This is a genomic window from Streptomyces sp. NPDC034049, from assembly GCF_055575575.1.
Genome location: NZ_JBVISJ010000003.1, coordinates 720,196 through 776,662, shown reverse-complemented (window position 1 = coordinate 776,662; position 56,467 = coordinate 720,196). Strand labels below are relative to the sequence as shown.

Here is a 56,467-nt window from a genome sequence, read left to right as displayed (position 1 = left end):
GGGCTTCACCGCGACGGGCTTCGCGTTCACCGAGAACATCCTGTATCTGGGGACCGCCTTCGGGACGGACCAGCTCAGCGGGGGGAGCGGCCTCGCGTCGGTCACCGCGGCCACGTTCTTCGTACGGGTGATCATGTCGCCGTTCGCGCACCCCCTGTTCACCGTGCTGACCGGGATCGGGTTCGGGGTGGCGGCGTTCTCCGCGGAGTGGCAGCGAGGGCGGCGGGTGCTCGTACCGGTGGGCGGACTCCTGCTCGCCATGGGGATGCACTCGGTGTGGAACGGGTCGGCGACGTTCGGGGAGTACGGGTTCTTCGCGGTGTACGCGGCGTTCATGATGCCGGCGTTCGGATTGCTGACGTGGTGGGTGATCTGGGCCCGGCAGCGGGAGCTGCGGATCGTGCGGGAGGGGTTGCCGGCGTATGCGGCCGCGGGGTGGCTGACGCCGGTCGAGCCGTCCGTGCTGGGGTCGATGCGGGCTCGGCGGGTGGCGCGGGAGTATGCGGCGCACCACTTCGGGAAGGCGGGGGGCCGGTCGATCGCGGAGTACGAGGTGTACGCGACGAAGTTGGCCTTCCACCGGTACCGGGGGTTGCGCGGGCGGGTCGGGAGTGACTTCGCGCTGCGGGAGCGGGAGTTGTTGTTCGAGCTGTGGCGGCGGCGGGAGTTGGCCCGGGCTGCGATGGGGTATGCCGGGCGGGAGGTCGGGGCGAAGTACGCGTACGGGTACGGGTACGGCGCCGCGCAAGGGTATGGGTACGGGGCCGCCGGCGGGGCGTTCGAGGGGTACGGCCCGTACGAGGGGCACGGCATGTACGAGGGGTACGGCGCGGCGGCGTATCCCTCGTACAACCCCTATCGGTACTAGCGCGCGGGTGGGGGCGGGGTCGGGGCCGTGCCGGTGCGGCGTGCGTTTGCTCCGGACCCGGGGTTACACCGAGGCGTCGGTCAGGCGGGTCAGTTCTTCGGGGGTGAGGGTGAGGTCGGCCACGCCCAGGAGTGCGGGGAGTTGGTCCAGGGAGCGGGCCGAGGCGATGGGGGCCGCGACGGTCGGCTGGGCGGCCAGCCAGGCCAGGGCCACGGTGGCGGGGGCGACGCCGTGGGACTCTGCGATGTCGTCGAGGGCGGCCAGGACGCGGGGGCCCGCCGGGGTGTCGAGGTAGGCGCCGGCGCCTGCGGCTCGGGGGCTGTCGACCGCCGTGCCGGGGCGGTACTTGCCCGTCAGGAAGCCCTTGGCAAGGGCGAAGTACGGGACGGCGGAGAGGCCGGCGTCGGCGGCGACGGCCTGGAGGGGGCCCTCGTAGGTGTCCCGGGAGACCAGGTTGTAGTGGGGCTGGAGCGCCACGTAGCGGGCCAGGCCCTCGGCGGCCGAGAAGTCCAGGGAGGCCTTCAGGCGTTCGGGGCTGATGTTGGAGGCGGCTATTGCGCGGACCTTGCCGGCCTTCACCAGGTCATCGAGGGCGGTGATGATCTCCTCGACGGGGACTTCGGGCTTGTCGAAGTGGGTGTAGTAGAGGTCGATGTGGTCCGTGCCGAGGCGGGCCAGCGAGGCGTCGGCGGCGGCCTTGATGTTGGCCGCCGTCAGGCCCTGGTACTCGGGGTGCTGGCTCACCTTGGTCGCGATGACCACGTCGTCGCGGTTGCCGCGGGACCCGACCCACCTGCCGATGATCCGCTCGGACTCGCCGCCCTCGTTGCCCTCGACCCAGGCCGAGTACGAGTCGGCCGTGTCGATGAAGTTGCCGCCCGCGGCGGCGTAGGCGTCGAGGACGGCGAAGGACTGCGCCTCGTCCGCCGTCCAGCCGAAGACGTTGCCGCCGAGGGCGAGCGGGAAGACCTCGATGTCGGACGTGCCGAGCCTGCGAAGAGAAGTCATGTCCAACGTCAACGAGCGGACCGGACGCCCGCATTCCCCATCGACACCGAGGCAGGACGAACGCCGCGTAGGCCCGGGGCTTACGCGGCGTCGCTGTGCAGTGCCGAGGGGCGGCGGGCTACGGGGTCAGGCCCTTGCTGCGGAGCCAGGCCGCCGGGTCGATGCCGCTGCTGGAGCCGCCGGGGTGGACCTCCATGTGGAGGTGGGCGCCCGTGACGTTGCCGGTGGCGCCGACGCGGCCGATGACATCGCCGGTGGCGACCTTCTGGCCGACGCTGACGCCGATGGAGGACTGGTGGGCGTACCAGATCTCGGTGCCGTCATCGAGGGTGAGGACGGTCTTGTAGCCGTAGGAGCCCTCGTAGCCGGCCTGCGTGATGGTGCCGCTGTGGACGGCCTTGATGAGCGTGCCGGTGGGGGCCGCGAAGTCGAGGCCGGTGTGGTAGCCGGAGGACCAGTACGGGCCGGCCTGACCGAAGGTGGAGGTGAGGGTGTACGAGGAGGTGGGAAGGGTGAACTGCTTCGCCAGGGCGGCGAGACGCTCGGCTTCCTTCTTCGCCGCGGCCTCCTCCTCCGCCTTCTTCTGGGCGGCGGCCTCCTTGGCCTCGGCTTCCTTCTTCTCCTTGGCGGCCTGCTCGGCGGCCTTGTCCGCGGCGGCGGTCTGCGCGGCCTCGGCGGCGGCCTTGTCGAAGGCGTCCTGCTGGGACTCGGCCTGCGCCATGATGCGGGCACGCAGCGCCTCGCCGGCGTCCGCGGTGCCCTGCTCGGTCTCGGCGGCGGTCAGACCGGCGCTGCTGAGCGGGGTCCTGGAGGCCTCGGGCTCCGGCTCGTCGGCCTCGTCCTCGAAGACCGAGCCGACGTTCGGCATGTCGGGCATCGATATGGAGACCGGGGCCTTGCCGGACTGCGCGCTGGCCATGCCGGCGCCGCTGACGGCGGCTATGACACCGACGCCGAGGACCGTGGAGCTACGGGCCAGTCCGTTACGGGCGAGTACGCCGCTCTTCTTGGCGACGCGGTGCCGGCCGCGAGCGGGGCGCAGGGTCTCCTCGTTCGGATTCCACTCCTGCCAGGGGCCCTCGTTGTCGCTGTCATAGCTGCCGTAGCCGAACGTCTGGCTCTCGCCGTCACGTTGGGCCGGCACGAACGGGGCTTCGGTCGCGGACCGGTTCGACGCCACGTGGGCGTACTCCTTCCTTCCTCCTCGCCTACCGGGTTAGCTGACGGGTTCGGAGCAGGAAGGTCTCCTACGCGCGTAAACCGGTCGTGCGTACAGCCACGGCGGTTTCCGTGCGATTCACCCCAGGGTGGTGGTTCCCCGGTTCCCTTGCGGGATTCGGCGCATGAGCACGGAGCCGTCTCTTGTGACGGCTGGGACGACCGCGCTGCGTTATCGAACGTTAATAGACGCGAGTACTCCATTCCAAGCTGTTCTGAATGATCGTTCCGGTCTTCGCGCTGGACTTTACGGGTCATGAGGGGTGGAAAACGGGCGAGTTGACCTTGACTCGCGAGTAACAGTTGCCTTGACGGGACGTCACTTCCTCTACGGAACACGGTGACACGGACACGCTCGGTGATATCGGTGTGCGAGCGTGGCCGTGTCTCAGGGGCGGCGGACCGCCAGGAGGGCCATGTCGTCCGTGGTGCGGTCGCCCGTGTGCCGGCGGACCTCCTGCGCGAGGGTCGTCAACAGGGCGCGCGGGGCGGTGAAGCCGCGGCCGGCCAGGCGCGCGGCCGGGTCGTAGAAGACGCCGTGCGCGTCCCGCGCCTCGGAGAGGCCGTCGGTGTAGAAGAGCAGCGTGGCGCCGGACGGGAATCCGGTCTCCTCCGCGCGGTCGGGCCAGGTGCCGAGGTCGTCCATGCCGAGCGGGAGCGCGGGCTGCCGGGCGTCCAGCGTGCACAGGGTGCCGTCGGCGTGCAGCAGCAGAGGGGAGGGGTGGCCCCGGTTGACGATCCGGGCACGGCCGGCGCCGTGCGGGAACTCCGCGAGCACGGCCGTCACGAACCCCTCGTACTCCACCGCCGCGTCCCGCCGCGCGGCCTCCCGCCGTGTTCCCTCCCGGGCCAGCGCGCGTTCCAGCCGCTGGGCCACCGCTTCGAGTGTCGCCTCCTGTTCGGCCGCCTCCCGGAACGCCCCGATCAGCACCGCCACCGCCGACACCGCCCCGAGCCCCTTGCCGCGGACGTCGCCGACGATCAGCCGTACGCCGTGGGGCGTGTCCTGCACCGCGTACAGATCGCCGCCGATCGACGCACCGGCCTGCGCGGCCTCGTACCGCGCGGCGACCTCCAGCCCGCCGATCCGCTCCTGCGGCACCGGCAGTACGGCCCGCTGCGCCGCCTCGGCGATCTCCCGGGCGGTGGCGAGCCGGGCGTCGCTGCGGCGGACGAGGCGGTTGATCAGTACGGCCAGTACGGCGACCGTGGCCACCGTGGCGATCTCGGTGACCGCGTCCACCCGGCCCGCGTCGTCGTAGTAGAAGCGCACGGCGGTGATCCCGGCCACCGACGCGGCGCCGACGACCACCGTGCCGAACAGCGTGAAGAGCGGGGCCGTCACCAGGGGCGCGGCGGTGAAGAAGGGGACCGCGGTGAACTCGCGCGGGGTGAAGTGGTCGTAGAAGAGGCCGGTGGCGATCAGCAGCACGGGAAGGGCGCGGGCGAGCGTACGGGCGTACGAGAACCGCCGCCCACCCGGCTCCCGCACGGCCTCCACGCCCTCTCGCTGCCCCACGGATACAGGGTTTCCGGGGGCGGACGGCGGGGCTAGTCGACGGGGCCGAGTGGGCTAGGAAACCGAATGACGGAGGAGGTGCGGGTGGGGTTCAGGTGGGGGTTCAGCCGGCCGAGAGGCCCGTCAGTCCGGTCGCGCCCGTCAGCTCGTGCAGGGGGAGGGTGTGCTGGGTCTGGAGGACCTTGGCGCGGAGGTAGCGGACGTTGTGGGCGGTGGTGAAGACGCCCGTGGGGACGCGGTCGCGGACGCGCACGCCGAGGTCGCGCAGCTGCTGGGACTTGTCGGGGTTGTTGGAGAGCAGATCGAGCTCGTCGATGCCGAGGGCACCCAGCATCTGCGCCGCCGCCGTGTAGTCCCGGGCGTCCTCCGGCAGCCCGAGCGCCGCGTTCGCCTCGTAGGTGTCGAGGCCCTGGTCCTGGAGGGCGTACGCGTCGAGCTTGTTGTAGAGGCCGACGCCCCGGCCCTCCTGGCGGAGGTAGAGGAGGACGCCGCCGCGGTCGGCGATCCGCTCCACCGCCTCGCGCAGCTGCGGTCCGCAGTCGCAGCGGGCCGAGCCGAACACGTCGCCGGTCAGGCACTCGGAGTGCAGCCGGACCAGCGGGGCCGTGCCGGGGGCGGGGTCGCCGAGGACGATCGCCAGGTGCTCCCGGCCGTCGACGAGGTCGTGGAAGGTGACCATCTCGGCGTCGACGCCGTAGCCGTCCTGGAAACGCAGCGGTACCCGGACGCGGGCACGCGGGGTGGCAGCGGGAAAGTCGGGCATGCGGTTCTCCGGTCCTGGTGCGGGGTGTCGCTGTGCTTCAGTTTTGAAGCACAGCGCTCGGAGCGACTCTAACCCGTGCTTCAAATTTCAAGCAACCGGTTTGGGGATACGTCACATTCCCGTCACGCGCGGTCCGGTCCGTCCCGCACGGTCCCGCTCGTCCGTCACGCGCGGTCCCGTTCGTCCGTCACGCGCGGTCCCGCTCGTCCGTCACGCGCGGTCCCGCTCGTCCGTCACGCGCGGTCCCGCTCGTCCTGCTGGCCCGGCGAACACGCGCGGCGGCGCCACGGCAGGTCGTCCGAGCCGGGGGCCGACCGGGGGTCCCCACCCTGGATCGCCGTCGCGATGGCCGAGCAGATCTCCTCGAACTGGCCGATCTGCTCGGGGCTGAGATGGTCGAAGACGGCCCTGCGGACCGTCTCGACATGCCCCGGCGCCGTGCGCTCCAGCAGGGTCATGCCCTCGTCGGTGAGCACGGCGACGCTGCCCCGCTTGTCCCACTGACAGTCCTCGCGCCGCACCACGCCGTCCTTCTCCAGCCTGGTCACGACATACGTCAGCCGACTGCGCGTGATCTTCAGGCGCTCGGCCAGCTCGGTCATCCGCATCCGCCGCTCCGGGGCCTCGGAGAGGGCGGACAGCACGGAGTAGTAGAGGTGCGGCAGGCCGGCCTCCTGCTGGAGCTGCCGGTCGAGCGCGTCCTCGAGGAGGGAACTCGCCGCCACGTAGGCGCGCCAGGCACGCTGTTCGTCGGGGGTGAGCCAGCGGGTCGTCATACGTACAGTGTAGTTATTGTTTAAAACTTGAACCAAGGGAGCACGTCCCATGCCCCAGCCCTACGTCCTGTTGTCCGCCGCCGTCTCCCTCGACGGCTTCCTGGACGACACCGGGCCCGAGCGGCTGCTGCTCTCCGGCCCGGCCGACTTCGACCGGGTCGACGAGGTGCGCGCGGCCAGCGACGCCATCCTGATCGGCGCCGGCACCCTGCGCACCGACAACCCCCGGCTGCTGGTCAACTCCCCCGAGCGGCGCGCGGCCCGGATCGCCGCCGGACTCCCCGAGTACCCGCTGAAGGTCACGGTCAGCGCGTCCGGCGAACTCGACCCCGCGGCCCGGTTCTGGCACACCGGCGGCGAGAAGGTCGTGTACACGACCGACAAGGGCGCGGAACGGCTGCACGGGCTGGGCCTGCCGACAGGACCGCGAGGCGTGGCCGTGGTCTCCGTCGGCCCCGAACTGAAGTGGACGGCCGTCCTCGACCACCTCGGAGACGTACGCGGGATCCGCCGCCTCATGGTGGAGGGCGGCGGCCGGGTCCACACCCAGCTCCTCCAGCAGAACCTCGCGGACGAGGTGCAGCTGGCCGTCGCGCCGCTCTTCGTCGGCGAGGCGGACGCGCCACGGCTGTTCGGGGCGGGCGGCTACCCCGGCGGGCCGAAGAGCCGGCTGCGGCTGCTGGAGACCCGGCCGGTCGGCGACGTCGTCCTCATCCGCTACGCCCCCACCGTCCCCGGCACGGGCCCGGCCGTCTCCCCCGCCGACCGGCACTGGCTCGACCTCGCCTGCACCCTGGCCTCCGCCTGCCCGCCCTCGCGGACCGCGTTCAGCGTGGGGGCGGTCGTGGTCGCGGCGGACGGTACGGAACTGGCCCGCGGCCACTCCCGCGAGGGCGACGACCCCGTGGTCCACGCCGAGGAGGCCGCGCTCGCCAAGCTCGACCCCGCCGACCCGCGCCTCGCCTCCGCCACGGTCTACAGCAGCCTCGAACCGTGCGCCCGCCGCGCCTCCCGGCCCGCGCCCTGCGCCCGGCTCGTCCTCGACGCAGGCGTCCGCCGCGTCGTCACGGCCTGGCGCGAGCCGGACACGTTCGTCGAGGACGCGGCGGCGGGCAACGCGGTGCTGTCCGCGGAGGGCGCCGAGGTGGTCGTGGTGCCGGAGTACGAGGAGCGGGCGAAGGCACCCAACAGACATCTGCTGGGCTGAAGGGGGCCACCGCGACAGACGCCGGACGGGGGCCGCCGTTAACCGTGTGCTCAGGGGTCCCGCGGATGGCGTACACTGGTTTCAACGACGCGGGGTGGAGCAGCTCGGTAGCTCGCTGGGCTCATAACCCAGAGGTCGCAGGTTCAAATCCTGTCCCCGCTACTGAAGGCCTGAGGCCGGAATCCGACAAGGATTCCGGCCTCAGGTGTTTGTACGGCGAAGTGTTTGGGCGTGCCGTGCGGCTAGGGCCGTGTACGGCGGGCTGCCGCCACCGCCTCGGTGTAGAGCTCGCGGGTGAGGTCCTCCGGGGCGATGCCGAGGTCGGCGAGTACGGCGCGGATGTCGTCGAGGGCCGCGACGACCTCTGCCTCCTCCTGGACCAGGGTCTCGACCTCCAGGAACGTGCCGTCCAGCTCGGGGACCCGTACGAGGGTGGCGAGCAGCTGCCGCCCGTACGCCTCGAAGGCATGGCTACGGCACCGCTTCTCGAACACGATCGCCGGAACGTAGCCGAGGTGCTCCAGGATGGCGTGCGCGTTCTGCGAGTCCTCGACCCGCGTCTCGTACTCGGGCTTCGAACCGGACGCCTCGTCCACGGCGGCCCCCTTGAAAGTGAGCACCGTGCGCCGCTCCCCTGTGCCGTGGTCGGCCACGAACCGCAGCCGCAACTCCTCGTCCCGCGCCCGCAGGCTGCCGTCGGGCAGGTCGTAGTACGTGTCCTGGTAGGTCTCGGACCTGCCCTCCCCCAGTTCGTCGAGCGCCCGCGCTACCGCCTCCGGCCCACGGACACGGGCCTTCAACTCCGCCTCGATCACGGCCGTTCCTCCGCTCTCCCCCGAGCTCCCTTCTCCTACTGTCCCTTCTGCTGTCGGCTCAGGGGAGACTCGGTCGGCGAGGACAGTGCCCGGCCGTCACGCATGCGCCCGAGCAGTGAGGTAAGGGTCCCTACGGAGGGCTTCGCGGCTGCCGAGGAGGGTGCCGGCGGCCAGGCCGACGGCGGGCAACAGCAGCGCGGCCGCGGCCCAGGCCGGCCCCGGGAGGGCGCCCGCGGCGCCGATGGGCAGGCCGAGCAGATCGCTGAGCGGACCGGCCGACGCCACGGACACACCCGTACCGACGAACACGCCCGCCACCCCGGCCGCCCCACCGGACAGCAGGGCCTCGCCGAGCAGGATCCGCCGCAGCTCGGGACGACCGGACCCGAGGATCCGCAGGACGGCGAACTGCCCGACCCGCGCCCGCGTACTGTCCGCCGCCCGGATCGCCCCGAGCACGACCGCGCTCACGGCCAGGACCAGCACCCCGGCCCGCATCGCGAGGTCGGCCACCCCGAAGAGTCCCGGCAGGTTGCGGACGCGGTCGGACACCGGCGACGCCGAGAACCCCTTCCCCTGGAGCGCCCCGGTCGCGGCGGCCACCTGCCGCTGATGCCCGACCAGCACTACGGCGGACTGCGCGCCCTCCCGGGCCCGGAACGTCTCCGGCGTCAGCCCGGCGCGCGCCGCTGCCAGCAGCGCGGCCGTGTCCTCCGACAGGTAGGCGACGTCGGGGCCGTCGGCCTGCCATGCGGGGTCGTAGAGGGCGGCGACCTTCAGCCTGATGACGGCGGTGGTGCCGGACGCGGCGCCCGTCGCCCGCGTGTACCCGAAGGCAACGGTCCGCCCGAGGAGCGGGGCGAAGTCGGTCCCCTGCGCGGCGGCCGGCAGCACCACCTCCTCGCGGCCCAGTCCGACGGAGGCCCCGGGGATCCGCCCCTTCACCAGCGGCAGATCGTCACCCGGCGTCAGGGTGTGGCCGGCCAGGTCGTACGTCCCGTCCTCCTCGGCGTACAGGACGGAGGGGTAGTCGGCGACGACCCGCCGGACGCCCGGCACGTCCGCGGCGTCCCGCAGCGCCGAGGTGGTGAGCGGCCGGACCGATGTGTCGCCCTCGAACGACGAGAGCTCGATCTGGGTGAGCCCGCCCGACCCCAGTACGTCCCGTTCGACGGCACCGGCGGCCCCGGCAGCCACCCCCGCGGACGTGGTCAGCAACGCGGCCAGAACCGTGAGCGCCGGCAACGCCCTGCGCAGCGAACGGCCGTCCCGCGCCCATGTGTACAGACTCCACCGGCTCATCCGAGGCTCCTCTCGGGGGCGTTGTGCGGCTCGACGGCGGACAGCACTCCCTCGTCGAGGACATGGCGCCGGTCGCAGGTCCCGGCGACCGCCGCGTCGTGCGTGACGAGCAGTACCGCCGCGCCCCGCTCCGCGCACGAACGCAGCGCGTCCATCACCAACCTCGCCGTCCTCGGGTCCAGACCCGAGGTCGGCTCGTCGGCCAGGATGAGCACCGGCTGCTTCACGGCCGCCCGCGCGACGGCGATGCGTTGCCGCTGCCCGCCGGAGAGTTCGGTGACCCGGGATTCGGCCAGGTCCCCCATGCCCAGGTCACCGAGGAGCGCTTTGGCCTCCGTACGGTGCCGGGCGAGCCGGGGGCCGAAGGCGGCGGCCACGTTCTCCCAGGCGTTGAGGAACGGCAACAGCCCGAGATCCTGCAGCACGATGCCGATCGACCGCAGCCGCATCAGGTCCCGGTCCGCGGCGGCCAACGCGGCCGTGTCCGTCCCAGTGATGTGCAGGGAGCCCGCGGTCGGGGACAGGATCAGCCCCAGCAGGGCGAGCAGGGTGCTCTTCCCGGAACCGGACGGCCCTTCGACGGCGGCCGTGGTGCCCGCTTCGAGGGTGAGATCGGCACGGACCAGACCACCGCCGGACGCGTAGCCGAAGGCCAGGCCCTCGGCCACGACGGCGGGTGGGGAGGCGGGGTTCATGGTGCGGAGGCGTCCTTCTGGTTGTGGGGGCTGATACGTGAGGCGGGTCAGGCGAGGAGGTAGTACGCGGCTCTGGTGGCCTCCGCCGAGGCCCTGCCGCCCGGTGAGGTGGCGTACAGGTCGGGGAACTCCTTGTCACGGTGGCGCCGGAGCAGCCCGGGCAGGTCGTCCCACAGTTCCTGCGGAATGCTCTGGTCCGAGGCGAGCGCCGCCTGTACGGCGTCCGAGGCGGTCACCAGGTCGCCCTCCCGCAACGACTTCCGGGCCTGGTCGACGAGGTCGGTCCCCTCGGTGAGCCGTTCGGCCGACGCCGTGCACCCGGCGTGCGCGAGCACGGTCACGATGCGCAGCGAGCGGGCGGACAGCCACGCGCCGTCCCTGCCCTCGCCGTCCGGCAACTCGACGGCCGTACGCCCGCACGCGAGCCCGAACTCCGCGCGGGCCGACATGACGCCGTACCAACGGCGCTCGTTCTCCGTCGTCAGCCGGGCGGGCACCTCCAGCCGGGCCGCCTCCGCCGCCCCCTTCTCGGCCTGCGGGCCACAGCTCAGGGCCAGCCGATGACACGTCATGGCGAGCAACAGCCGATCGGAGGGGTCGAGAACGGCACCGGTGCCCGAACCCATCCGCGTCAACCGTCGTTCGAGCCAGGTCGGCGTGTGTTCCTGCTGTGCGGCGGCCGTCAGCGCTCTCGCCGCGTTGTAGGTGGCCGTCAGCGTCCCCAGTTGGGCCGGTGCCTTCGCGACGAGACCGTCCGCCCGCACGCGCCCGACCGGCCTGGGGAGCAAACCGGGGGTTCGGCCTGCCCCGTCGCCGCCGAGGGCTCGACGTACCAGCCACCGCGTCTGCGTGTCGGGGTCCGCCAGGTACGGCAGCAGACAGTCGGCGGTCTGCCGAGTCAGCCGATGTCCGAGCAGGGTCAGGGCGGCCCGCTGGATGGGGTCGAGGCCGGTACAGCCGGCCGCCAACCGCGCATCCGCGCCCCGAAGCGCGCGTGTCGCCCGCGCCCGTACGCCGACTCCGCGCAGCGCCTCCACCGCGTAGAGCACGGGTACGGCCCGCTCGGCGCGCGCGGTGTCCGCCGCGAGGGTGGTCAGCGAAGCCCGGGGCACGTCGTCGTCCTGCCCCAGGCAGGTCAGCGTCTGCAGGAAGGCGGCTCGTGTGGCGAGAGAGGTCAAGGGATCGTCCTCCTCGTCGGGCGCGCGCAGATACCCGAGCGCCTCGTGCGCGGCCCGCTTCCGGAGTCCGGCCCGTTCCAGGACGGTTGCCGCACTCCGGCTCTCGCCCGGCTCGGCCCCTGCCAGGGAGAGGCAGACGTAATGGGCCCGCCAGGCCGGGGTGTCGAGGGCATCCGCCCGGGCGAGTTCGACGAGCGGCGCGAGCCGCAGTTCCGGCACTCCGCCCGGCCCTTCGCCTCCTCGGTGGCGCTCGGCGAGGGTGGCCTCCAGCCGTCCGTACGCGGTCGGGTACAGCGCGGGATCGCGCCCGACGTCGGCACGCGTGGCCCGTACGAGATCGTTGGCGCCGCGCAGGGAGTCGAGTTGCCCGGCCAGCTGACCACCGGGCGGCGCGGGCCGCTCCACGGGCCCGCCGCCGAGCACCGAGGCGCCGAGAGCGGCGACGGCGACCACCGTCCCGAGGGCCAGGAGGATCCGTCGGCGCGGATCAACACGTTCCACCGATCGGTCCCGCCCGGTTCAGTCGTTGGCGCAGGCCGAGGCGAACGCCTTGACGCCGGAGTTGAAGGCACCACCGTCCGAACAGGTGGTGATACTCGTGTTGAGCGAGCCTCCCGGATCGGCGATACCGCTGACGTCGGCGATCCAGGTGTTCTTGTTCGTCCAGCTGACCTGCCGGGTGTTCTCACTCACCGGCGTGCCGCTCGGGCTCAATGCGAGGGTCGCCTGCCAACCGTTGGCCTTCACCGTCGCCGTGTTGCTGATCTTGCTGACCCGGTATCGGGTCCCGCCCCTCATGGTCTTCGTCGACGTCTTGAAGGAGCACTTGTCGGCATAGGCGTTGCACTGCCACGCACTGACCTCGACCCTGGCCCCCGTGCCGGGCAACGGCGTCGACCCCGCGTCCGAGATGGCCACGGTCGGCACGGCCGACCCCACCACCAGAATCCCGACGAGCCCCGCCGTCAGCAGGATCCTCTTCATCCGCCCCTCCCCGCGTTCACGGCGCACACATACAGACATGTCGCCCCAACCAGGCAACGAACTGTATATGTTGCACAAATCCCAAGGAGTGACTGAAAAGCGACGCGTGGACGGGTCGTTCGCCCCAGAAGAAACCATCAAGCGGAACAGCCCTTGGCCCCGGGCTGCCCCAGGCGGCCCTGGATGGACGGCCGGATGACCAATTCCAGCCACCAGACAGTCGGCGTTGTTCACACCTGAGCGTGACGGCGACCGTCAGCGGAATGCCGGTGGGCGTACGGCGTGCCAGGCTCGGAGCCGTGCCGCTCGCACCAGCGGCGGTGCCGGAGGGCAGCGCGAGGGGGCGATGCGAGGAGGAGGAGCGCGTGCCGGTCGACACGACCGGGTCCGGGGCCGTGTCGCCGGCGGATCCGGTGGCGCTTCTCCGGAGTCGCGCGTACCTGGCGCTTCTGGCGATGGCCGCGCTGATCGGCGTACCCGTGTCGGCGGCGGCGTTCGGGTTTCTCGCGCTGGTCGGCGAGGCCCAGCCCTTGATCTACTCGGACCTGCCCGAAGCGCTGGGGTTCGACGGAACGCCGGCCTGGTGGCCGCTGCCGTTGCTCGCCGTCGGCGGACTGCTGGTGGGGCTGACGGTCCGGTACCTGCCGGGGCACGGCGGGCATGAACCGAGCGCCGGGTTCCAGCCGACCGGTGCGCCCCCACCCGTCGAGCTGCCCGGCATCTTCCTCGCCGCCCTGGCGACGCTCTGCTTCGCCGCCGTCCTCGGGCCCGAGGCCCCCCTCCTGGCGCTCGGCAGCGGGCTCGCCGCCGGTGCCGTACGGCTGGTCAGACGCGATCCCCCGCAGCAGATGACCGCGGTGCTGGGCGCGGCCGGGAGTTTCGCGGCCGTCAGTTCGCTGCTGGGGTCGCCGCTGCTGGGGGCGTTCCTCCTGATGGAGGCCTCCGGACTGGGCGGGGCGATGATGACGATGGTGCTGGTGCCCGGCCTGCTGGCCGCCGGCGTCGGCGCGCTCATCTTCGTCGGGCTGGGTTCCTGGACCGGCCTCGGCACCTACTCGCTCACCCTGCACGACGTGCCCGAGGCCACCCGCCCGACGGCTGCGGAGTTCGGCTGGGCCCTGGTCATCGGGCTGTCGGCCGCGCTGGTGGCCACGGGGATCCGATGGCTCGCCGTCCGGCTCAAGGCGCACGTCGAACGGCGGCGGGTTCCGGCCACGGTCGTCATCGGCCTGGTCGTGGCGGGGCTGGCGATCGCCTACGCGGAAGGCAGCGGCAAACCGGCGACCGATGTGCTGTATTCGGGGCAGACGGCGCTGGACCCCTTCCTCACCCACAGCGCCGCGTACTCGGTGGGAGCGCTGGTGCTGCTGGTGCTCTGCAAGGGCCTCGCCTACTGCGCCTCGCTCAGCGCCTTCAGGGGAGGCCCGATCTTCCCCGCGATGTTCGTGGGGGCGGCGGGCGGCATCCTCTGCTCCCATCTGCCGGGGCTGAGCCTGGTCGCGGGGTTCGCGATGGGCATCGGGGCGATGAGCGCCGCGATGCTGCGACTCCCGCTGGTCTCCGTCCTGTTGGCCACCCTGCTGATCGGGGCCCAGGGGGTCACCGTCATGCCGCTGGTGATCGTGGCGGTGGTGGTGTCGTACGTGACTACGGCGAGGCTTACGCCGACGCCGACGCCAGGGTCAGGGTCAGGGTCAGGGCGACGAGAGGTGTAGTTGTTCGCTTCTGTCTCCCGTTCCGGTCGGCGCGGTACCGGCCGACCGGAACGGGAGACAGAGCGCGCGGGGCTACGCCTGCATCCCGCGTCCGTTCTCTTCGGTGACTTCGACGTCGTCGGTGTCCGGTACGGGCAGGCGCAAGCCCCGGGACTCGGCGACGCGCAGGGCGTCCGTCAGGCACTCGGCGAGACGGATGCCCGCATAGCGGACCTCGGTGTACGGCGAGGCCGGGTCGTCCAGCACAGCACGGGCGAGGTCGAGTACGTCGGTGCCGGTGGCGAGTTGGGTGGTCTCCAGTTCGTCGGCGAGGCGGGAGAGGGGGCCGCCGTTGTGGTCGGTCACCAGATAGCAGGGCTTGCCCTCGGGCGACGGCCAGGGCAGGAGCCGGAGTGTGGGCGCGCGGCCGGGCACGGGTACGGGTGTGCCGTTGACGTGTTCCATCAGACGGCCACCTCCCGCAGACCGACCAGGTGTTGATCGAGGTCGATCCCGAAGTCCGCGGCGAGGACGAGCGCGAGCCGGCGGCGCTGCTGGAGGGCGGCCTCGTCCTCGTGTGCGGCGAGGTAAGGGCGGACCAGGGCGGACGTGGAGCCGTCGATCGGGGCGTGGAGGCCGTACGGGGAACGGTGACGGGGAAGTCCGGAGGACGTCGGCGCGGGGGCCGGGTGCCGTACGGCGGTGACGTGCAGGCAGAGGTAGGGGCGGTGGCGGGTGAGGCGCCGTTTGCCGGTGCCCGGGGAGAAGAGAAGGCGCAGCCATTGGAGGGCGCGGGGGATAAGGTCGGTCATGTCGACGCTCCTAAGCAGCGTTGGCCGTGCCCCGGGAGGTTGCCGCCTCGCCGGGGTCTTCTGTTGTCTCGACTGTAAGCCCATCATGACGAGTCAGGTAGCGGTATGACTCGGTAGGGAGAGTCATGACCCTCACTGCCCAACTATGATCACTCCTGACCGACTAACGTGCCGTCATGGCTGAAGACCAGGAGTGGCGTCCCGATCCCGCATCCCGGATCTATGTGTACGTACAGATCGCTGAGCACATCGCCGACCGGATTCGCGCGGGAAGCCTGCCGGTAGGCGCGCGTCTGGCCTCGGAGCCCGATCTCGCAGCCCACTACGGCGTCGGAATCAACACCCTCCGACGCGCGATCCGGGAGCTGCGGGAGCGAGGCATCGCCGACACCGTGCCCGCGAAGGGAACGTTCATCATCGAGATGCCCGAGTCCACCACGGACGGCTCGGAGACGAACGGGACCGCTGACTAGCGATCCCGTCACAACCTCCGTGCGACTCGCGGCGTAGACGACTCGTCCGTCACCACTCCGAATCCGACAGCGACCAGTCGGTCGGCCAATCGCCGGGGGCAGACGGCTTCAGGATGTTCAGCCGCGGGGCCGGATCGTCGTCGCGGGTCGTGACGGCGGCCAGGGCGGAGCCGTCGGGGAGCCAGACCAGGCCTCGGTCGGCCAGACGTTCGTGGCGCGGGAGTGCTGCGGACCATGCGGGCTCGGTGCCGTCGAGGGGGTAGACATTGACCTGCTTCCCCTTCGGGCCGGCGGACCGTACGCCCGTCGCGATCAGGGTTCCGTCCGGGAACGGCGCCACGGCGACGGGGGCCTGCTGCGTGAACCAGGCGCCCTTGTCCCCCAGCCCCTCGCCTTTGCGTGCGGTGAAGCCCTGGACGCGGTCTTCTGACCCGGCCGCGGTAAGGAGCCGCGAGCCATCGGGGGTGAGCGCCAGGTCGTTGAGGTTGCTGCCGCCGCGCCGCTCGTCGGCGTCGAGGGTCAGCTTGCCGTCGGCGCCGACGGTGTAGGCGAGCAGGCGGACGGGGCTGAGGTGCGGCTGACTCGCCACGAGTGTCTGGCCGATGGCCCTGGTGGTCGCGCTGTCTCCGGCGGGCGCGGCGAGTGCGGGGGCCCGTTCGAAGCGGATGGTGGCGCCCTGCTGGTCGAGTTCCATCTCGGGCTTCTCGGCGGCGGTGTCGAGCCGCGCGATACCGCCCTCCCACGCCTCACAGCCGTAGCTGATCCACAGGACGGTGCCGGTGCGGGCCAGGTGGGTCGGGCAGAGGTGATTCCCGTCGCCCCGGGCACGGTACCGGGCAGTCTCCTTCAACGTCTCGGTGTCGATCACGGAGATGGCGTCTCCTGCGGCGAGAGCGACGTACAGGGACTTGCCGTCCTGGCTCAGCACCATGCCGTGGGCGCCTTGCTGACCGTCGATCAGCCGTACGTCCCTGCCCGCGGTTGGCGTCACCCGCTCCCGTCCCGGAAGCCCCACGACGGCCACACTCTGCCCGCCGACACCGCCGCTGACGAAGATCTGCCGGTGCAGTTGGTCGACGACAGCGGCCCCATACCCGGGCAGGGGCAACGCGCCATGAGTACCCCCGCCCTGCGCCTGGCCCACGGCTGATCCGCCCAGGACGCTCACCAGAAGTGCAGCACAGGCCAGCACGGCGGCGGCGGTTCGTCTCCTCGGCATGACAGACCTCTCGACGGCGGATAGTCGACGTGGCTCCGGCTGCCTGCGCCGCTCTCGGGGGCGCCACACCCTCCGCGCCGGGGAGGACCGCAGCCGAGGCCCCCTACCGGGACGGAACCACAACCCCGGTTACAGGCGCATGTGCACTGAGGCGAATGGCTTACGTGCCTCGATCACCCTCGGCCGCGCCCGCCGCATCCCGGCCCAGGCGCTGGCCGATTGGGGTCCGCGACAGCGATGCGGACGGTGCAGCCTTCGGTAGCGCGTTCGATGAGGAGTTCGTTCAGCCGCGGGTACGTCTCGTGGAGGAAGACGGCCGCGTTCCGGAGTCTGTCCGGCCAGCACATGGTACGTGTGCTAGGCGACCCTCTCTGCCTGCGTTTTCGCAGCTCAGAGGGGTTAACGGTGCGTCGGGGGCTGTGCTTGTGCGCTGATGTCCATGGTTGTCGCCGTCACCACTGCCGTCAGAGAACTGGACCACTGCGCCTGTCTGGCGGCTGCCGACATCGCACTGGCGGGCTACTCGGTGCCGAGGATGCGCAGGCCGTGGTGGGTCCTGAAGTCCTCGTAGTCCTTGAGGTTGAGCGTGGCCAGCGGCAGGTCATAGGTGAGGCAGCACGCGGCGATCCACATGTCGTTGATCGGTCGGGGGCGTCCGCTCTGGATGCCAGCGGCCGACAGTCGGCCCCACATCGCCGCGACGGGTTCGTCGCCGGGAAGGATCGGGATGCCGGAGAGCCAGTCGGCCAGTTCCTGGCGGCTTCGGGAGCCCCAGTGCCGGATCTCGGTCCACTTGGTCAGCTCGCCGAAGGTGACGAAGGTGACCAGTGGCTTCCGGCCGATCAGGCGGGTGGCCAGCGGACCGGTGAGCTTGCGCTTGTGGGTCAGCGAGGCAACGTCGGTGTCGAGGATGACGGGTTGCACAGTGGCGGCTCAGGCCACGTCGCGGTGACGCTCGGCGTACGTGAAGGCCAGGAACTCCTCCAGCTCCTCATCCGACTCGAAAGTGTCGGCGGCAAGGTCGTCCAGGGAGCGGATCGGCTGGGTGTTCTTGGCCGCTAGCAGTTCCTCGATCGACAGGCGGGGCCTGATCGGCGGGCTGGCGGGGTGGTCCGCGTCGGGTGTGCTCATCGGGACCTCCACCGGGGCATGCGGGCTGACAGAGCTCAGCATACGGGCCGGACCTGTCGGGGGCACCGGGCTTTCACCCGACCGTACCGCCACCCGAACAGCCGTCCATCTGCCCGCCCCGGCGTCGTCGGCTTACACAGGAGCGCTCCCTGCTCGGCGGTGCGCCCCCGCCAGTGCGGCAGCGCGGAGGTTGGGTGGGGACGGGTCCGCCGAGAGCATCGCTCCCTGCCGAAGGCAGGGCCGGCCACCGCCCCGGTGAGCCCGGAGTGACGCACGCGAACGACGGTGACGAACCACCTCTTTGCGTCGCGCCCGTCCGCTGACGTTGCCGTCAACTACTGCCGTCAAGAGCCCCAGAGGCACCGCCGGATTCAAGAATTTCCGGCGGGGCCTCTGGCTTGATCAAACTGACAGTTCCCGCTGCGCCTCGGCATACGAGTTAGCCGGGGCAAGCTCGGATATCTTCCTGAAGAAGATCACCCCGGCGGCTTTGACAGCCTTCAGGAAATCCACGAATGAAGCATTCCCCGTCTTAATTTCCTCGCCAATCTTGGCGGCCACCAACACGCGAGATCCTGCGACCCGAAATGAGAGCTTGATCGGCTGATCCGGGAAATACGTCTCCGCGTAACCCGACGACTGCACTTTCGTCACCATCTCGGCGATATAACACCAGAGCTGGTCAACATAGTCCCACTCTTCAGTACCGATGATTTCCAGTCCATCAACCGAAAGCCGAATGGCACCTTCAATGTAGTCAAGGTCGGGCGGCGGGGTACGGCAGGCTTCCACCTGAACGAACCCACCGTCCGCAACCTTCAGGAACGTCTCGATCTCAACCACGCCACAGGTCCTTCAGTTATGGGGATTCCGGATAGAACTGGCCCACTCGACCTCTATTCATGCCGAGTACGTAATCGACGCCGTTGACGTTCCCTCGAATCTGATACATGCCCTGACTGCCTCGCTGAACCAGCGTATCGCGGTTCTGCCGCATAACTTGACCGATAGCGCCTTGGACGTCATCAATGCTCATGCTCGAATCGAAGGAGGATTGCGTTTTCTTCACCGAGCCATCCCAATAATTCGGGTGATGGCGAGTGAGGATGTGCTCCATTCCCTTCTTATCGAGCAAGAAGGACTGATTCCCGAACTGGAACCGCTGACTGCTCCAGTCCCGGAGAGCGGGAAGGCATCCTCCGCTGTTATGAACTAGAACCGGCGTCTGCCCAGCGAGTACATAGTACGTATGCGAGTCACTGACGGTGAGGTTGTGAACCCTGGTGGTTCGCTTGCTGCTTTCGACCGCCTCGATCTGGACGTGCGTACCCGCCGCCGTCCGCAACCACTGCCCTACAGCGAGGTCGACGGCCTTGGTCCACCGGCCGGTGTTCCGCACCCAGAACGGATGGTTCTCCGTGGCAGTCAGCGTGTCGGTCCGGTCGCCCTTGGCCCCGTCGGGGTCGACCGTCACCCGGACCAGCTCCTTCTTCCCCGCGCTCGTGATCGTGGCGGTCACCTCGCGGGCCCGTGGCTTCTCGTCACCCGGCTGGGCGGCCATGACCCGGTCGCCCTTGCGCACGTCCTCGATGGGCTTGGTGGCGCCGTCAGCCATGAGCACGCGCGTGCCGGGGACGAAGCTGGACCGGAGGGGGCAGGAGGCGCCCTCCGCTGCCTGGGACGGCCCGCGAGCTTCCCCCTCCGGCGTCCGTGTCTGCGCAGGGGTCCCGGAGGTGCCCGCACCCCCGGCGTTGTCCGCCTTACCCCCCTTGTTCAGCGCCTGCCCCGCGTCCACCGCCTCGTCCGCGAGCTTGCCCGCCTTTCGCGCGAGCTTCGCCGCCCCGATCGCGTTCCCCACCACCGGGATCGCGGACGCCAACGACAGCCCCGCCTCGACGTAGTTGCCCTCCGCCAGGTACAGCACCCCGTTGGCGACGTCGGCGATCTCGCCCACCACCGGGACCATCCCCACCACGTCCAGCACCGTGTGCGCGAGCTCGCTCCACGACATGCCGAACAGGTGGCCGTCCAGCTCCACGTTGCTGATCGGGTTGCCGCCGGCGAAGCCGTAGCGATTCTGGGTCCAGGGGTCCGTGGAGAGGTTCAGGTCGGACAGGGCGCCGTTGTACATGTCGCGGGACAGGAACTGGTTCAGGCCCGGGTTGTAGTCCCGGAAACCCATGTCGTACGTGCCCGAACCACCGTCCCAGCGGCGGGAGTTGAAGCGGTAGAAGTTGAAGGGCTCGGAGGTGGGGTCGGCCGACGACGAAGGCTTGTCGATGCCTGTGAAGGACTTCTCGTCCGCCTGCCCGTACGCCGTGTACCCGTACGTCGCCTTCGTGTCGCCGCTGTCGTCCGTGACGTGTTCGACGTCGTTGTGGGGGCCATGGCCGAAGAAGACCGTGTCGGGGTCCTTCGTGCCCTCCGTGTCGAAGGTGACCTGGGAGAGGCGTTCGCCCGCCGGGCCGTACTGGTACGTCCTGCTGAGCTTGCCGTCCTTCTCCTCCGTGAGGAGCTGCTCGCCCAGACCCAAGTAGTGGAAGTCGGTCGTCCGTTCCTTGTCGCCGCCGCCCACGTCCGTCGTCGTGCTCGTACGGCGGTCGAAGGCGTCGTAGGTGTGACGGGTGATGAAGGAGGTCGGGCCACCTCGCGCCTTCGGCGTGCGGTGTTCGACCAGGCGGTCGAAGCCGTCGTAGACGTTCTTCCCGGCGGGCTTGCCGCCGGTCGTGACCTGGGAGAGGCGGCCGTACACGTCGTACAGGTAGGAGGATGCGACACCCCCGGCGGTCGACGACAGGAGTCTGTCCCGGTCGAAGTCGAAGACGGACTTGACCCCACCGACCTCCTGCTCGACGACGTTGTTGTTCTGGTCGTAGCGGTAGGTCTCGGTGCGGTCCGGGCCACCGTTCCCGTCCACCTTCTTGACCTCGGTGCTGCGGTTGCGCGCGTCGTACGTGTACGTCGCCACCGTGTCCAGCGTGCGCCCGTGGTCGTCGGCGTCCATCTTCAGCGAGGCGTCGCGGGTGCGGTTGCCGTCGGGGTCGTAGTCGATCTCGTGGCGGGAGACCAGCGCCCCGCCGCCGCCCTCCTTCTTCTCCTCCTGCACCGCCAACGCGCCGTCGAGGTAGTGCCAGTGGTCGACGGTGTTGCCGTTGTCCTTGGTCTGGCGGTTGATGCGGCCGGTGGGCCACCACGTGAACGTCGTCCTCTTCTCGTCGCCGTCCGTGGAGGGGCCCTTGGTCAGCGCCTCCGAGAGCAGGCCGAGGGTGTTGTAGGTGTAGTGGGAGGTCTCCGGGTCGCGGCCCGCCGCCGTCACCCGGTGGTCGGTGAGGTTGCCGTCCGGGTCGTAGGTGAACTGGGCGGTGCGTGGGGTCTCGTCGCCCCGCGCCCGTTCCTCCACCGTGGACGGGCGGCCCAACGGGTCGTTGGTGACGGTCCACGTGCGGGACGGCTCCGGCCGCGGCCCCTCGGCGATACGGGTGACCAGGCCGTCGGGGTCGTAGCCGTAGTGGTACTCACGCACTTCGTCGTCCGCGGCGTCACGCTTCGCCCCGGGCTCCGTCTCCGTCCTGACCAGCTCCACCGCGTCGGCGAGCACCAGCCGCCCCGCGGTCTCCTCCGCGCCCGACAGCGTGACCGCGTACTCCTCGCCGGCCTTGAACGTGAACCGGCCCAGTTCCCGCCACCCGCCCCCGCCCTCCGCACCACCGGAGGCAGTGCTCTGGTCCACGGCGACGGTCGTCGCCCGGCCGTCCTCGTGCGGGATCGCGAACTCCCCGCGGCCACCCCGCTTGCCGTCCCGGTCGTGGTGGGGCCAGCGGGCCAGCACCCGGTACGTTCCGTCGCTCGGAACCGCGAGATTCCAGGCGAAGGTGGCGGCGCGGTCCTCGGCGGGGTGTGAGTGGTAGTTCGTGCCGAAGACGTCCGGGTTCTGGTCGGGGTCGGCCTTCTCCAGCGTCCACCGGCCGGTGGGGGTCGTGCGGCCCGCGTCGGAATTGTCGGTGAGCACGGTCTCGCGGCTCGCCGGGGTGCCGGAGTCGCGGTGCCGCCTCAGCTTGCCGTCCGGGTAGTACTCCCAGCTCATCGTGCGGTTCGCGCCGCCCCCGTCACCGGTGAGGGTGCGGCTGAGCTGGTTGCCCACCGCGTCGTAGGCGTAGTCGGTACGGATCTGCCAGGGGTCGGTGCTGCGGCGGAGCAGGCCGTCGTCGAAGTAGGTGTGGCGGGTCACGCTCCGGTCGGTGGACTTGCCGGAGGGTGGCGTGTGCACCTCGGTGAGCTGCCCCACCTCGTCGTAGACGTGCGTGACGCGCTGCCGCTCCCTGAGATCGGGGTCCTTCGGGTCGTGCGGCAGGATCTGCTCGGAGACCCGGTTCAGGGCGTCGTAGACCGTCTCCTGCGCCAGGTTCTCGTCGTTCTCCGCGACCGAGCGGGGCGTGAAGATCTTCGTCCGGTTGCCGGCCTCGTCGTACGCGTAGCGCGTCGTCCGGTACTTGATCCGCTCCTCGGGCACCTCGCAGTTCTGTCCCTCCGGACAGGAGCAGTCGAAGCGGCGTTCGTCGCCCAGGCGGTGCGGGGCCCGGATCTCCACGGGCGCGCCGACCGCGTCCAGTCGCGTCCTCGTCGTCGCCCCGCACTGGTCGGTGACGGAGATCAGATGGCCGTCACGGTCGTAGCCGTTGCGCACCGCGTTGCCCTCGGCGTCGGTGACGGCGCTGATCTGGTGCGCCAGGTCGTACGTGAACCGCTGGTCGGGGACGGGCGGGCGGACCCGGGCACGGCCACCGGTGACCCGCTCGGCCTCGGCATTCGTGCGGGGCCGGGTCACCGAGGCGACGTTGCCGGCCCGGTCGTACGCATAGGTCGTACGGCCCTGGAGCGGATCCGTGGTCTCGATCAGGCGGTGCAGCTCGTCGTAGAGGAAGACGCTGCGGTGGCCGCGCGGAGTGGTCGCCGCCACGCGGTTGCCCACGCGGTCGTAGGCGTAACGGGTGGTGCGCTCGGGGCCGTCGGGGGTGTCACGGGGGTCGGTGACGCTGAGCAGTCGGTCGGCGGCGTTGTAAGTGGCCGTGGTGACCGCGTCGTTGGGGTCGGTGGCACGTACGACGTTGTCGTTGGCGTCGTACGCGGGCGCGGGTACGCGGATCCAGCGCTTGTCCTCGTCCTCGGCCCCGAGGTCACGCGGCAGCACGGCGCCGAGCGGGCGGCCCAACAGGTCGTACTCGTAGCGACTGGTGCGGCCCTTGGCGTCGGTGACGGCCGTCACGGCGCCGACGGCGTCGTGACGGAAACGCGTCCGGTGCCCCAGAGCGTCGATCGCCCGTGCCGGGTGGCCGGTGGGCCCGTAGTCCGCGAAGCGGGTGGCGTGGCCGCGCGGATCGGTGCTCTCCAGCAGGCGTCCGCGGTCGTCGTAGACGTTGTACGAGGTGTACGGCGCCCTGCGCGGCCCCCGTGATCTCTCCGATCTCTCCCCCTTGCCGTCGGCCTCCCCGGTGTTGCCCCGTGGGTCGGTCACCGAGACGACGTTGCCGTACCCGTCGACGCCGAACGTCCAACGGCGGCCCTCCGGCGAGACCTTCTCCACCAGCTCGGCGACATGGCCGCGCAGCGTGGTGCGGTAGGTCAGGCCGGTGGAGGCACGGTCCTCGGGGTCCTTGGCGTTCTCCAACGGGCCGGTGATCTCGAGCGGGTAGCCGGTGCGCGGGTCGTAGCGCCAGGTCGTCACCGCCCCGCCCGGCTCCTCCAGGCGCCGGACGTTGTTGTCGGCGTCCCAAGCCAGCCTGGTCGTCTCGCCCCTGGCGTTACGGGACTCCACGGCTCGGCCGAAGCCGTCGAGGCGGAAGGAGGTGCGCTCACCGGTGGCGTCGGTGACGGTGGTCCAGCGACCCTTTGTGCGCCGGTCGTCATGACCCCGCACGCCCCCCTGCCCCTTCGCGCCCGGGTCGTCATGGCCCCCGGCGGTTCGGTCCAGGCGGGTGACGCCGCCGAGACGGTCGGTGATCGTCATCACCCGGCCATGACCCTCGCCGGCGCCCGCCGCCGCGGTACGTGGTCCCGCCTGCCCGCGCCTCTCCTCGTAACCGAGGCGCGTGCGCCCGCCCTTCGGGTCCGTGACCTCGGTCAGCCGGGGCGTGCCGTCGGAGGAACGGTCGTAGGCGAAGGACAGCGAGCGGGCCACGCCCGACCCGGCGGCGTCCGTGACCTCGCGCAGCAACCCGCCCCTGTCGTACGAGAACTCCACCCGCCGCCCGTGCACATCGGTGACGGACACCAGCCGCCGTGCCGCCGCGCCCCCGTACCCGCCGTCGCCGTACTCCAGGGTCAGGACCCGGCGCCCGGACGCGTCGGTCACCCGGCGCAGTACCGGGGCCACCAGGAACCCGTCCCCGCCCCCGTAGTGGAAGCGGAGGGTGTTGCCGTTGCGGTCGACGACGGCGGTCGGGCGCCCCTGAGCGGAGAAGAAGAACTGGGTACGGTCGGGCCGGGTGAACACCCAGCGTCGGTCCGGGACACCACGGGTGCGCTGGAGATGGAAGTGCACGCCCGCCGGGTGGGCGTAGTCCCAGTCGCGGGAGTCGGCGCTGCCGTGGCGGTCGAGCCGGAACGTGTGCCCCGTGCCGTCCCCGTCGATCAGGTGCACGGACTTCGGGAAGCCCGGCACGCCGTGCGGTCCCCCCGCGAAACGCAGCGGTGACCCGAGGCGGGTGAGCGTGGAGGCCGACACCGACCAGCCGGGGCCGGCGACCGTGTCGGAGGCGTCCTGGCTGTTGTGGGTCAGCCGCAGGAAGGCGGCGGGGCCGAGACTCGGGTGGGCGAACAGGTTCCAGCTCGTGGCCGCGTTGCCACCGGCCGCGTTGACGGCGATCCCGGCACCGACACCGGCCTCGGCGCGCGTGTACTGGTAGAACCGCTCCAACCCCAGACGGTCGGAGACGGGACGCTCGACGACGACCCGCTCCCGCGCCTGGCGCACCGGGACGGCCGGAGGCTCGGCCTCCGACAGCCACGTTCGACTGCGCCGGTCGTACAGGTCCCAGGCGAGGAGCAGCGAGGAACGGGCCGCCGAGGAGCCGGGCAGAGCGGGGGCTCGTACGTCGACCCGCACCTCGGCGGACTCGCCCGGCGCCAGATCCCGGGGAAGCACGGCCAGGTGGTCCGCGGGCCGCTCGCCCCGCCGGTACGCGTACTCCGAGCCGTCCGGCCGGTACCACCGCACTCCGAGGGCCATGTCCTCCGCCAGCCAGGGCCGTCGGCCCGTGTCCGTCACCGTGACCGGCACCTCGGCTCTGTCGCCGGGGACCCAGTGCAGGGGCGTGGCGGGCGCGAAGTAGATCGCTCCGCGCGGTGGGCGCTCCGCCCGGTCCGTGGAGGCGTCCCCCGTGCCCGAGGCAGGAGGCAGCCGGTGGGGCAGGGCCTCTCCGGACGGGAGCAGCCCGCCCGGATGCCGTCCGGGTTCTCCCTGCCACACGGGAGCGGGCACCGCCCTGCCGGACCGTCCTCCGTCCGAGCCGTTCGCAGGGGCCGGGGCCTGCGCACCCAGCAGGGTCGCCAGGACGGAGCCGATGACGAGGAGGACGAGAGGGAACCGGCTGCGGGGCATGCGTCAGCTCCAGGCACGGGAGGGAATCCCGAGGCGACCCACGGACCTGATCATTACAGTCGGACGAGAGAGTAATCACATAGCGTGACATCCTGTCGCCGTGTGCGCCATCCGAACGAAAACGCCCGGCCCAGGCCCTTGAGCCGTCACCGCCGGACGGTCCGCGGCCCGCCGCCCGCACCGTCCGAGCCGTCCAGAGCACACCCGAGGGGCGACGAGGCATCGGGGGACGAGGCCGGGCGGAGCATCTGCCCGGCTGCCAGTGCGCGGTACATGGCGCTGCCGGCGAGCAGCTCGTCGTGCGTGCCGCAGGCGCTGATGCGGCCGTCGTCCAGGACGACGATCCGGTCGGCGTGCTGGACGGTGGAGAGCCGGTGTGCGATCACCAGGAGGGCGCATTCCCGGGCCACGTCCCTCATCACTGTGGCGAGCGCGGTCTCGTTGATGGCGTCGAGGTGCGAGGTGGGCTCGTCGAGGAGGAGCAGCTGAGGCCGGGCGAGCAGGGCACGGGCCAGGGCGACGCGCTGGCGCTCGCCTCCCGAGAGGGTGTTGCCGCGCTCGCCGAGCATCCCGGACAGGCCGTCGGGCAACCGCCGTACGACATCGTCGAGCTGGGCCAGTTCGACGACGCGGCGCACGTCGGCCTCGGTGGCGTCGGGCACGGCGTAGGTGATGTTGTCCCACAGCGTTCCGTGGACCACATGGGTGTTCTGGTCGACGACGGCGATACGCGCCCGGCACTCGGCGCGGGTCAGCTCGGCGGCGGGCCGCCCGTCGAAGAGAAGAGCCCCGGAGTCCGGTTCGTAGAACCTGGCCACCAGGGCGAAGATCGTGCTCTTTCCGGCTCCCGACCGGCCGACCAGAGCGGTCTGGTGCCGGCGGGGCACGGTGAAGGTCACGCCGCGCAGCACCGGCCGGTCGGGGTCGTAGCCGAACGTGAGGCCCCGCAGTGCGAGCGCGGGTTCCTCGCGCGGCCTGGCCCGCACGGCGGGGTCGGACACCCGCGCCCGCACGGCCGTCGACGGTCGCTCGGCCGGCACCGCCGACTCCGCCGGTACCGGAAGCCCCACGGGCTCCGTGGGCTCCGCCGACACCGGAAGCTCCACGGCCTCCACGGGCTCCGTGGGCTCTGCCGGAAGGGCCAGTGCCCGCTCGATGCGTCCGTAGGCCCCCATGCCGCGCTGGATCAGGCCGACCGCGCGAAAGACCGAGGACAGGGGCAGGACCAGATAGGAGGCGTACAGCAGGAAGGCGACCAGGTCGCCCAGGGAGTTGCTGTCACCGCTGACCCGCAGGCCGCCGATGACCAGGACGAGCAGGAAGGACCCCTGGACGGCGAGTTCGACCGCCGGGCTCATCACCGACGCGAGCTTCGCGGTCCGCACTCCCGCGTCGTACGCCGCCTCGACCCGCTCACCGATACGCCGGGCCTCCCGCTCCTCGGCCCGGTGCACCCGGACCATCGGCAGGGCGCCGAGCGCGCGCTCCAGGTCGGCGGCGATCGCGCCGATGGACGACTGCAGACGCTCGGAGGCGGCCCGGATGCCCTTCAGCAGCGACGCCACCACCACGGCGGCGGCACCGACCGTCGCCGCGACCAGGAGCAGCAGCAGGGCGTCGATCCACATCATGAGGGCGATCGCGCCGGCCGCGACGAGGGCCCCGGTCACCAGGTCGACCAGTGCCTGTGAGACGACTTCCCGGAGCAGCGTGGTGTCGACGGTCACCCGGGAGATCAGATCGCCGCCGCGGTGCCGGTCGTGCTCCCGCATCTCCAGCCGGAGCAGCCGTGCCACCAGGCTGTGCCGCAGCTGTCGTACGACGCCCTCGCCCGTACGCTCCAGGACGAAGCGCCCCACCGCACCGGTCGCCGCTTCGGCACCGAACAGGACGGCGAGGAGCAGCAGCAGAGTCCACACCACCTGGCCGCGCCCGCTGACGTCCACGACCTGTTTCGCGACGAGTGGCTGCGCCAGCCCCAGCGCGGAGCCCGCGAGGGTGAGCGCCGCGGCGACGGCGATGGATGCCCGGTGGCCCACGGTGAGCCGGAACAGGGTGAGGACGGCGGCACGGGTGGAGCGGTTGCCCCCGGACACGGGGTGGTCGTGATCCTCGGGGCTGTCGCTCATCGGGCCGTTCGGTTCGCGGCGGGGACGACGATGAGCCGGGTGAAGTAGTCGTCCGGCACGCCCTCGTCCACGGGGTGGCCGTCCGCCTCGATCCAGGCGTGCGCGGTGAAGGGAGGCACGACGCGCACTCCGGTGCACCACGTCGGCCAGGTCCCGCCGAGCCGGCACAGCAGGGCGGCCCCCAGGGACCGGGGCAGGCAGCCCTTCGGCCCGGCGCAGCGCAGGCTGACCGCGCACATCGCGTCCCGTGCCCCCCGGGCCCGCGCGGCGGGGGCCGGGGCGGCTCCGCGGCGGAGGAGTTCGAGCACGGCGCGGATACGGCGCGGGGGCAACAGCGACAGCGCGAGGGCGGGCAGGAGTACGAGACGGGCGACCAGGCGCCGGACGAGGGGCACTCCGGTGGGACGCTCCAGGGAGCTGGGGGTCGTCATCGGGCCAGCCCCGATTCCCGCAGTTCCCGTACGAGCGCCGTGACGTCGTGCTCCGCCCGGGCTCGGTCGATGTCGAACTCCGCGACCAGCGCGTCGGCCGCCGTGGTCTCGTCCCCGCCGTCGAGGAGCGTCCTGACCACCAGCGTGGCGGTGGGGTTGAGCTCCCAGTAGGCGCCTCCGCGCTCGTCCAGCAGGACGGTGCCGTACTCGGTCTCCGCGGTGGAGACATCAGGACCGAACCGCAATGCCATGGTGCGACTGCCTTTCTCCGGTGGCGTTCTCAGGGGGTACGAGCGCGGGACAGGCCGCGCAGCCAGACCTCGGTGGCGATGGTCGAGTAGAGGATGGCGTCGCGCAGCCCGGGGGTGGAGGGTCGCTCGGCGAGTCGGCGCAGCGCGTTCCCGTCGACCAGGCCGAGCCGCTCCAGCCGGGAGTCCTCCCACAGCGCCATCAGGTCGGCCCGGTGCCGGCGCAGCCCTTCGGCGGCGTCCATGGAGGCGGCGGCCTTGTTGGTACGCCGCAGGCACGCCTCGGGCACGACGTCACGCATGGCGGCGGTGAGCAGCGGTTTGTACCGCCAGGGCGACACGCGTTCGCTCGGTCGTACGGCCAGGCACGCCTCGATGACGCGGTCGTCGAGGAACGGCGAGGCCATCGGCAGCCCGGCCCTCGCGGCCATACGGTCCCACTGGCGGATGATGCGGGTGCAGGAGCGGATCTGCTCCAGGTCGGCGTGCAGCCCGCGGTCCGGGTGCAGCGGTGTGGCGGTCGCGGCCGCCTCGCGCAGCGCCCTCCGCGCGGCCCGTTCGGCGTCGGGGGTGACCCAGTCGAACAGGCGCGGGGGCATTCCCCAGCCGAGGCTCGTGGTGACGGTGGCGGGGACCGGGTCACGCAGGCGCCCTGCCGCGTCGGCCAGCCATGTGCCGTAGGGGCGGGAGTCGGCCAGGGCGCCGAGCGTGTCGCGGAGGGGCCACTGCCACAGGGCCCGGAAGCCGCGTAGCTGCCGCAGCGCGAACAGCGGCCGGGTGCGCGCCAGTCGGTGGTAGTACGCCTCGGAGCACCAGGCCACGTGGTCGCCGCCGATGCCGGTGAGATGGAGCCTGCTGCCCCGCTCGGCGAGGCCCGGCAGATGGTGCAGGACCCGGGAGCGGTCCATGACGCCGATGGTGGGTTCGTCCAGCAGGTCGTCGATGGAGAGCAGTTCGTCGTACACCAGCGGCGAGGCGTCGGCGTCCCACACCATGTGCTCTACGTCCGGCAGATGCCTCATCGCCTGCTCGGCCCAGTGCAGGTCGGTGTCGGCCGGATCGCGCCCGGGCCAGGTGCTGGCCACCACGCGGGCGGCCGAGCGGTCGGCCAGTAAGCAGATGGACGTCGAGTCCAGGCCGCCGGACAGGTCGCAGCTGACCACGCCGCCTCGGCGGGTACGGGCGTCGACGGCGGCGGTGAGGGCCTCCCGGACCGCCGGGGCACCGTCGGCGAGCGGGCGGACCGGCTCCGGCGGCGTCCACCAGCGCGAGTGGCGGGCGCTGTGCCCGTCCGCCCCGATGAGCAGCGCGTCCTGCGGGGGGACGGCGGTGACCTCGCGCCAGAGGGAGGTCTCGAACAGCGGGTACGGAACCGGCCACAGCAGCCGGACCGCCAACTGCTCCGCGTCGGGCTCCGCGTCGAGCGCCTGGGCGAGCAGGTCGGCGCGGGTGGCGGCCACCCGCACGCCGTTCACCTGGGCGTGGAAGACGAGCCGGAGCCCGGACGCGGTGCCCTGCACCCTGAGTCGGCCGTCGAGAGCGGCGACGAGGTGGAAGCTTCCGGGGAGGGACCGGGCCAGTGCGCCGACCTCGGCGGGATCCCGCAACCGTGCCGCGTGGCGCCGCAGTTCGGTGGCGTCGATCGGGCAGCAGCCGACGACGGCCAGTGCCGCGTGGCCGGCGCGCGCGGTGACGATCTCCTCGTCGGCCCACCGGCCGACCAGCCAGGGCCGGCCGGAGGCGTGGGCCAGGGTCCGTGTTCCGGGGCGGGCGAAGGAGCAGGCCACGGCGGCCGCGTCCGCACGGTCGGTGAAGACCGCGAAGTCCGCGTCGCCGGGGCCCGTCCCCGCACTCGTGTGCGGTTGCGTCATGACGTCAGGTCAGGGACCGTCGGCCGTCAGTTCTTGCTCAGGATGAGACGGTCGTTGCCGGAGCTCTGCAGGAGCCCGGTCTTCTTGCGGAAGGTCCCGAGTCGGACCAGCGTCGGCGCTTCGTAGGCCTTCTTCATGATCTCTCCTCTGCTCGGTCTCGCGACTGCTTCCTGCCGGCGCACGGAGAAACGAGTGCGCTGATGGCGTGCACGGGGCTCATCCGAAGCCCGGGGCGGAAGCGGGCGCATCACCTAGCTATCTGCACGGCCGTATGCCGGCACAAGACCACCCAAGAGAGTGTGATTGTATGCAAATTGCACATGACGTTGGAAAAATCGACCGCGCGACGAGTTGGTCAAAAGTTCCACGATCGATGGCACACGCAGGCACACACGCTCGAAAGAGCGATTTCACCAGTGGCGTCGACCCCGTACGCGGATCCGTTCCCCCGCCTCGACGACGGGATCCTGAAGGGAGCCGCCGGGGCGCACTCGGCTCGGCGCATGCTCCATTTGGGCGGTGACCGAGGAGCGCACTTCTCAGCAACGGGGCCTCTCCCCCTACGAGTCCGCGGAGACCTCACGCACGACCCCGAAAACACCGCGGCGCCCGAGCCGACCGAAGCCGACCCGAGCGCCGCGTAGCAGGTCAGAGGGGGTACCCCCCACCATGTGCCATGCGGTGTTCCACCTCGTGACGGCTCGTGCCGCGCCGTCCCGCTCGGGCCCGGGGGCGGTCGCAGAATCGTGCCCCCACGGGTCCGGCAGACGGGTCCACGTTCGCGTGTGGTCGGTCGTGTCATCACGAAGCCGCCTTCGCGACGAGGGCCAACTGACCCTCATCTACCGCAGGTCATCGGCGGATCAGCAGCAGCCGCCCGCGACGGCCGGTTCCCTGGCACCCGTGTCGGCCCCGACCGGGTCGGCGGCGCAGCAGGTGCTGCCCTGCTGCTTGGCGAGGGAGTCGGCGTCTGCCTTCACGACGTAGACCTCCCAGGGTTCCTGGCCGGGGCCGTGGACCCAGACCTTGTCCTGGAGGGCGTAGCAGCAGGTGGTGTCGTTCTCGACGTCGGTGGACAGGCCGGCCTCGCCCAGGCGGGCGGTGGCGGCGTGCACCGCCTCGGTCGTCTCGACTTCGACGCCGAGGTGGTCCAAGCGGGTCGCCTCGCCTGCGGTGCCTTCGATGAGGACGAGCTTGAGCGGGGGCTCGGTGACGGCGAAGTTGGCGTAGCCGTCGCGGAGTTTGGCGGGCTCGGTGCCGAACAGCTTGCTGTAGAAGGCGATGGATGCCTTGAGGTCGGGTACGCGCAGGGCGAGCTGTACGCGGGACATGGCGAACCTCCTTGGGTGGGTGGCGAGTTCAGCAGCCTCCGGAGGCTGCCGCCGGGGCGCCGACTCCGATCTGAAGGGTGGCCGGGGCCGCGCAGCAGCCGCCGCCCTCGCTGCTCTGGGCGGCGTCGGGGTCGTCGAACAGGCCCGCGCCGCCGCATACGCCGGTCTCCGGGAGGGTGAGTTCGACGCGCTCGGCGGCCTCGCGGTCGCCGGCGATCGAGGCGGTGATGGAGCGGACCTGCTCGTAGCCGGTCATGGCGAGGAAGGTGGGGGCGCGGCCGTAGGACTTCATGCCGACCAGGTAGATGTCCTTCTCCGGGTGGGAGAGCTCGTTCACGCCGTGCGGGTAGACCGTGCCGCAGGAGTGGACGTTGGGGTCGATCAGGGGGGCGAGCGCGGTGGGGGCCTGGAGGCGTTCGTCGAGGCCGAGGCGGAGTTCGGAGAGGAAGGACAGGTCGGGGCGGAAGCCGGTGAGGACGATGACCTCGTCGACCGGGTCCAGGCGGCGCCCGTCCTCGGCCACGAGGACCAGGCGGCCGTCGGCATCGCGTTCCACGGACCGGGTGCGGAATCCGGTGGCCGTGCTCGCGCGGCCGGCCTCGACGGCGGCCTTGGCGCGCAGGCCCAGGGCGCCGCGGGCGGGGAGCTGGTCGGCCTCGCCGCCGCCGTAGGTGTGGTCGCCGATGCCGCGGCGCAGGACCCACACCGCGTGCGTTCCGTCCTCCTCCTCGGCGAGGTCGGCGAGGTGGGCGAGGGCGGTGAAGGCGGAGGCGCCGGAGCCGATGACCGCGGTGCGCTTGCCCGCGTACCGGGCGCGTACGGCCGGGTCGCCCAGGTCGGGGACACGGTGGGCGATGTGGTCGGCGGCCGTCTTCTCGCCGAGGGCGGGCAGGCCGTCGGCGCCCATCGGGCTGGGGGTGGACCAGGTGCCGGAGGCGTCGATGACGGCGCGGGCGGTGATCCGCTCCTCGCGGCCGTCGGCGAGCTGGACGTGGACGGTGAAGGGCTGCTCGTCGCGGCCGGAGTCGACGATGCGGTCCCGCCCGGCGCGGGCGACGCCGGTGACCGTGGCGCCGTAGCGGATGTGGTCGCCGAGGACGTCGGCGAGCGGCTGGAGGTACTGCTCGGCCCAGTCGCCTCCGGTGGGGTAGCCGGTGTTATCGGGGCGGATCCAGCCGGTCGGGGCGAGGAGCTTCTCGGCGGCGGGGTCGGTGACCTCGGCCCAGGAGGAGAACAGCCGGACGTGCGCCCAGGCCCGTACAGCGGTACCGGCGGACGGCCCTGCCTCCAGGACGAGCGGTTCGAGGCGGCGCTCGATGAGGTGGGCGGCGGCGGCCAGGCCGATCGGGCCGGCTCCGACGACCACGACGGGCAGCTGGTCGGTGGTGGGCACGTTGGTGATGGACACGGCCACGCGATTCCCCTTTGCTTCGACATGCGTCGATGGCTTACGCGGCCAGCATGGCACCTGTATCGATGAGCGTCAACATAGACATTCATCGAATTCATGGGCGGGGGTCGCGGAGCACATCGATGTCGCGGTGATCGGGGGTGGCCGGTCCGGGCTGTCCACCGCACACGCCCTACGCGGGCAGGGGGTGCAACCAGTGGCGCTGGAGGCGTCCGAGCAGGCGGCGGGGTCGTGGCCGCGCTCCAGCGCAGCCTCATCCTCTTCTCGCCGGCCCGATACAGCTCGCCGCCCGGCGAGCCCTTCGGCGGGACCTCTGACCGACCCGCTCCGCGACGAGGTCGCCGCCTACTCGTCCCGAACCTGAAGCCCTACGCCCCTCGCCCGACTGGTTCGACGTATGTCAACATAGATACATGTCGAACACGAAGGTGCTGCCGCTCCTGGATGCCGCCGCCGGCGAGGGGGTGGCGCCGTGCTGCCCGCCGCTCACCGAGCGCCCGTTCACCGCGGAGGAGGCCGAGACAGCCGCGCGCATGTTCAAGGCGCTCGGCGACCCGGTGCGGCTGCGGCTGTTCTCCGCCGTGGCCTCGCACGAGGGCGGCGAGGCGTGCGTGTGCGACATCTCCGACGTCGGCGTCTCCCAGCCGACCGTCTCCCACCACCTGAAGAAACTCAAGGAGGCCGGGCTCCTCACCTCCGAGCGACGCGGCACCTGGGTCTACTACCGCGTCGAGCCGTCCGTACTGGCCGCGATGGGCAAGCTGCTGACCATAGCCCCAGCCGCGGTCTGACCTGACCCAGGATCGGGGTCACCCCACGCGGCCGGGAGGGCCGGGCACGCAGGTCGCAACGCCGCCTGCCTGGGCTCGGCCGAACGTCACTGCGACTTCTGCCGCCAGCGTGAGCGGGTCAGCAGCAGTCGCAGCCCGATCGGCAACCGCAGGTATCTCCTTCTGCGGTCGCGACGGGCTTCAGCGCGGCTGCGGGCGTGGCGCAACAGCCCTTGCCCTGCCAGGCGTCGCGGCCTTCTTTGGCCGCGACGACGGCGATGACCAGTGCCGCGACGGGGTCGGCCCAGGACCAGCCGACGGTGGCGTTGAGGACCAGTCCCGCCAGGAGCACGGCGGACAGGTAGGTGCACAGCAGGGTCTGGCGGGAGTCCGCGACCGCGGAAGCCGAGCCGAGTTCGCGTCCGGCGCGGCGCTGGGCGGCGGACAGGAACGGCATCACCAGCAGGGAGAGCGCGGCAAGCACGATGCCGGGAATCGAGCGGTCGGCCTCGCCCGTGCCGGCCAGCGTCCGCGCGGCGTCGACGGCGATGAAGGCGGCGAGGGCGAAGAACGAAACGGCGATGATCCGCAGGGTGGTCTTCTCGCGGGCCTCGCGCACGTCATGGTCCACCGCGGAGAACTGCCACGCCACGGCCGCCGCTGAGGAGACCTCGATGACGGAGTCGAGGCCGAAGCCGATCAGTGCGGTGGACGAGGCGAGGCTGCCGGCGATGATCGCCGCGATCGCCTCCGCCACGTTGTACGTGATGGTGGCCGCGACCAGGAGGCGTATGCGTCGGGTGAGCTGGTCCCGCCTGCTCGGCCGGATCCCGAGGGAGAGTTCCGCCATCAGCAGCAGCCCTTCTCCTCGGCCTCGGCGCAGGTGCGATCGGTCTCGACCGCGACGACGGCGCTGCGCAGATCGTCCAGCGCATGCCCAAGACGCGGGTCGGCGAGTTCGTAGCGGCTGCGCCGCCCGACGGGCACCGCGACGACCAGACCGCAGTCGCGCAGGCATGCCAGGTGGTTGGAGAGCCGCGTACGTGAAATGCCCAACTGCTCGGCCAGGTCGGAGGGGTGCGCCGGACTCTCGCGCAGGGCGAGCAGCAGGCGGCAGCGGATGGGATCGGCGAGGGCACGACCGAAGCGCGCGAGCACCTCGACCTCGGAAACGACGGTCAGCACCCGACCACAGTACAGAGAAATCTGAATTCAGGAAACCATGGACTATCGGTCGGGGGCTCCCAGCAGGACGGCGATCTCCCGGGCTGCCTCGCGGGCGGGACGGCCGACGCCGATCAGGGTCGCGGAGGCGGGTCCGGTCCAGTCGCCGTAGCCGAGCAGATGCCGACGTGGCTCGTCCACGGCCCGCGTGCCGGCGGTGGCGATGTGGCCGCGCCGGCCCCGCAGCTGGAGCGGGGCGAGGTGGGACAGGGCGGGCCGGAAGCCGGTGCACCAGATGACCGCGTCGGCCGCTGTCCGGGTGCCGTCGGCCCATTCGACGCCGCCGGGGACGAGGCGGGTGAACATCGGGCCGGCCTTGAGCAGGCCACGGTCGCGCGCTTCACGGACGGGCGGTACGGCGACGATGTCGCCGAGGGAGGCGACGCCGCCGGTATCGGTGCGGCCCTGGTCGAGGGCGCGGCGGCGGGCGGTGGCCGCGTCGAACAGCGCGCGGCCGTCGATGTCGTCGGCCAGATAGCGGGGCGGGCGCCTGGTGACCCAGGTCAGCTCGGTGCCGTAGGCCAGGTCGGCCGCGATCTGCGCGCCGGAGTTGCCGCCGCCGACCACCACGACCCGCTGCCCGGCGAAGTCCTGCGGGCTGCGGTACTCGACGGTGTGCAGCTGCCGGCCACCGAAAGTGCCACGGCCCGGGACGGCCGGAAGGAAGGGGCGCCACCAGGTGCCGGTCGCGCTGATCACTGCGCGGGCGCGCCAGGTCCCGGAGTCGGTCTCCACGCGCAGGAGTTCGCCGTCGCGGTGGACGCCGAGGGCGCGTACCGGCCGCTCGAAGGGAAGCTCGTACCGCTTCTCGTAGTCGGCGAGGTACTCCACGACGTGCCGCGCGTCGGGGTAGGTCCGGCCGCTCTGCGGTGGCATCAGGCGGCCGGGCAGGGAGGAGTAGGCGGCCGGGGAGAACAGGTGCAGGGAGTCCCAGGTGTGCTGCCAGGCGCCGCCCGCTGTGGTCTGGGCCTCGAGGATGACGAAGTCCAGACCCAGGCGGCGCAGATGGTATCCGGCGGCGAGCCCGGACTGGCCGCCGCCGATCACCACCACCGGGGACGTCCGCGTCACTCGGCGGAGTCCCGTCCGGGCACGAAGATGAGCGCCACCAGCGCCAGGCCGACCACGCCACCGATCAGCTGCATGCCGATGAACCCGGCGACCGAGCCGGGGGCGATGCCGGCGAAGGTGTCGCTGAAGGTACGGCCGATGGTCACCGCCGGGTTCGCGAAGGACGTCGAGGAGGTGAACCAGTACGCGGCGCCGATGTAGGAGGCGACCGCCACAGGGGCGAAGCGCAGCTGGTCGGTGCGGGCCAGCCCGAAGATCAGCAGGATCAGGCCGGCGGTGGCGACGACCTCGCCGAGCAGCAGGTGCCCGGCGGACCGGTCGTGGGTGGACCACTCCACCAGCGGCTTGCCGAACATCGCGTCCGCCAGGATCGCACCCGCGATGGCCCCGACGATCTGAGCGGGGACGTAGACCGCCGCCTCGCGGGTCGTCACGCCCGCGCCGCCGCGCCTGCCGGTCCACCATTCGGCCAGCGTGACCACGGGGTTGAAGTGCGCGCCGGAGACCGGGCCGAGCAGGAGGATCAGGACGCCGAGGCCGAAGACGGTGGCCAGGGAGTTGGCCAGCAACTGCACCCCGACGTCGTTCGTCAGCTCGGTGGCCTGGATGCCGGAGCCGATCACCACCGCCACCAGGGCCGCGGTGCCGACCAGTTCGGCGGCGGCCCGGGCCGCCGGCGGCCTGCGCGGAGGGGTGGCGCCCGGAGCGGGCTGCGGCTCGGCGGACGGTACGGCCGACTCCGCGGCGGATTCGTGCGTGGCGGTCAACAAGACTCCTTGGTGCGGCCGCCGGGGGCGGCGAGGGGTCAGGGGCAGGACCGCTTGTTGTCGGCGGCCGAGCGGGCGGACTCGGCCAGGTCGGCGAACTGGCCCGCGAGCAGGGCGATGACGTCGGGCTTGAGCCGGTAGTAGGTGAACCGGCCGCATGGCTCCGTCTCCACGACCCCGGCCTCGCGCAGCACTCTCAGGTGGTTGGAGAGGTTGGTCTGCTTGGCACCGGTCTCCTCCACGAGGTGGATGGTGCACAGCATCTCTTTGGCGAGCAGGGTCACGATCTGGAGCCTGAGCGGGTCGGCCAGCACCCGGATCAGGTCAGTGTCGACTGACGTCATCATGTACTGATACTGTCACATCAGTGGTGACTGATACCACCGGGTGCTGACATCATTCGCACCTGATGCCGTCGTGAGACAAGAGAGAGCCTCCGATGTCCGACAAGCCCTCCGTGCTGTTCGTCTGTGTCCACAACGCCGGCCGTTCCCAGATGGCCGCCGCGTGGCTGACCCACCTGGCCGGGGACCGCGTCGAGGTCCGCTCCGCCGGCTCCAACCCGGGCGCCGGCGTCAACCCGGCCGCCGTCGAGGCCATGGCCGAGGTCGGCATCGACATCTCCGCCGAGGTCCCGAAGCTGCTCACCGTGGACGCCGTCAAGGAATCCGACGTCTGCATCACCATGGGCTGCGGCGACGCCTGCCCCGTCTTCCCCGGCAAGCGCTACCTCGACTGGACCCTGGACGACCCCGCGGGCAGGACCGTCGACGGCGTCCGCCCCGTCCGCGACGAGATCGAGCACCGCGTCCGCGGGCTGCTCGACGAACTCGGGGTCCCGGCGCAGAACTGACGGCGCACCGTCTGGCGTTCCACCGGCAGAGCGGTCAGTACGACGACAGTGTCCGCAGGCACATTCATGGCCGCCTCCTTGCCGCCACCCACGTGTGTCCAGCGCGCATACCCTGCTCCCGGCGCCGGCCTCGCCAGCCTGCTCGAACGTCCGCTCGCACATCGCTCACGCAGAGCCCCGAAAACGCCACAGCGCCCGACCCGACCTAAGTCGACTCGGACGCTGCGCCGCAGGTCAGAGGGGGTACCCCCCACCCGCGAACCGTAGGCCCTGTGGGACTCGAACCCACAACCAATGGATTAAAAGTCCACTGCTCTGCCAATTGAGCTAAGGGCCCAGGCGATGTTGCCTCCACGAGCATAGCCGGACGTGGCCGGGAGTCCGATCGGGTATCGGTGACCCGGCCGCGTCGGAGGGCCGTAAAAAGGTTCGCCGCAGAACAGAACGGGCGGAAGATCGGCGGGAGTCGGGCGAGTTGACCGAGCCGGAACCCGGTGGCGACGCACCGCGGGAGCCCGGGCCCGGTCACCGGATCACGGACCCGCGGGCGCCGGGCCCGGTCACCGGGTCACCGGGTCACGGATCGATCGGCTCCGGCGCCCCCTTCCGCGCCTCCTCCCGCGCCACACTGCGCGCGTGTTCAGGGTTGAGGAACCAGTGGCGGGCCGACGCGGCCCACCAGATCGCCGCGAAGCCCAGCACCACGAGTACGGCGACGGGGGCGTAGTTGAAGTTCTCCCACGTGACCGGGGAGAGCTGCGGGAGCATGAACAGGACGGTGATGAAGACGACCCAGACCACCGCGATCAGGCCGATCACCCGCGACCAGCGCCCCAGGTGCCAGGGCCCGCGCTCGAACGCGTCGCCCTTGCGCAGCCGCAGCAGGGTCGGGATGACGTACGCGATGTAGAGGCCGATCACCGCGATCGAGGTGACCGCGGCGTACGCCGTGCCATTGATCAGATACGGGAGGCCGAGGACGAGCGCGCCGCCCGCCGCCAGCCAGACCGCCGCCACGGGGGTGCGGGTGCGGGGGCTGACCGTGTGCCAGACGTGCGAGAACGGCAGGGCGCCGTCGCGCGAGAAGGCGTAGATCATGCGGCTGTTGGCGGTCACGGAGGCCATGCCGCAGAAGAGCTGCGCGCCGATGATGACGAGGAGGAGCAGTTTGCCGCCGGTCGCGCCTAGCGCGTCCAGCAGGATCTGCGCCGGCGGCACCCCCGTCGCCGACTCGCGCGCGCCGTCGTAGGACTGGATGGCGAAGGTGAAGCCGAGCAGGAGGACGAAGCCCGCCACCCACGACGTCCAGATGGACTGGACGATGCCCTTGGGGCCGGCCGTCGACGCGTCGTGCGTCTCCTCGGTCATATGGGCGGAGGCGTCGTACCCGGTGAAGGTGTACTGCGCCATCAGCAGCCCCAGCAGCACCACGTACAGCCCGCTGCCCCAGCCCGTCTCGTTGACGAACCCGGTGAACACGAAGGACGCCGACTGGTGGCTGTCCGGGACGACGACGAGCGCGCCGACGATGACGACCACACCCACCACGTGCCACCACACGCTGACGCTGTTCAGCAGTCCGACGATCCGGACGCCGAAGGTGTTCAGCAGGCCGTGCAGCAGCAGGATCGCGGCGAAGAGGAGGATGGTCCGGCCCGGGGTCACCTCGAAGCCGAACTCCAGGTTCAGGTACGCCGCCAGGAAGGACGCCGCGCCGAAGTCGATGCCGGCGGTCACGGCCACCTGGCCGAGCACGTTGAACCAGCCCGTGAACCACGCCCAGGCCGCCGCGCTGCGTGCCGGGGCCAGTCGGTGCGCCCAGAAGTACAGGCCCGCGGAGGTCGGATAGGCCGAGCAGATCTCGGCCATGGCCAGACCCACGAGGAGCGTCATCAGCCCGACCGCGACCCAGCCCCAGGTGATCACCGCGGGTCCGCCGGTGTTCATGCCGAAGAGGTAGAGGGTCATACAGCCGGACAGGACCGAGATGATCGTGAAGGAGACCGCGTAGTTGGAGAACGCGGACATACGGCGGGCGAGGACCTGCGTGTAGCCCAGCTGGGCGAGCCGCTCCTCGTCGGACACCGAGACCGACACAGAGTCCGGGACCGAAGCCCCGGCTGCCCCACGGGCTATGTCGTCATCTGTCATGCCCCCAGCAATTCCCTCTCCAGGGACGTGACATGCGCCACACCATGGCCGAAAACCGGCGGAAGTGGGGGACGGCCCCCGGGGCCGGCGGGGATGCGGAGGAAAAGCCGCAGGGCCCGTACGACCGGAGTCGTACGGGCCCTGCGGCCTTGCTCAGTCGGCGTCAGCCGTTGCGCTTCCAGCGCGGCTTGTCGTCACGACGGCCGAAGGAGGAGCCGGTGCCGGTGCCGCTGCCGCTGCCGCGGTGGTCGTCACGACGGCCGTACGGGCGCTCGTGGCCGCCGGAGCGGAAGCCCGGACGGTCGCCCTGGCGGTCGCGGTTGAAGGGACGGTCGCTGCCCCGGTGCCCGCCACGCTCGTCACGACGCTCGAAGGAACGGCCGCCGCGCTCGCCGCCACGGTCGTTGTTGTCCCGGCGGAAGCCACCACGGTCGTTGTCACGACGCTCGAAGGAACGGCCACCGCGCTCACCGTCACGACGCTCGAAGCCGCCACGCTCGTTGTTGTCCCGACGGAAGCCACCACGGTCGTTGTCGCGACGCTCGAAGGAACGCCCACCGCGCTCGCCGCCACGGTCGTTGTTGTCCCGGCGGAAACCGCCACGGTCGTCACGACGCTCGAAGGAACGCCCACCGCGCTCGCCGCCACGGTCGTTGTTGTCCCGGCGGAAGCCACCACGGTCGTTGTCACGACGCTCGAAGGAACGCCCACCACGGTCGCCGTCACGACGGTCGTCACGGCGGTCGTCACGGCGGAACCCGCCGCGGTCGCCCCGCTCGCCACGGTCGTTGTCACGGCGGTCGAAACCGCCGCTGCCGTAGCCGTTGCCCCGCTCCTCGCGGCGCTGACGCGGCTGGTCGTACGAGGCCCGCTCGTGCACCGGCTGCTCGGCGATCGCGGCCGAAGCCTCGACCTGCGTCGCACCCTCGGCCTCGACCACGGCGGTGGCGGCCTCGGAGGTGGCGGCAGCGGCGGCGACGGCCGCCTCCGGGTCCTCGCCCCGCTCCCGGGCGGCCCGCGCGGTCAGCCGGTCGGCCTCCTCGCGCAGCTCCGCGGCGCGGCGCGTGGCCCGCTCCAACTCCTTGCTGAGCTGAGCGACTTCACGCTCGGCCTGCTGCGCGGCGTTGCCGGCGGACTCGGCCTGGACCTCGGTCATCGACCGCGCGCCCGTGATCTCGGCGACCTCGGGGTCGAACGTCGAACCACCCTGGATGATGTGACGCCCGGCGTCGACGCCCGCGTCCTCCATCAGCCGGAAGATCTGGCGGCGCTGGTGCGGCAGGGAGAGGGACACGACCGTGCCCGTACGCCCGGCACGCGCCGTACGGCCGGCCCGGTGCAGGTAGTCCTTGTGGTCCCCGGCGGGGTCCACGTTGAGCACCAGGTCGATGCCGTCGACGTGGATGCCTCGGGCGGCGACGTCGGTCGCGACGAGCGCGTTGACGTAGCCCTTCTTGAAGTCCTCCAGCACCCGGGTACGCGCGCCCTGCGTCATACCGCCGTGCAGCGCGTCGGCCTTCACGCCGGAGTCGCACAGCTGCTCGGCGATACGGTCGGCACCGAGCTGGGTGCGGACGAAGATGATGGTGCGGCCCTTGCGGGAGGCGATCGCGGCGGTGACCGGCGCCTTGTCCTTGGGCTTCACGATCAGGATGTGGTGCGACATGGTCGTGACGTTGCCCTGGGCGCTGTCGACCTCGTGCGTGACCGGGTTGCTCAGGTAGCGCTTGACCAGCGTGGAGATCTCGTTCTCCATCGTGGCCGAGAACAGCATGCGCTGGCCGCCGCCCGGGATCTGGTCGAGCAGCTCGGTGACCTCGGGCAGGAAGCCCAGGTCGGACATCTGGTCGGCCTCGTCGAGGACGGCGATCTGCACGTTCTCCAGGGAGCACGCGCCGCGGTTGATGAGGTCGCGCAGGCGGCCCGGGGTGGCGACGAGGACGTCGACGCCGCGCTCCAGGGCGTAGATCTGGTTGCCCATCGACGTACCGCCGCAGACGACCTTCATCTTCAGGCCGAGGACGTCGCCGTACGGCTGGAGCGCGTCCGCGACCTGCATCGCGAGCTCACGGGTCGGGGTGAGGATGACGGCGCGGGGCTTGTGCTTCTCGGTGCGGCCGCCGGCGAGCGTCGCGAGGGTCGGCAGACCGAAGGAGAGGGTCTTGCCGGAGCCGGTACGGCCACGGCCGAGGATGTCCTTGCCGGCCAGGGCGTCCGGGATGGTCGCGGCCTGGATCGGGAAGGGGGTGGTCACGCCGTTCTGCGCGAGCTTGCGCACGACGCCCTCGGGGAGACCGAGGTCCGCGAAGGTGGCCTCGGGGGCCGCCGTCTCGACGGAGTCGTTCTCGTCGTTCTCGGGCACGACGACGTGATCAGTACTGGAAATGGACATGCGTATGCGAAACCTTCCGGAGTCTCGTCGGCACGCGCCCGTCAACTCCGTGATTCGCACACGACCGCCTCTATGCGGTCCGCCACGGCAAGGGAGAGTACGCGCCACACGGCGCGCTCTGTGGTGGCGCCGGGCAAATGGGATCAAACGATCTACCACCATACGCACCCACCACCCCTCAAGGCAAACTGAGCGGATAACCCCAGGTCAGGGGTGAGGCGGGAACTCCAGCGGCAGGCGCGGACGGTCGCGACCCCGGCAGATCCGGGACGCAACCCCGGGGGCGCGGAGCACGCGATGTGGCGGATCCAACAGGCGCCGAGATCGCGTCGGCCGAAGCTCCTGCCGACGTCACGGACACAGCGCCCAGCCGCCCACCACCGGCGCCGACCGAGCCACACTGGTGCCACCCGGACCCCGCCGTCCAAGCCGGCGGGAGCCCTGCCCACCCCCACACCCCTGCGGCCCAACCGCCGTAGGCCTACGCGGTGTTGCCCGCCTGTGGTGCCGGTTCCCGTTCCATCAGTTGGGCCCCCTGTTCGTGCGCGGACGACGACGGCTCGGCTGAGGGCTCCGGCGACGGCGGGGGCTCCGCCGGCTTCGTCGGCTCCGGCTCGGGCTCGGGCTCGGGCCGCACCACCGTCGGCGTCGGAGTCGGCTCCCCCTTCGTCGGCTCGGGCTTCTCCGGCCACTCGCCCTTCCCCTCGTTCCCGCCCCCCTCGGGCGGCGTCGCCCTGCCGGACGGCTCGGCCGCCCCGGACGCCGTCGCGGAGGCGGACGCGGAGCCGGCGGCGGAGGGGCGGGGCGGGGCGGAACCACGGCGCTTGCCCTGCCCGGACTGGTATCCCGGGCCGCCCCCGCCCGTCATCGCGGTGCCCCCGTCCGGCCTCTCCCCGCCCCGCTGCCCCACGGACGGCGACGGCCCGGGCTTCCGCCCGTCGTCCCCCACGCTCATACAGCCGCCGACTGCCGCGACGGCCAGGACCGTGGCGGCCAGACGGACGGATACGTTCAAGGCGCGCACGGCGGCCACCTCCGAGGGGGGCGGAATGAGGAGTCCCCCTGCCCAACTCCCGCCGCCCACAAGAGGACACGCGCAGGCCGGGGACCGCACAGCGCCGTGCACAGCAGCGTCCCCGAAGGGGCGCGGGGAACCACGCGACCAGCCCCCACCCACCCGCACACACCCTCCGCTCCAGCCCGCACGCCCGCCGCACCGGGACGGCGATCGGCCCCAGGGACGACGATGCCCCTGAAGCGACTGAGCGGCTGAGCGGCTGAGCGGCTATCCGTACCCGAGCGCGTGCAGCCGCGCGTCGTCGATCCCGAAGTGATGCGCGATCTCGTGCACCACGGTCACCTCGGTCTCCGCGACCACGTCCTCCCGTGACTCGCACATCCGCAGCGTCGGCCCCCGGTAGATCGTGATCCGGTCCGGCAGCACCCCGGCGTACCACTCGCCGCGGTCCGTCAGCGGAGTCCCCTCGTACAGCCCGAGCAGCTCGGGATCGTCGGCGGGCGGCTCGTCCTCCACGAACACCGCCACGTTGTCCATCAGCCGTGTCAGCTCCGGCGGAATCCGGTCCAACGCCTCGGCGACCAGTTCCTCGAACTCCTCGCGCGTCATCTCCAGCACACGGCCATTGTCAGGCACGACCCCCGCGACTCGCCCCTCGCATATCCATCCGCACCGCTGGGCATACGGGACCAATGGCACGCGTCCCCGCCGCCCCAGCCAACCGCACCGCCGACGCCGGCACGACCGGCAACGCCCTGAGGACCACCTTGCGGACCGCTCTGCGCCGCGTCGCCCGGTCCATGCCACGGGCCCCCCGCGCCCTGGCCCGGCACTACCGCTCCCGCCGCACGCACCCGACGCTCGAACTGGTCCACCACCCCCACCCCTGGGGACGTGCGCTCGGCCTCGTCGCGGTCGTGCTGCTCGGCGCCTGGCTGGGCCTGCTGATCGTCGGCAACGTCCGCACCCCCGTCGGCCCGATGAACACGACGATGACCCTGCGCCCGTCCCTCACCGGCGGCACGAAGATCAACGTCTCCCCGCTCGGCGCCCTGGAACTGCGCAGCCACAACGCCCCCGTGCGCCTGGACGTGAACGTCGACCAGCTCGACCCGGAGCGCGCCCAGGCCCTGGTCGACCACCCCGAGCGGATCTCCGGGCTGCAGGAGGAGATCGCCTCGGACGTGCAGCACGGCACCGTCGACCTGGCCGTGCGGTCGGGCGTCGCCGTCGTGGTCGGCGCCACCACGCTGGGCCTCGCCGTGTTCCGCCGCCCCCGCCGCGCCCTCGCCGCGGGTGGCCTCGCCCTCGTCCTGCTGGCCGGCGCCGGCGGCACGGCCGCCGCGACCTGGAACCCCAACTCCGTCCTGGAACCCAAGTTCTCGGGCCTGCTCTCCTCCGCGCCCTCCCTCGTCGGCAACGCACGCAGTATCGTCACCGAATTCGACATCTACCAGAAGGAATTGGCCCGTCTGGTGACGAACGTGACCAAGCTGTACGACGTCACGTCCACACTCCCCGCGTACCAGCCGGACCCGACGACCATCCGCGTCCTGCACGTCTCCGACATCCATCTGAACCCCGCGAGCTGGAAGATCATCGCCTCGCTGGTGGAGCAGTACGAGATCAACGTCATCGTGGACTCCGGCGACACCATGGACCACGGCAGCGCCGCCGAGAACGCGTTCCTGGACCCGATCGCCGACCTCGGCGCACCGTACGTCTGGGTGCGCGGCAACCACGACTCGCGTGCGACGCAGCGCTACCTGGAGGGCATCGACCACGTGCACGTCCTCGACGAGGGCAGGGCGGTGACCGTCGGCGGGCTTCGCTTCGCGGGGATCGGGGACCCGCAGTTCACCCCGGACCGCTCGACCGACAAGGCGGGCCTGCCCTCGGAGGAGGTGGCCGGTCAGCGGCTGACCCGGGCCCTGCGCGCCCAGAAGGCGGCCGGCACCCCCGTGGACATCGCGATCGCCCACAACCCGGACGCCGCCCGGGAGACGGACGGTGACGTCCCGCTCGTCCTGGCCGGCCATCTGCACAACCCGAGGACGGAAGTCCTCGACGAGGGCACCCGCCTGCGCATCGAGGGCTCCACGGGCGGCAGCGGACTGCGCGCGCTGGAGGGCAAGCACCCCGATCCGATCGAGGCCTCGGTCCTGTACCTCGACCGCGACACCCGGCGCCTCCAGGCCTGGGACGAGATCAAACTCGGCGGGCTGGGTCTGACGACGGCCGAGGTCAGCCGCCACCTGCCGAAGGAGAACCAGCCGGGGGCCCAACCCGGCGACGAGGAGTCCCCGTCCCCCTCGGGGAGCACGTCGACCGCGGAGTCCCCCGGCGACCCGTAAACCGTTTTGGCGATACCTCCCGCCATCCCATATGCTTCTCACGTCCCCGACGCGCTGACGAAGCGCCCAGGCGGGCCGATAGCCCTCATCGTCTAGCGGCCTAGGACGCCGCCCTTTCAAGGCGGTAGCACGGGTTCGAATCCCGTTGGGGGCACGCAAGAACGTGTGCGACACTGTCGTACGCATCCTTGGTCCTGTGGAGCAGTTTGGAGTGCTCGCCACCCTGTCAAGGTGGAGGCCGCGGGTTCAAATCCCGTCAGGACCGCTGGTGTTTCACGTGAAACATCGCGGCTGGGTAGCTCAGTTGGTACGAGCGATCGCCTGAAAAGCGATAGGTCGCCGGTTCGACCCCGGCCCCAGCCACATCGACGAAGACCCCCTCCGGGAAGCCGGAGGGGGTCTTCGCGTGTGCGGCAGATATACGTGTGCGGTGCCCCGGGACGGCCGGACGCAAAAGCGTTCGCCCCTCGTTTCGTCGAGGTGAGATCCTGGACCGCGTATGTCTACGCCACCTGCCCCCGCCTTCGGCGCCCTCGCCCCCCGTCTGGCCGAGCTGTCCCTGCGCGACGCGCACCGGCTCGGGCGCAGACTCGAAGGCGCGCGCAAGATCCGTAAGCCCGAAGCCCGGGCCGCCGTTCTCGCCGAGATCGAGGCGGAGGTCGCCAAGGGCGAGTCCCGCATGGCCGAGCGCGCCGCACGCGTGCCGGCCGTCTCGTACCCCGAGCAGCTGCCCGTCAGCCAGAAGAAGGACGACATCGCGGCCGCCATCCGCGATCACCAGGTCGTCATCGTCGCCGGTGAGACCGGCTCCGGCAAGACGACGCAGATCCCCAAGATCTGTATGGAGCTGGGGCGCGGCGTACGCGGCATGATCGGGCACACCCAGCCCCGTCGTATCGCCGCCCGCACGGTCGCCGAACGCGTCGCGGAGGAGCTGCGGACGCCGCTCGGCGAGGCCGTCGGCTGGAAGGTGCGGTTCACCGACCAGGTCAACCCGGACGCCACCTTCGTCAAGCTGATGACGGACGGCATCCTGCTCGCCGAGATCCAGACGGACCGCGAGCTGCGCGCCTACGACACGATCATCATCGACGAGGCCCACGAGCGGTCCCTCAACATCGACTTCCTGCTGGGCTACCTGGCCCAGCTGCTGCCCAAGCGCCCCGATCTCAAGGTCGTCATCACCTCCGCGACCATCGACCCCGAGCGCTTCTCCCGCCACTTCGGTGACGCGCCGATCGTCGAGGTCAGCGGCCGTACCTACCCGGTCGAGGTGCGCTACCGCCCCCTCCTCGAAGAGGACTCCGACGACGCCGACCGCGACCAGATCACCGCCATCTGCGACGCCGTCGAGGAGCTTCAGGCCGAGGGCAAGGGCGACATCCTCGTCTTCCTCTCCGGTGAGCGCGAGATCCGGGACACGGCCGACGCGCTGATCAAGAAGAACTACCGCTTCACCGAGGTCCTCCCCCTGTACGCCCGGCTCTCGCACGCCGAGCAGCACCGCGTCTTCCAGCCGCACACCGGCCGCAGGATCGTTCTGGCCACGAACGTCGCCGAGACCTCCCTCACCGTCCCCGGCATCAAGTACGTCATCGACCCGGGCTTCGCCCGCATCAGCCGCTACAGCCACCGCACCAAGGTCCAGCGCCTGCCGATCGAGGCGATCTCCCAGGCCAGCGCCAACCAGCGCAAGGGCCGCTGTGGCCGTACCTCGGACGGTGTCTGCATCCGTCTCTACAGCGAGGACGACTTCGAGGCCCGGCCCGAGTTCACGGACGCGGAGATCCTCCGGACGAACCTCGCCTCCGTCATCCTCCAGATGACCGCGGCCGGCCTCGGTGACATCGAGAAGTTCCCCTTCATCGACCCGCCGGACCACCGCAACATCCGCGACGGCGTCCAGCTCCTCCAGGAGCTCGGCGCGCTCGACCCGGCGCAGAAGGACGTACGCAAGCGCCTCACCCCGATGGGCCGCAAGCTCTCCCAGCTGCCCGTCGACCCCCGGCTCGCCCGCATGGTCGTCGAGGCCGACAAGAACGGCTGCGCCCGCGAGGTCATGGTGATCGCGGCCGCGCTCTCCATCCAGGACCCGCGCGAGCGCCCCGCCGACAAACAGGCCCAGGCGGACCAGCAGCACGCCCGCTTCAAGGACGAGACCAGCGACTTCCTCGCCTTCCTCAACCTCTGGCGGTACGTCCGCGAGCAGCAGAAGGAGCGCGGCTCGTCGTCGTTCCGGCGGATGTGCAAGCAGGAGTACCTGAACTTCCTGCGCATCCGGGAGTGGCAGGACATCTACAGCCAGCTGCGCACGGTCGCCCGGCAGATGGACATCCACCTCAACGAGGAGGACGCGCCGGAACAGCACATCCATGTCTCCCTGCTGGCCGGCCTGCTCTCCCACATCGGCATGAAGGACGTGAAGGACGCCGGGGCCGAGAGCGGCAGGGGCGCGGGGAAGAACGAGTACCTGGGCGCCCGCAACGCCAAGTTCGCGATCTTCCCGGGCTCGGCCCTCTTCAAGAAGCCCCCGCGCTTCGTGATGTCCGCGGAGCTGGTGGAGACGAGCCGCCTGTGGGCCCGCGTCAACGCGAGGATCGAGCCCGAGTGGGTCGAGCCCCTCGCCGAGCACCTGCTCAAGCGCACCTACAGCGAGCCGCACTGGGAGAAGGACCAGGCGGCCGTGATGGCGTACGAGAAGGTCACGCTGTACGGCGTGCCGATCGTCGCCCAGCGGAAGATCAACTACGGCCGGATCGACGCCGAGGCCAGCCGTGAGCTGTTCATCCGCAACGCGCTGGTCGAGGGCGACTGGCGTACGCACCACAAGTTCTTCGCCGACAACCGCAAGCTCCTCAGCGAGGTCGAGGAGCTGGAGCACCGGGCCCGGCGCCGGGACATCGTGGTCGACGACGACACGCTCTTCGACTTCTACGACCAGCGGGTCCCCGACCATGTCGTCTCGGGCGCGCACTTCGACTCCTGGTGGAAGCACAAGCGCCACGAGCAGCCCGACTTCCTGGACTTCGAGCGGGAGATGCTCATCCGGGAGTCGGCCGAGGCGGTCACCAAGGCCGACTATCCGGACTCCTGGCACCAGGGACAGCTCAAGTTCCGCGTCACGTACCAGTTCGAGCCGGGCGCCGACGCGGACGGCGTGACGGTCCACATCCCCCTCCAGGTCCTCAACCAGGTCACCGACGAGGGCTTCGACTGGCAGATCCCGGGCCTGCGGGAGGAGGTGGTGACGGAACTGATCCGTTCCCTCCCCAAGCCGATCCGCAGGAACTACGTACCGGCGCCGAACTTCGCCCGGCGCTTCCTGGACGCGGCGGTCCCCCTCCAGGAGCCGCTGCCGGTGACGATGGCCCGCGAGCTCAAGCGCATGGTGGGCGTGCCGGTGACGCCCGAGGACTTCGACTGGTCCCGGGTCCCCGACCACCTGAAGATCACCTTCCGGATCGTCGACGAGCGGCGCCGGAAGCTGGCCGAGGACAAGGACCTGGAGGCGCTGCGGCTCCAGTTGAGGCCGAGGGCGCGCAAGGCCCTCTCCCAGGCCGCGGCGGCCACCGCCGAGCGCCAGGGCGGCGAGTCCGTGGAACGGACGGGCCTGACGGACTGGACGATCGGCTCGCTCACCCGGGTCTTCGAGACCCGCCGCGCCGGCCAGCCGGTGAAGGCGTACCCGGCGCTCGTCGACGACGGACCGAAGGCCAACACCGTCTCCGTACGCCTCTTCGACACGGAGGCGGAACAGTCGGAGGCGATGTGGAAGGGCACCCGTAGGCTCATCCTCCGAAACATTCCGGTCAACCCTGCGAAGTTCGCGAGCGAAAAGCTCACCAACGCGCAGAAGCTGGCACTGTCCGCCAATCCGCACGGTTCGATCCAGGCACTCTTCGACGACTGCGCGATGGCCGCGGCCGACAAGCTGATCGCCGACTTCGGCGGCCCGGCGTGGGACGAGTCGTCGTACCGCAAGCTGTACGAGAAGGTGCGCGCGGAGATCGTCGACACCACGGTCCGCACGGTCGGCCAGGTGCAGCAGGTGCTGGCCGCCTGGCAGGCCTGTGAACGCCGTCTGAAGTCCACCCGCAGCCCGGCCCTCCTCGCCAACCTCGCGGACGTACGGGGGCAGCTGGACGCCCTCGTGAAGCCCGGGTTCGTCACGGAGGCGGGGCTCCGGCGGCTGCCTGACCTGATGCGCTATCTGGTGGCGGCCGACCGCCGGCTCCAGCAGATGCCGACCGGCGTCCAGCGGGACACGTCCCGGATGGAGAAGGTCCACGAGATGCGCGACGAGTACGCCTGGCTGCTCGAACAGCTGCCCAAGGGGCGGCCCGTGCCCTCCTCGGTCACGGAGATCCGCTGGATGATCGAGGAGCTGCGGGTCAGCTACTTCGCGCACGCTCTGGGCACGGCCTACCCCGTCTCCGACAAGCGGATCGTGAAGGCGATCGACGCGGCCGCTCCGTGATCGGCCGTGCACACCGGGTGAGTTCGACCGCGGGGCCACCGCTCCTGTAGAGTCTCTTCTCGCAGGCCAGCGCGGCAACAAGGCGCGGACTGCGAAACCTGGTCCTGTGGAGCAGTTTGGAGTGCTCGCCACCCTGTCAAGGTGGAGGCCGCGGGTTCAAATCCCGTCAGGACCGCACGATGGAGAAGGCCCGCATCCTTTTGGATGCGGGCCTTCTTGCTGTGCGGCCGTGCGGCGGCTTCCGGCTCTGTTCGCCCAAGAACTCGGAGTGCTGGGGTCGTTGGGCGTGCGCGGGGCATCTGTGGCGCTCGCGCAGTTCCCCGCGCCTCCGAGAGCCGCCTGCGGCGGCTCCGCCGACGCCGTGGGGGTTGACGGCGTCACATTCCGCCGGTACCTCAGATTCAGGGCCCCAAGACCCCGGAGGTGGCGTATGGCGGCGTCCGCTCGGCACGAGACTCGCGCGTTACTCCGTGCCCACCTGTCGGCCGCCTCCTCGTACCGCCATCTCACCCGCCACTGCCCGATCTGCCACCGCCTGCTGCGGCTGGCCACGGAGCACCCCACAGGCGAGGACGGCGCCGAGGGCCCCGCGGAGGACGAGACGCCGGCCAAGGCGTGAGACGCGCCCCGTAGGGAACATCTTCCGCGAGGGCGCGCCGTGCTCAACTCCCGCCCCCTCTACCGCAGATGCCGCTCGGGCAACAAGCCGTCCGACATGTGACGGGTGTCACTGAACGAGTTTTCGGAACGCCTGTTCTTACCAGTCCCCTACAACTGGTCAATTTAATATGTGCAATTGCACCAGCCCCCGGGGTCCTGCACAGGAGATCCGACACCCCTCCCCAGAGTCCGACAAGCCCGCGCACAACCGGTCGGTTCCGGACCCGGAACCACCGATTCCGTTGCCTCCGCGCACAAAAAAGATCGCGCTGGACCCGGCGGAGTCCAGCGCGATCTACGACGCACCCTTGGTGCTTGCCTGACGACGACCGGGAAGCCTGGGCCTCCCGGAAAGCTCTGTGTGGCTCGGGCGTGGGATCTGTTGGGGCAGAACCCGCGTCGTTTGAAGCTGCTGAGCGGTGCTTTCAGGCTTCCGGCCGATTGGGGGACCAGCCGAAACGCCCTGTCATGCGGTGGTTCAGGCCTCGCTGCGCTGCTGCGGAATGCCCGCGAGCAGTGCGCGGACCTCAGCCTCGCGGTAACGGCGGTGTCCGCCGAGCGTGCGGATGGACGTGAGCTTGCCGGCCTTCGCCCACCGCGTAACCGTCTTCGGGTCCACACGGAACATGGTGGCGACCTCAGCCGGGGTCAGCAGCGGCTCGGCATCAGGGGTGCGAGCGGTCATGAGCGGCCTCCTCGGGAGAACCGAACCTTCTCGGTTCTTTCCTCTAAATTCTGCACCTTGACCCGCGTTGCCCGAAATGGCGGACGCGAGTCGAGTCGGTTATAGGACGAACGGCTTGTCCTCGGCACTACAACTACACCATCTGTCCAGCCACGTCGGCCAAACCGATGGAATTGCCCTCCCAGGTGTTCATCAGCGACGGATGCCGATGGACCATGCCATAGCGGACAGTCACGCCACTGTGACGATCAGTCACAGTGGCGTGCAGGAGTCACGAGACCCCCCATTAGCGTGCAATGCTGAGATTCCACCCATACGTGGGCAGAAGGAGCCTCCCCCGGGCTCCTTGTCCTATTTTGACACGAGGAGGTGCGTAAGAGGCAAGGCCCGCGTAAGTGCAATCCGTCACGCTTGGCGGCTTCTTGACGCAAAAGCCCGGATCGGGACCTACGTCCCACGATGACACCCGCAGGTCACTGCGGTGCGTCAAGCTTGGGTCAAGGGTGGACAGTTCACCACGGTTCGGCCTCCGTGGAAAGCCTTTTCCCATCGGCCCCACAAGTCACAAGTACGGACGAGAGGTTGAGCCGGTTCAACCGGTTCGGACCGGTTCAGTTCGCCGAGCGCCGGTCCCGTACCGCCCGCCAGCGCTCGACCAGGCGCCCGTAGGCCTCCCCGGCGGCGAGGCCGTCCCCGCCGCGCAGGGCCTCGATGCCCTCGGCGACGTCGGCGGCGGAGTGATCGCCGTCCAGCTCGTCGGCCGGCAGGACGTGCACGAGGCCGCCGTAGTCCAGCTCGACCAGCGAGCGCGGGTGGAACTCCTCCAGCCAGCGGCCCACGTCGAGCAGACCGTCGATGAGCGGCCCCTCATCGATGGCCTCCCGCAGGGTCCGCAGCCCCCGCGCCACGCGCCGCCGGGCCTGCACCATGGGAGTGCGATAGCGAAGCACCGGCGAGATCTCGCCGGATCCCTTCTCGCCCGACCCCTTCTCGTACGTCCGCTCCTCGTCCGAGACGAGGACGAACCAGTTCAACGGCACCTGCCAGGTCGCGGTGCGGATCCACGGCCGGGCGTCGGGGTTGCCGGCCATCCAGCGCTCGTAGTCCTGGCTCGCCTGGTGGCGCACCAGCGGCGGCAGCACCGCGTCCAGGACCGGGGCGGGCAGCTCCTCGGCCAGGTCGCCGAGCGCCTGCCAGCCGCGCAGCCGGGTCCGCCAGGGACAGACACAGACCACCCCGTCGACCTCCAGCACGAAGGCGTCGTCGCTCTCGTGCACCGGCACCGGCACCGGCGGGGTCGGCAGCAGGTCGGCCAGCGAGCGGCGCAGCTCGTCCTGGTAGGAGGGGCGGTCGGGGCGCCGGGCGTAGCGGGCCCAGTGGCCGCGCTCGGGCTCGGGAAAGGCCGCCAGCGGCTCGTACACGCGGAGGTAGGACGCGTACGGGACGATCACCGAGGACACCTTGGGCACGCCTGCTCCCTCCCCCGGCTGCCACCGGGGAAACCTGCCGAACCCGCACACGGGCGGGCCGGAAAACTGTGCGGATCGCACCACGCCCGTACTCCGGCCGGGGGGTGATCCTGAGGCTGCGCCGCTGTACGGCGGACGCAGGCTCTAATCTCATGCTCACAGACCCCGCCACCCGTACGGGAGCCTGTACCCGACCGCCGCTTCTTACCCAGGAGTCACCACAGTGACCGAAGTATCTGACGGCGTCCTGCACACCCTGTTCCACTCGGACCAGGGCGGTCACGAGCAAGTCGTGCTCTGCCAGGACCGGGCCAGCGGCCTCAAGGCCGTCATCGCCCTCCACTCCACCGCGCTGGGCCCCGCACTCGGCGGCACGCGCTTCTACCCGTACGCGACCGAGGCGGAGGCCGTCGCCGACGCCCTGAACCTCGCCCGCGGCATGTCCTACAAGAACGCCATGGCCGGTCTCGACCACGGCGGCGGCAAGGCCGTGATCATCGGCGACCCCGACCGGATCAAGAGCGAGGAACTGCTGCTCGCCTACGGACGGTTCGTGGCCTCCCTCGGTGGCCGGTACGTCACCGCGTGTGACGTCGGCACCTATGTCGCCGACATGGACGTCGTGGCGCGCGAATGCCGCTGGACGACCGGCCGGTCCCCGGAGAACGGCGGCGCCGGAGACTCCTCCGTCCTCACCGCCTTCGGCGTCTACCAGGGCATGCGGGCCTCCGCACAGCACCTGTGGGGCGATCCGTCACTGCGCGATCGCAAGGTCGGGATCGCGGGCGTCGGCAAGGTCGGCCACCACCTCGTGGAGCATCTGCGGGCCGAGGGCGCCGAGGTCGTGATCACGGACGTGCGTGCGGACGCCGTACGGCGGATCCTCGACCGGCATCCGGCAGGGGTCACCGCCGTCGCGCACACCGACGCGCTGATCCGGACCGAGGGACTCGACATCTACGCCCCCTGCGCGCTCGGCGGGGCCCTGAACGACGACTCCGTGCCCGTGCTCACCGCCAAGGTGGTGTGCGGCGCGGCCAACAACCAGCTCGCGCACCCCGGCGTCGAGAAGGACCTCGCCGACCGGGGCATCCTCTACGCGCCGGACTACGTGGTGAACGCCGGCGGGGTCATCCAGGTCGCCGACGAGCTCCACGGGTTCGACTTCGAGCGGTGCAGGGCGAAGGCCGCGCAGATCTTCGACACCACACTGGCGATCTTCGCACGTGCGAAGATGGACGGTATTCCGCCGGCCGCCGCGGCCGACCGGATCGCCGAGCAGCGGATGCACGAGGCGGCAGCGGCACGCGGTCGCTGAGCCCTGGACGGCGGCGCCGCACGGTTGTGGTGCGGCGCCGGCGGTACCCGTCGGCGGCTTTAGAGAGAACTCTCACTTCGTACGGCGGGTCGTCCGTCCAGAAACGGTTAAAATCACCGTTGACCAGCGAGGAAAGGGCTCCTCGCAGGTTCTGGGCACGGGCACGTCCTGCGGGCGACGTACCGTATGGGCGTGGGCTCAGGTACCGTGGAAGCCCTACGGACCGGTCTCTCAACAGAGAGCCCGTTCTAGAACATGAACGCGTGTCAAGACTCTGGGGCCGTCGAGCCCCGTCACCGAGGGGGTCGAGCCATGGGGCGCGGCCGGGCCAAGGCCAAGCAGACGAAGGTCGCCCGCCAGCTGAAGTACAACAGCGGCGGGACTGACCTGTCGCGTCTGGCCAGCGAGCTGGGCGCTTCGACTTCGAGCCAACCTCCGAACGGCGAACCGTTCGAGGACGACGAAGACGAAGACGACCCGTACGCCCAGTACGCGGATCTTTACAACGACGACGATGAGGACGACGGGGACGAACAGTCCGGTCCCGCCTCTCATCGTCGCGGCGCTTGACGCTCCAGTCGCACTCCACCCGGTCCGGTCGGGTTGCTCCGCCGGACCGGGTTTTGTGCGGTCCCGCTCCGCTCGGGGCTGGGGCGCCTGGTAGCTCGGGTCCACAGCACTTTGGCGACTGCGGGTCGCGTGTTGTCGCTCGCGCAGTTCCCCGCGCCCCTGATGCTTGGGCCTTCGGCCCTCCATCAGGGGCGCTTTTGCCGTGCCCGGGAAGCGCCGGCGTTCAGCCTCGTGCGTAGTCGCCGACCAGTTCGGCGCCCGTGGTGTGGTCGGCGCGGTCGGTGATCTCGCCCGCGACCCAGGCCTCCACGCCGCGGTCCGCCAGGGTGGTCAGGGCCACGTCCGCCGACTCCTGGGGGACGACGGCGATCATGCCCACGCCCATGTTCAGGGTCTTCTCCAGCTCCAGGCGCTCGACCTGACCCGTCCTGCCGACCAGGTCGAAGATCGGGGCCGGGGTCCAGGTGGAGCGGTCCACCGTGGCGTGCAGGGTGTCGGGGATCACACGGGCCAGGTTGGCGGCCAGGCCGCCGCCGGTGACGTGGCTGAAGGCGTGGACCTCGGTGGTGCGGGTGAGGGCCAGACAGTCCAGCGAGTAGATCTTGGTGGGCTCCAGGAGCTCCGCGCCGAGGGTGCGGCCGAGGTCGGCGATCTCGGCGTCCAGGGAGAGTCCGGCCTGGTTGAGCAGGACGTGCCGGACGAGCGAGTACCCGTTCGAGTGAAGGCCGGAGGCCGCCATGGCGATCACCGCGTCACCCGTACGGATACGATCCGGGCCGAGCAGGCGCTCCGCCTCGACCACGCCGGTGCCGGCACCGGCGACGTCGAAGTCGTCCGGGCCGAGGAGGCCCGGGTGCTCGGCCGTCTCGCCGCCGACGAGGGCGCAGCCGGCGAGGACACAGCCCTCGGCGATGCCCTTGACGATGGCGGCGACCCGCTCGGGGTGGACCTTGCCGACGCAGATGTAGTCGGTCATGAACAGCGGTTCGGCGCCGCAGACCACGATGTCGTCCATCACCATGGCGACCAGGTCGTGGCCGATGGTGTCGTAGACGCCCAGCTGACGCGCGATGTCGACCTTCGTGCCGACGCCGTCGGTGGCGGAGGCGAGCAGCGGGCGCTCGTAGCCCTTGAGGGCGGAGGCGTCGAAGAGGCCGGCGAAGCCGCCGAGGCCGCCGAGGACCTCGGGGCGCTGCGTCTTCTTCACCCACTCCTTCATCAGCTCTACGGCGCGGTCGCCCGCCTCGATGTCGACGCCCGCGGCTGCGTAGCTGGCACCAGTTGTCTCAGACATGACGGTGAGAACTTTCGTGTCGTACTGCGGCAGGTAAGCAGGTGTTACCGGCTGTCTACGGGCAGTCTTACGGGCGACGGATCGCGTCGGCCGCGGCCGTGGCGGCGGGTCCGGCCGCCAGCTCGGTCTCCAGGAGCTGCTTACCGAGCAGCTCGGGGTCCGGCAGCTCCATCGGGTACTCGCCGTCGAAGCAGGCACGGCAGAGGTTCGGCTTGGCGATGGTGGTCGCCTCGATCATGCCGTCGATGGAGATGTACGCCAGGGAGTCGGCGCCCAGCGAGGTGCCGATCTCGTCGATCGTCATACCGTTGGCGATGAGCTCGGCGCGGGTCGCGAAGTCGATGCCGAAGAAGCAGGGCCACTTCACGGGCGGGGACGAGATCCGGATGTGGACCTCGGCGGCGCCCGCCTCGCGGAGCATCCGGACCAGTGCCCGCTGGGTGTTGCCGCGGACGATCGAGTCGTCGACGACCACCAGGCGCTTGCCCTTGATGACTTCCTTGAGCGGATTCAGCTTCAGCCGGATACCGAGCTGGCGGATCGTCTGGGAGGGCTGGATGAACGTACGTCCGACGTACGCGTTCTTCACCAGACCCGCACCGAACGGGATGCCCGAGGCCTCCGCGTAACCGATGGCGGCCGGCGTACCGGACTCCGGGGTCGCTATGACCAGGTCGGCGTCGACCGGGGCTTCCTTGGCCAGCTTGCGGCCCA

48 protein-coding genes, 6 tRNA genes, 1 pseudogene and 1 riboswitch (2 of these 56 running past the window's edge) are annotated in these 56,467 nt (G+C 71.0%); of the genes and pseudogenes, 16 read left to right on the top strand and 39 right to left on the bottom strand.

Going from position 1 to position 56,467, the window contains the following annotated elements:
- Positions 1 to 868: the 3' portion of a PrsW family intramembrane metalloprotease gene (locus ACZ52C_RS13180; RefSeq protein WP_469074767.1), read on the top strand. 509 nt of this gene lie to the left of the window's left edge; the window shows 868 of its 1,377 coding nt (coding positions 510-1,377); its start codon lies off the left edge, out of view; its stop codon occupies positions 866 to 868.
- Positions 869 to 931: 63 nt separating this feature from the next.
- On the opposite strand, the gene ACZ52C_RS13175 is transcribed toward ACZ52C_RS13180, so the two are convergent.
- The 5 genes from ACZ52C_RS13175 to ACZ52C_RS13155 all read right to left on the bottom strand — a co-directional run bounded on the left by ACZ52C_RS13175 (position 932) and on the right by ACZ52C_RS13155 (position 6,152).
- Positions 932 to 1,876 carry an aldo/keto reductase gene (locus tag ACZ52C_RS13175; RefSeq protein WP_469074766.1) on the bottom strand — a complete coding sequence of 315 codons (945 nt, stop codon included), beginning with the start codon at positions 1,874 to 1,876 and terminating at the stop codon, positions 932 to 934.
- A 118-nt stretch (positions 1,877 to 1,994) separates the two neighbouring features.
- Positions 1,995 to 3,056: a M23 family metallopeptidase gene (locus tag ACZ52C_RS13170; RefSeq protein WP_469074765.1), complete on the bottom strand. Its 1,062-nt coding sequence runs from the start codon at positions 3,054 to 3,056 to the stop codon at positions 1,995 to 1,997.
- Positions 3,057 to 3,066: 10 nt separating this feature from the next.
- A riboswitch (cyclic di-AMP (ydaO/yuaA leader) is annotated at positions 3,067 to 3,228 on the bottom strand.
- A gap of 254 nt (positions 3,229 to 3,482) precedes the next feature.
- A complete protein-coding gene (locus ACZ52C_RS13165; RefSeq protein ID WP_469074764.1) occupies positions 3,483 to 4,613 on the bottom strand; it encodes a PP2C family protein-serine/threonine phosphatase in 1,131 nt (376 codons plus the stop codon).
- Between the two features lie 103 nt (positions 4,614 to 4,716).
- Positions 4,717 to 5,376, bottom strand: coding sequence for a GTP cyclohydrolase II (locus ACZ52C_RS13160; protein WP_469074763.1), 660 nt, complete (start codon positions 5,374 to 5,376; stop codon positions 4,717 to 4,719).
- Between the two features lie 233 nt (positions 5,377 to 5,609).
- Positions 5,610 to 6,152, bottom strand: coding sequence for a MarR family winged helix-turn-helix transcriptional regulator (locus ACZ52C_RS13155; RefSeq protein ID WP_469074762.1), 543 nt, complete (start codon positions 6,150 to 6,152; stop codon positions 5,610 to 5,612).
- A 49-nt stretch (positions 6,153 to 6,201) separates the two neighbouring features.
- On the opposite strand from ACZ52C_RS13155, the gene ACZ52C_RS13150 reads away from it, so the two are divergent.
- Positions 6,202 to 7,359, top strand: coding sequence for a dihydrofolate reductase family protein (locus ACZ52C_RS13150; RefSeq protein WP_469074761.1), 1,158 nt, complete (start codon positions 6,202 to 6,204; stop codon positions 7,357 to 7,359).
- Between the two features lie 88 nt (positions 7,360 to 7,447).
- A tRNA-Met gene (locus tag ACZ52C_RS13145) sits at positions 7,448 to 7,521 on the top strand.
- Positions 7,522 to 7,601: 80 nt separating this feature from the next.
- On the opposite strand, the gene cyaB is transcribed toward ACZ52C_RS13145, so the two are convergent.
- The 5 genes from cyaB to ACZ52C_RS13120 form a co-directional block, all read right to left on the bottom strand.
- A complete protein-coding gene (cyaB, locus tag ACZ52C_RS13140; protein ID WP_469074760.1) occupies positions 7,602 to 8,174 on the bottom strand; it encodes a class IV adenylate cyclase in 573 nt (190 codons plus the stop codon).
- 96 nt (positions 8,175 to 8,270) lie between these two features.
- Complete coding sequence (locus tag ACZ52C_RS13135; protein WP_469074759.1) at positions 8,271 to 9,476, bottom strand: FtsX-like permease family protein; 1,206 nt, start codon at positions 9,474 to 9,476, stop codon at positions 8,271 to 8,273.
- On the bottom strand, positions 9,473 to 10,171 hold the full coding sequence (locus ACZ52C_RS13130) for an ABC transporter ATP-binding protein (RefSeq protein WP_469074758.1): 699 nt from the start codon (positions 10,169 to 10,171) through the stop codon (positions 9,473 to 9,475). Before ACZ52C_RS13130 ends, ACZ52C_RS13135 begins: the two co-directional genes overlap by 4 nt.
- A 47-nt stretch (positions 10,172 to 10,218) precedes the next feature.
- The gene (locus tag ACZ52C_RS13125; RefSeq protein ID WP_469074757.1) at positions 10,219 to 11,850 is read right to left on the bottom strand and encodes a hypothetical protein; all 1,632 of its coding nucleotides are present in this window, start codon (positions 11,848 to 11,850) and stop codon (positions 10,219 to 10,221) included.
- A gap of 18 nt (positions 11,851 to 11,868) precedes the next feature.
- On the bottom strand, positions 11,869 to 12,333 hold the full coding sequence (locus tag ACZ52C_RS13120) for a hypothetical protein (RefSeq protein ID WP_469074756.1): 465 nt from the start codon (positions 12,331 to 12,333) through the stop codon (positions 11,869 to 11,871).
- Positions 12,334 to 12,698: 365 nt separating this feature from the next.
- Between ACZ52C_RS13120 and ACZ52C_RS13115 the strand changes: the two genes are divergently transcribed.
- Positions 12,699 to 14,048, top strand: coding sequence for a chloride channel protein (locus ACZ52C_RS13115; RefSeq protein ID WP_469074755.1), 1,350 nt, complete (start codon positions 12,699 to 12,701; stop codon positions 14,046 to 14,048).
- A 72-nt stretch (positions 14,049 to 14,120) separates the two neighbouring features.
- Here ACZ52C_RS13115 and ACZ52C_RS13110 read toward each other — a convergent pair whose 3' ends face one another.
- On the bottom strand, positions 14,121 to 14,492 hold the full coding sequence (locus ACZ52C_RS13110; RefSeq protein ID WP_469074754.1) for a hypothetical protein: 372 nt from the start codon (positions 14,490 to 14,492) through the stop codon (positions 14,121 to 14,123).
- A complete protein-coding gene (locus tag ACZ52C_RS13105) occupies positions 14,492 to 14,839 on the bottom strand; it encodes a hypothetical protein (RefSeq protein WP_469074753.1) in 348 nt (115 codons plus the stop codon). The genes ACZ52C_RS13110 and ACZ52C_RS13105 overlap by 1 nt, the downstream gene beginning before the upstream one ends.
- Before the next feature lie 176 nt (positions 14,840 to 15,015).
- Between ACZ52C_RS13105 and ACZ52C_RS13100 the strand changes: the two genes are divergently transcribed.
- Positions 15,016 to 15,312 (top strand): winged helix-turn-helix domain-containing protein, encoded by a 297-nt coding sequence (locus tag ACZ52C_RS13100; protein WP_469074752.1) that lies wholly within the window; start codon positions 15,016 to 15,018, stop codon positions 15,310 to 15,312.
- A 49-nt stretch (positions 15,313 to 15,361) separates the two neighbouring features.
- Here the strand turns inward: ACZ52C_RS13100 and ACZ52C_RS13095 are convergent, their stop codons facing one another.
- From ACZ52C_RS13095 to ACZ52C_RS13035, 13 genes and pseudogenes are all read right to left on the bottom strand, one after another.
- The gene (locus ACZ52C_RS13095; protein WP_469074751.1) at positions 15,362 to 16,531 is read right to left on the bottom strand and encodes a YncE family protein; all 1,170 of its coding nucleotides are present in this window, start codon (positions 16,529 to 16,531) and stop codon (positions 15,362 to 15,364) included.
- A gap of 218 nt (positions 16,532 to 16,749) precedes the next feature.
- Positions 16,750 to 16,860 (bottom strand): annotated as a pseudogene (locus tag ACZ52C_RS13090) (XRE family transcriptional regulator); the annotation flags it as partial.
- Positions 16,861 to 17,050: 190 nt separating this feature from the next.
- Entirely contained in the window at positions 17,051 to 17,455 is a 405-nt protein-coding gene (locus ACZ52C_RS13085; RefSeq protein ID WP_469074750.1) for a PIN domain-containing protein, read from the bottom strand.
- Between the two features lie 9 nt (positions 17,456 to 17,464).
- Positions 17,465 to 17,662, bottom strand: a complete 198-nt coding sequence (locus ACZ52C_RS13080; protein ID WP_469074749.1) for a hypothetical protein — start codon at positions 17,660 to 17,662, stop codon at positions 17,465 to 17,467.
- Between the two features lie 402 nt (positions 17,663 to 18,064).
- Entirely contained in the window at positions 18,065 to 18,505 is a 441-nt protein-coding gene (locus ACZ52C_RS13075; RefSeq protein WP_469074748.1) for a hypothetical protein, read from the bottom strand.
- A 16-nt stretch (positions 18,506 to 18,521) separates the two neighbouring features.
- Positions 18,522 to 25,259 (bottom strand): golvesin C-terminal-like domain-containing protein, encoded by a 6,738-nt coding sequence (locus ACZ52C_RS13070; protein ID WP_469074747.1) that lies wholly within the window; start codon positions 25,257 to 25,259, stop codon positions 18,522 to 18,524.
- Positions 25,260 to 25,405: 146 nt separating this feature from the next.
- Positions 25,406 to 27,388 (bottom strand): ABC transporter transmembrane domain-containing protein, encoded by a 1,983-nt coding sequence (locus tag ACZ52C_RS13065; protein ID WP_469074746.1) that lies wholly within the window; start codon positions 27,386 to 27,388, stop codon positions 25,406 to 25,408.
- A complete protein-coding gene (locus ACZ52C_RS13060; RefSeq protein ID WP_086802254.1) occupies positions 27,385 to 27,819 on the bottom strand; it encodes a lasso peptide biosynthesis B2 protein in 435 nt (144 codons plus the stop codon). Before ACZ52C_RS13060 ends, ACZ52C_RS13065 begins: the two co-directional genes overlap by 4 nt.
- On the bottom strand, positions 27,816 to 28,070 hold the full coding sequence (locus ACZ52C_RS13055) for a lasso peptide biosynthesis PqqD family chaperone (RefSeq protein WP_469074745.1): 255 nt from the start codon (positions 28,068 to 28,070) through the stop codon (positions 27,816 to 27,818). Before ACZ52C_RS13055 ends, ACZ52C_RS13060 begins: the two co-directional genes overlap by 4 nt.
- 29 nt (positions 28,071 to 28,099) lie before the next feature.
- Positions 28,100 to 29,938 (bottom strand): lasso peptide isopeptide bond-forming cyclase, encoded by a 1,839-nt coding sequence (locus ACZ52C_RS13050; RefSeq protein WP_469074744.1) that lies wholly within the window; start codon positions 29,936 to 29,938, stop codon positions 28,100 to 28,102.
- A gap of 26 nt (positions 29,939 to 29,964) precedes the next feature.
- The gene (locus ACZ52C_RS13045; RefSeq protein WP_107050258.1) at positions 29,965 to 30,075 is read right to left on the bottom strand and encodes a keywimysin-related RiPP; all 111 of its coding nucleotides are present in this window, start codon (positions 30,073 to 30,075) and stop codon (positions 29,965 to 29,967) included.
- A 726-nt stretch (positions 30,076 to 30,801) separates the two neighbouring features.
- The gene (locus ACZ52C_RS13040) at positions 30,802 to 31,269 is read right to left on the bottom strand and encodes an ArsI/CadI family heavy metal resistance metalloenzyme (RefSeq protein ID WP_469074743.1); all 468 of its coding nucleotides are present in this window, start codon (positions 31,267 to 31,269) and stop codon (positions 30,802 to 30,804) included.
- 28 nt (positions 31,270 to 31,297) lie between these two features.
- Positions 31,298 to 32,677 carry an NAD(P)-binding domain-containing protein gene (locus ACZ52C_RS13035; protein ID WP_469074812.1) on the bottom strand — a complete coding sequence of 460 codons (1,380 nt, stop codon included), beginning with the start codon at positions 32,675 to 32,677 and terminating at the stop codon, positions 31,298 to 31,300.
- A 416-nt stretch (positions 32,678 to 33,093) separates the two neighbouring features.
- Here ACZ52C_RS13035 and ACZ52C_RS13030 point away from each other — a divergent pair, with 416 nt between their 5' ends.
- A complete protein-coding gene (locus tag ACZ52C_RS13030) occupies positions 33,094 to 33,471 on the top strand; it encodes an ArsR/SmtB family transcription factor (protein ID WP_086802249.1) in 378 nt (125 codons plus the stop codon).
- Between the two features lie 118 nt (positions 33,472 to 33,589).
- Here ACZ52C_RS13030 and ACZ52C_RS13025 read toward each other — a convergent pair whose 3' ends face one another.
- From ACZ52C_RS13025 to ACZ52C_RS13005, 5 genes are read right to left on the bottom strand one after another with little or no spacing between them, the layout of a single operon-like run.
- Entirely contained in the window at positions 33,590 to 34,300 is a 711-nt protein-coding gene (locus ACZ52C_RS13025; RefSeq protein WP_469074742.1) for a cation efflux transmembrane domain-containing protein, read from the bottom strand.
- The gene (locus tag ACZ52C_RS13020; protein WP_469074741.1) at positions 34,300 to 34,635 is read right to left on the bottom strand and encodes an ArsR/SmtB family transcription factor; all 336 of its coding nucleotides are present in this window, start codon (positions 34,633 to 34,635) and stop codon (positions 34,300 to 34,302) included. The genes ACZ52C_RS13025 and ACZ52C_RS13020 overlap by 1 nt, the downstream gene beginning before the upstream one ends.
- Positions 34,636 to 34,677: 42 nt before the next feature.
- Positions 34,678 to 35,745 (bottom strand): ArsO family NAD(P)H-dependent flavin-containing monooxygenase, encoded by a 1,068-nt coding sequence (locus ACZ52C_RS13015; RefSeq protein ID WP_469074740.1) that lies wholly within the window; start codon positions 35,743 to 35,745, stop codon positions 34,678 to 34,680.
- Positions 35,742 to 36,512: an aquaporin gene (locus ACZ52C_RS13010; protein WP_469074739.1), complete on the bottom strand. Its 771-nt coding sequence runs from the start codon at positions 36,510 to 36,512 to the stop codon at positions 35,742 to 35,744. Before ACZ52C_RS13010 ends, ACZ52C_RS13015 begins: the two co-directional genes overlap by 4 nt.
- A gap of 38 nt (positions 36,513 to 36,550) precedes the next feature.
- Complete coding sequence (locus tag ACZ52C_RS13005) at positions 36,551 to 36,859, bottom strand: ArsR/SmtB family transcription factor (protein WP_469074738.1); 309 nt, start codon at positions 36,857 to 36,859, stop codon at positions 36,551 to 36,553.
- Between the two features lie 92 nt (positions 36,860 to 36,951).
- Here ACZ52C_RS13005 and ACZ52C_RS13000 point away from each other — a divergent pair, with 92 nt between their 5' ends.
- Entirely contained in the window at positions 36,952 to 37,365 is a 414-nt protein-coding gene (locus tag ACZ52C_RS13000; protein WP_469074737.1) for an arsenate reductase ArsC, read from the top strand.
- A 264-nt stretch (positions 37,366 to 37,629) separates the two neighbouring features.
- Here ACZ52C_RS13000 and ACZ52C_RS12995 read toward each other — a convergent pair.
- The 5 genes from ACZ52C_RS12995 to ACZ52C_RS12975 form a co-directional block, all read right to left on the bottom strand.
- Positions 37,630 to 37,702 (bottom strand) — tRNA-Lys (locus ACZ52C_RS12995).
- A 239-nt stretch (positions 37,703 to 37,941) separates the two neighbouring features.
- Positions 37,942 to 39,516, bottom strand: coding sequence for an amino acid permease (locus ACZ52C_RS12990; RefSeq protein ID WP_469074736.1), 1,575 nt, complete (start codon positions 39,514 to 39,516; stop codon positions 37,942 to 37,944).
- 163 nt (positions 39,517 to 39,679) lie between these two features.
- Complete coding sequence (locus tag ACZ52C_RS12985) at positions 39,680 to 41,908, bottom strand: DEAD/DEAH box helicase (RefSeq protein WP_469074735.1); 2,229 nt, start codon at positions 41,906 to 41,908, stop codon at positions 39,680 to 39,682.
- Positions 41,909 to 42,389: 481 nt separating this feature from the next.
- Positions 42,390 to 42,932, bottom strand: coding sequence for a hypothetical protein (locus ACZ52C_RS12980; protein ID WP_469074734.1), 543 nt, complete (start codon positions 42,930 to 42,932; stop codon positions 42,390 to 42,392).
- A 261-nt stretch (positions 42,933 to 43,193) separates the two neighbouring features.
- Complete coding sequence (locus ACZ52C_RS12975; protein ID WP_009327618.1) at positions 43,194 to 43,544, bottom strand: metallopeptidase family protein; 351 nt, start codon at positions 43,542 to 43,544, stop codon at positions 43,194 to 43,196.
- A gap of 74 nt (positions 43,545 to 43,618) precedes the next feature.
- Here ACZ52C_RS12975 and ACZ52C_RS12970 point away from each other — a divergent pair, with 74 nt between their 5' ends.
- From ACZ52C_RS12970 to ACZ52C_RS12940, 7 genes are all read left to right on the top strand, one after another.
- The gene (locus tag ACZ52C_RS12970) at positions 43,619 to 45,280 is read left to right on the top strand and encodes a metallophosphoesterase family protein (protein ID WP_469074733.1); all 1,662 of its coding nucleotides are present in this window, start codon (positions 43,619 to 43,621) and stop codon (positions 45,278 to 45,280) included.
- A gap of 81 nt (positions 45,281 to 45,361) precedes the next feature.
- Positions 45,362 to 45,434 (top strand) — tRNA-Glu (locus ACZ52C_RS12965).
- 36 nt (positions 45,435 to 45,470) lie between these two features.
- Positions 45,471 to 45,545, top strand: a tRNA-Asp gene (locus tag ACZ52C_RS12960).
- 24 nt (positions 45,546 to 45,569) lie between these two features.
- Positions 45,570 to 45,643 (top strand) — tRNA-Phe (locus tag ACZ52C_RS12955).
- Between the two features lie 136 nt (positions 45,644 to 45,779).
- On the top strand, positions 45,780 to 49,757 hold the full coding sequence (gene hrpA / locus ACZ52C_RS12950; RefSeq protein ID WP_469074732.1) for an ATP-dependent RNA helicase HrpA: 3,978 nt from the start codon (positions 45,780 to 45,782) through the stop codon (positions 49,755 to 49,757).
- A gap of 100 nt (positions 49,758 to 49,857) precedes the next feature.
- A tRNA-Asp gene (locus ACZ52C_RS12945) sits at positions 49,858 to 49,932 on the top strand.
- A 255-nt stretch (positions 49,933 to 50,187) separates the two neighbouring features.
- Positions 50,188 to 50,376, top strand: a complete 189-nt coding sequence (locus ACZ52C_RS12940) for a DUF6274 family protein (protein ID WP_469074731.1) — start codon at positions 50,188 to 50,190, stop codon at positions 50,374 to 50,376.
- Between the two features lie 519 nt (positions 50,377 to 50,895).
- Here ACZ52C_RS12940 and bldC read toward each other — a convergent pair.
- Both bldC and ACZ52C_RS12930 read right to left on the bottom strand, forming a co-directional pair.
- Complete coding sequence (gene bldC / locus ACZ52C_RS12935; protein ID WP_003949541.1) at positions 50,896 to 51,102, bottom strand: developmental transcriptional regulator BldC; 207 nt, start codon at positions 51,100 to 51,102, stop codon at positions 50,896 to 50,898.
- Positions 51,103 to 51,713: 611 nt separating this feature from the next.
- Positions 51,714 to 52,571, bottom strand: a complete 858-nt coding sequence (locus ACZ52C_RS12930) for a DUF8083 family protein (protein ID WP_469074730.1) — start codon at positions 52,569 to 52,571, stop codon at positions 51,714 to 51,716.
- A gap of 223 nt (positions 52,572 to 52,794) precedes the next feature.
- Here ACZ52C_RS12930 and ACZ52C_RS12925 point away from each other — a divergent pair, with 223 nt between their 5' ends.
- Both ACZ52C_RS12925 and ACZ52C_RS12920 read left to right on the top strand, forming a co-directional pair.
- Positions 52,795 to 53,889 (top strand): Leu/Phe/Val dehydrogenase, encoded by a 1,095-nt coding sequence (locus ACZ52C_RS12925; RefSeq protein WP_469074729.1) that lies wholly within the window; start codon positions 52,795 to 52,797, stop codon positions 53,887 to 53,889.
- A 312-nt stretch (positions 53,890 to 54,201) separates the two neighbouring features.
- The gene (locus tag ACZ52C_RS12920; protein ID WP_469074728.1) at positions 54,202 to 54,459 is read left to right on the top strand and encodes a DUF3073 domain-containing protein; all 258 of its coding nucleotides are present in this window, start codon (positions 54,202 to 54,204) and stop codon (positions 54,457 to 54,459) included.
- Positions 54,460 to 54,682: 223 nt separating this feature from the next.
- Here the strand turns inward: ACZ52C_RS12920 and purM are convergent, their stop codons facing one another.
- The gene (purM, locus tag ACZ52C_RS12915) at positions 54,683 to 55,753 is read right to left on the bottom strand and encodes a phosphoribosylformylglycinamidine cyclo-ligase (protein ID WP_469074727.1); all 1,071 of its coding nucleotides are present in this window, start codon (positions 55,751 to 55,753) and stop codon (positions 54,683 to 54,685) included.
- Between the two features lie 67 nt (positions 55,754 to 55,820).
- Positions 55,821 to 56,467 carry the final stretch of an amidophosphoribosyltransferase gene (purF, locus tag ACZ52C_RS12910; RefSeq protein ID WP_469074726.1) on the bottom strand. The gene runs 880 nt beyond the window's last position, so only the last 647 of its 1,527 coding nucleotides appear in the window; the start codon falls outside the window, past its right edge; the stop codon is at positions 55,821 to 55,823.

Coding starts and splice junctions, on each gene's coding strand:
- ACZ52C_RS13175 (WP_469074766.1), bottom strand. CDS start 1,876: ATGACTTCTCTTCGCAGGCTCGGCACGTCCGACATCGAGGTCTTCCCG.
- ACZ52C_RS13160 (WP_469074763.1), bottom strand. CDS start 5,376: ATGCCCGACTTTCCCGCTGCCACCCCGCGTGCCCGCGTCCGGGTACCG.
- ACZ52C_RS13155 (WP_469074762.1), bottom strand. CDS start 6,152: ATGACGACCCGCTGGCTCACCCCCGACGAACAGCGTGCCTGGCGCGCC.
- ACZ52C_RS13150 (WP_469074761.1), top strand. CDS start 6,202: ATGCCCCAGCCCTACGTCCTGTTGTCCGCCGCCGTCTCCCTCGACGGC.
- ACZ52C_RS13135 (WP_469074759.1), bottom strand. CDS start 9,476: ATGAGCCGGTGGAGTCTGTACACATGGGCGCGGGACGGCCGTTCGCTG.
- ACZ52C_RS13130 (WP_469074758.1), bottom strand. CDS start 10,171: ATGAACCCCGCCTCCCCACCCGCCGTCGTGGCCGAGGGCCTGGCCTTC.
- ACZ52C_RS13120 (WP_469074756.1), bottom strand. CDS start 12,333: ATGAAGAGGATCCTGCTGACGGCGGGGCTCGTCGGGATTCTGGTGGTG.
- ACZ52C_RS13110 (WP_469074754.1), bottom strand. CDS start 14,492: ATGGAACACGTCAACGGCACACCCGTACCCGTGCCCGGCCGCGCGCCC.
- ACZ52C_RS13105 (WP_469074753.1), bottom strand. CDS start 14,839: ATGACCGACCTTATCCCCCGCGCCCTCCAATGGCTGCGCCTTCTCTTC.
- ACZ52C_RS13100 (WP_469074752.1), top strand. CDS start 15,016: ATGGCTGAAGACCAGGAGTGGCGTCCCGATCCCGCATCCCGGATCTAT.
- ACZ52C_RS13095 (WP_469074751.1), bottom strand. CDS start 16,531: ATGCCGAGGAGACGAACCGCCGCCGCCGTGCTGGCCTGTGCTGCACTT.
- ACZ52C_RS13080 (WP_469074749.1), bottom strand. CDS start 17,662: ATGAGCACACCCGACGCGGACCACCCCGCCAGCCCGCCGATCAGGCCC.
- ACZ52C_RS13070 (WP_469074747.1), bottom strand. CDS start 25,259: ATGCCCCGCAGCCGGTTCCCTCTCGTCCTCCTCGTCATCGGCTCCGTC.
- ACZ52C_RS13065 (WP_469074746.1), bottom strand. CDS start 27,388: ATGAGCGACAGCCCCGAGGATCACGACCACCCCGTGTCCGGGGGCAAC.
- ACZ52C_RS13060 (WP_086802254.1), bottom strand. CDS start 27,819: ATGACGACCCCCAGCTCCCTGGAGCGTCCCACCGGAGTGCCCCTCGTC.
- ACZ52C_RS13055 (WP_469074745.1), bottom strand. CDS start 28,070: ATGGCATTGCGGTTCGGTCCTGATGTCTCCACCGCGGAGACCGAGTAC.
- ACZ52C_RS13050 (WP_469074744.1), bottom strand. CDS start 29,938: ATGACGCAACCGCACACGAGTGCGGGGACGGGCCCCGGCGACGCGGAC.
- ACZ52C_RS13045 (WP_107050258.1), bottom strand. CDS start 30,075: ATGAAGAAGGCCTACGAAGCGCCGACGCTGGTCCGACTCGGGACCTTC.
- ACZ52C_RS13040 (WP_469074743.1), bottom strand. CDS start 31,269: ATGTCCCGCGTACAGCTCGCCCTGCGCGTACCCGACCTCAAGGCATCC.
- ACZ52C_RS13030 (WP_086802249.1), top strand. CDS start 33,094: ATGTCGAACACGAAGGTGCTGCCGCTCCTGGATGCCGCCGCCGGCGAG.
- ACZ52C_RS13025 (WP_469074742.1), bottom strand. CDS start 34,300: ATGGCGGAACTCTCCCTCGGGATCCGGCCGAGCAGGCGGGACCAGCTC.
- ACZ52C_RS13005 (WP_469074738.1), bottom strand. CDS start 36,859: ATGATGACGTCAGTCGACACTGACCTGATCCGGGTGCTGGCCGACCCG.
- ACZ52C_RS13000 (WP_469074737.1), top strand. CDS start 36,952: ATGTCCGACAAGCCCTCCGTGCTGTTCGTCTGTGTCCACAACGCCGGC.
- ACZ52C_RS12990 (WP_469074736.1), bottom strand. CDS start 39,516: ATGACAGATGACGACATAGCCCGTGGGGCAGCCGGGGCTTCGGTCCCG.
- ACZ52C_RS12985 (WP_469074735.1), bottom strand. CDS start 41,908: ATGTCCATTTCCAGTACTGATCACGTCGTCGTGCCCGAGAACGACGAG.
- ACZ52C_RS12970 (WP_469074733.1), top strand. CDS start 43,619: ATGGCACGCGTCCCCGCCGCCCCAGCCAACCGCACCGCCGACGCCGGC.
- hrpA (WP_469074732.1), top strand. CDS start 45,780: ATGTCTACGCCACCTGCCCCCGCCTTCGGCGCCCTCGCCCCCCGTCTG.
- ACZ52C_RS12940 (WP_469074731.1), top strand. CDS start 50,188: ATGGCGGCGTCCGCTCGGCACGAGACTCGCGCGTTACTCCGTGCCCAC.
- bldC (WP_003949541.1), bottom strand. CDS start 51,102: ATGACCGCTCGCACCCCTGATGCCGAGCCGCTGCTGACCCCGGCTGAG.
- ACZ52C_RS12920 (WP_469074728.1), top strand. CDS start 54,202: ATGGGGCGCGGCCGGGCCAAGGCCAAGCAGACGAAGGTCGCCCGCCAG.
- purM (WP_469074727.1), bottom strand. CDS start 55,753: ATGTCTGAGACAACTGGTGCCAGCTACGCAGCCGCGGGCGTCGACATC.